Source organism: Acinetobacter sp. (genome assembly GCF_036666595.1).
Lineage (GTDB): Bacteria > Pseudomonadota > Gammaproteobacteria > Pseudomonadales > Moraxellaceae > Acinetobacter.
In genome coordinates this window covers 15,936-73,606 of record NZ_JAVWVO010000011.1, presented here as the reverse complement: position 1 = coordinate 73,606, position 57,671 = coordinate 15,936, and the positions used below count along the sequence as shown (strand labels likewise).

46 protein-coding genes and 5 tRNA genes (1 of these 51 only partly in view) are annotated in these 57,671 nt (G+C 43.8%); 25 read left to right on the top strand and 26 right to left on the bottom strand.

Going from position 1 to position 57,671, the window contains the following annotated elements; genetic code table 11:
* Window positions 1-300, bottom strand: the start of a protein-coding gene (locus RR876_RS13645; RefSeq protein ID WP_332478261.1) for an ABC transporter ATP-binding protein. Its footprint begins 1,503 nt before the window's first position; only the first 300 of its 1,803 coding nucleotides appear in the window; it begins with the start codon at window positions 298-300; the stop codon falls past the left edge of the window.
* A gap of 128 nt (window positions 301-428) precedes the next feature.
* On the opposite strand from RR876_RS13645, the gene RR876_RS13640 reads away from it, so the two are divergent.
* Window positions 429-1,061: an alpha-ketoglutarate-dependent dioxygenase AlkB gene (locus tag RR876_RS13640; RefSeq protein ID WP_332481934.1), complete on the top strand. Its 633-nt coding sequence runs from the start codon at window positions 429-431 to the stop codon at window positions 1,059-1,061.
* A 6-nt stretch (window positions 1,062-1,067) separates the two neighbouring features.
* Here the strand turns inward: RR876_RS13640 and RR876_RS13635 are convergent, their stop codons facing one another.
* Window positions 1,068-1,838, bottom strand: coding sequence for an IclR family transcriptional regulator C-terminal domain-containing protein (locus tag RR876_RS13635; protein WP_259234673.1), 771 nt, complete (start codon window positions 1,836-1,838; stop codon window positions 1,068-1,070).
* Between the two features lie 449 nt (window positions 1,839-2,287).
* On the opposite strand from RR876_RS13635, the gene RR876_RS13630 reads away from it, so the two are divergent.
* From RR876_RS13630 to RR876_RS13620, 3 genes are read left to right on the top strand one after another with little or no spacing between them, the layout of a single operon-like run.
* Window positions 2,288-4,369, top strand: coding sequence for an FUSC family protein (locus RR876_RS13630; protein ID WP_332478271.1), 2,082 nt, complete (start codon window positions 2,288-2,290; stop codon window positions 4,367-4,369).
* A 2-nt stretch (window positions 4,370-4,371) separates the two neighbouring features.
* Window positions 4,372-4,578, top strand: coding sequence for a DUF1656 domain-containing protein (locus RR876_RS13625; protein ID WP_159152940.1), 207 nt, complete (start codon window positions 4,372-4,374; stop codon window positions 4,576-4,578).
* Window positions 4,579-4,613: 35 nt separating this feature from the next.
* On the top strand, window positions 4,614-5,621 hold the full coding sequence (locus RR876_RS13620; protein ID WP_332478263.1) for an HlyD family secretion protein: 1,008 nt from the start codon (window positions 4,614-4,616) through the stop codon (window positions 5,619-5,621).
* 123 nt (window positions 5,622-5,744) lie between these two features.
* Here the strand turns inward: RR876_RS13620 and ruvX are convergent, their stop codons facing one another.
* From ruvX to recN, 3 genes are all read right to left on the bottom strand, one after another.
* The gene (gene ruvX / locus RR876_RS13615) at window positions 5,745-6,188 is read right to left on the bottom strand and encodes a Holliday junction resolvase RuvX (RefSeq protein WP_062035179.1); all 444 of its coding nucleotides are present in this window, start codon (window positions 6,186-6,188) and stop codon (window positions 5,745-5,747) included.
* On the bottom strand, window positions 6,181-6,735 hold the full coding sequence (locus tag RR876_RS13610) for a YqgE/AlgH family protein (RefSeq protein ID WP_004692720.1): 555 nt from the start codon (window positions 6,733-6,735) through the stop codon (window positions 6,181-6,183). The genes ruvX and RR876_RS13610 overlap by 8 nt, the downstream gene beginning before the upstream one ends.
* A gap of 112 nt (window positions 6,736-6,847) precedes the next feature.
* Window positions 6,848-8,509 (bottom strand): DNA repair protein RecN, encoded by a 1,662-nt coding sequence (recN, locus tag RR876_RS13605; RefSeq protein WP_332478264.1) that lies wholly within the window; start codon window positions 8,507-8,509, stop codon window positions 6,848-6,850.
* A 391-nt stretch (window positions 8,510-8,900) separates the two neighbouring features.
* On the opposite strand from recN, the gene RR876_RS13600 reads away from it, so the two are divergent.
* The 3 genes from RR876_RS13600 to RR876_RS13590 all read left to right on the top strand — a co-directional run bounded on the left by RR876_RS13600 (window position 8,901) and on the right by RR876_RS13590 (window position 11,066).
* The gene (locus RR876_RS13600) at window positions 8,901-9,224 is read left to right on the top strand and encodes a pyrimidine/purine nucleoside phosphorylase (RefSeq protein ID WP_004692718.1); all 324 of its coding nucleotides are present in this window, start codon (window positions 8,901-8,903) and stop codon (window positions 9,222-9,224) included.
* A 142-nt stretch (window positions 9,225-9,366) separates the two neighbouring features.
* Window positions 9,367-10,116, top strand: a complete 750-nt coding sequence (gene rlmB, locus RR876_RS13595; RefSeq protein ID WP_004692717.1) for a 23S rRNA (guanosine(2251)-2'-O)-methyltransferase RlmB — start codon at window positions 9,367-9,369, stop codon at window positions 10,114-10,116.
* A gap of 32 nt (window positions 10,117-10,148) precedes the next feature.
* Window positions 10,149-11,066, top strand: a complete 918-nt coding sequence (locus RR876_RS13590) for a DMT family transporter (protein ID WP_332478265.1) — start codon at window positions 10,149-10,151, stop codon at window positions 11,064-11,066.
* Between the two features lie 13 nt (window positions 11,067-11,079).
* Here the strand turns inward: RR876_RS13590 and coaE are convergent, their stop codons facing one another.
* From coaE to pilB, 4 genes are read right to left on the bottom strand one after another with little or no spacing between them, the layout of a single operon-like run.
* Window positions 11,080-11,679, bottom strand: a complete 600-nt coding sequence (gene coaE / locus RR876_RS13585; protein ID WP_332478266.1) for a dephospho-CoA kinase — start codon at window positions 11,677-11,679, stop codon at window positions 11,080-11,082.
* A gap of 6 nt (window positions 11,680-11,685) precedes the next feature.
* Complete coding sequence (locus RR876_RS13580) at window positions 11,686-12,546, bottom strand: A24 family peptidase (RefSeq protein ID WP_332478267.1); 861 nt, start codon at window positions 12,544-12,546, stop codon at window positions 11,686-11,688.
* Window positions 12,546-13,772: a type II secretion system F family protein gene (locus tag RR876_RS13575; protein ID WP_332478268.1), complete on the bottom strand. Its 1,227-nt coding sequence runs from the start codon at window positions 13,770-13,772 to the stop codon at window positions 12,546-12,548. Before RR876_RS13575 ends, RR876_RS13580 begins: the two co-directional genes overlap by 1 nt.
* A gap of 30 nt (window positions 13,773-13,802) precedes the next feature.
* Window positions 13,803-15,515 carry a type IV-A pilus assembly ATPase PilB gene (pilB, locus tag RR876_RS13570; RefSeq protein WP_332478269.1) on the bottom strand — a complete coding sequence of 571 codons (1,713 nt, stop codon included), beginning with the start codon at window positions 15,513-15,515 and terminating at the stop codon, window positions 13,803-13,805.
* A gap of 279 nt (window positions 15,516-15,794) precedes the next feature.
* On the opposite strand from pilB, the gene tpiA reads away from it, so the two are divergent.
* The 12 genes from tpiA (at window position 15,795) to RR876_RS13510 (ending at window position 23,726) form a co-directional block, all read left to right on the top strand.
* On the top strand, window positions 15,795-16,586 hold the full coding sequence (gene tpiA, locus RR876_RS13565; RefSeq protein WP_332478270.1) for a triose-phosphate isomerase: 792 nt from the start codon (window positions 15,795-15,797) through the stop codon (window positions 16,584-16,586).
* A gap of 13 nt (window positions 16,587-16,599) precedes the next feature.
* The gene (secG, locus tag RR876_RS13560; RefSeq protein WP_004692710.1) at window positions 16,600-16,929 is read left to right on the top strand and encodes a preprotein translocase subunit SecG; all 330 of its coding nucleotides are present in this window, start codon (window positions 16,600-16,602) and stop codon (window positions 16,927-16,929) included.
* A 53-nt stretch (window positions 16,930-16,982) separates the two neighbouring features.
* Window positions 16,983-17,067, top strand: a tRNA-Leu gene (locus RR876_RS13555).
* A gap of 49 nt (window positions 17,068-17,116) precedes the next feature.
* Window positions 17,117-17,193, top strand: a tRNA-Met gene (locus RR876_RS13550).
* A gap of 69 nt (window positions 17,194-17,262) precedes the next feature.
* Window positions 17,263-17,339: transfer RNA gene (locus RR876_RS13545), tRNA-Met, on the top strand.
* 70 nt (window positions 17,340-17,409) lie between these two features.
* Window positions 17,410-17,486 (top strand) — tRNA-Met (locus tag RR876_RS13540).
* A gap of 89 nt (window positions 17,487-17,575) precedes the next feature.
* Window positions 17,576-17,652 (top strand) — tRNA-Met (locus tag RR876_RS13535).
* 228 nt (window positions 17,653-17,880) lie between these two features.
* On the top strand, window positions 17,881-18,405 hold the full coding sequence (gene rimP, locus RR876_RS13530; protein WP_004692708.1) for a ribosome maturation factor RimP: 525 nt from the start codon (window positions 17,881-17,883) through the stop codon (window positions 18,403-18,405).
* A gap of 39 nt (window positions 18,406-18,444) precedes the next feature.
* Window positions 18,445-19,929, top strand: coding sequence for a transcription termination factor NusA (gene nusA, locus RR876_RS13525; protein WP_004692706.1), 1,485 nt, complete (start codon window positions 18,445-18,447; stop codon window positions 19,927-19,929).
* Between the two features lie 9 nt (window positions 19,930-19,938).
* Window positions 19,939-22,638 carry a translation initiation factor IF-2 gene (infB, locus tag RR876_RS13520; protein ID WP_332481919.1) on the top strand — a complete coding sequence of 900 codons (2,700 nt, stop codon included), beginning with the start codon at window positions 19,939-19,941 and terminating at the stop codon, window positions 22,636-22,638.
* Window positions 22,638-23,042 (top strand): ribosome-binding factor A, encoded by a 405-nt coding sequence (locus RR876_RS13515; RefSeq protein WP_004978763.1) that lies wholly within the window; start codon window positions 22,638-22,640, stop codon window positions 23,040-23,042. Before infB ends, RR876_RS13515 begins: the two co-directional genes overlap by 1 nt.
* A gap of 192 nt (window positions 23,043-23,234) precedes the next feature.
* Window positions 23,235-23,726 (top strand): hypothetical protein, encoded by a 492-nt coding sequence (locus RR876_RS13510; RefSeq protein ID WP_332478273.1) that lies wholly within the window; start codon window positions 23,235-23,237, stop codon window positions 23,724-23,726.
* A gap of 42 nt (window positions 23,727-23,768) precedes the next feature.
* Here RR876_RS13510 and RR876_RS13505 read toward each other — a convergent pair whose 3' ends face one another.
* The 15 genes from RR876_RS13505 to RR876_RS13435 form a co-directional block, all read right to left on the bottom strand.
* On the bottom strand, window positions 23,769-24,167 hold the full coding sequence (locus tag RR876_RS13505) for a Na+/H+ antiporter subunit G (protein ID WP_332478274.1): 399 nt from the start codon (window positions 24,165-24,167) through the stop codon (window positions 23,769-23,771).
* A gap of 11 nt (window positions 24,168-24,178) precedes the next feature.
* A complete protein-coding gene (locus tag RR876_RS13500) occupies window positions 24,179-24,454 on the bottom strand; it encodes a monovalent cation/H+ antiporter subunit F (protein WP_004692700.1) in 276 nt (91 codons plus the stop codon).
* Complete coding sequence (locus RR876_RS13495; RefSeq protein ID WP_004978767.1) at window positions 24,451-24,972, bottom strand: Na+/H+ antiporter subunit E; 522 nt, start codon at window positions 24,970-24,972, stop codon at window positions 24,451-24,453. Before RR876_RS13495 ends, RR876_RS13500 begins: the two co-directional genes overlap by 4 nt.
* Window positions 24,973-24,974: 2 nt before the next feature.
* Window positions 24,975-26,783, bottom strand: coding sequence for a monovalent cation/H+ antiporter subunit D (locus RR876_RS13490; RefSeq protein WP_332478275.1), 1,809 nt, complete (start codon window positions 26,781-26,783; stop codon window positions 24,975-24,977).
* Entirely contained in the window at window positions 26,783-27,148 is a 366-nt protein-coding gene (locus tag RR876_RS13485) for a Na+/H+ antiporter subunit C (protein WP_004692695.1), read from the bottom strand. The genes RR876_RS13490 and RR876_RS13485 overlap by 1 nt, the downstream gene beginning before the upstream one ends.
* Window position 27,149: 1 nt before the next feature.
* Window positions 27,150-29,990 carry a monovalent cation/H+ antiporter subunit A gene (locus RR876_RS13480; protein ID WP_332478276.1) on the bottom strand — a complete coding sequence of 947 codons (2,841 nt, stop codon included), beginning with the start codon at window positions 29,988-29,990 and terminating at the stop codon, window positions 27,150-27,152.
* A gap of 361 nt (window positions 29,991-30,351) precedes the next feature.
* Window positions 30,352-31,716, bottom strand: coding sequence for an AAA family ATPase (locus tag RR876_RS13475; protein WP_332478277.1), 1,365 nt, complete (start codon window positions 31,714-31,716; stop codon window positions 30,352-30,354).
* 38 nt (window positions 31,717-31,754) lie between these two features.
* The gene (locus tag RR876_RS13470) at window positions 31,755-33,257 is read right to left on the bottom strand and encodes an AAA family ATPase (protein WP_078388536.1); all 1,503 of its coding nucleotides are present in this window, start codon (window positions 33,255-33,257) and stop codon (window positions 31,755-31,757) included.
* Between the two features lie 11 nt (window positions 33,258-33,268).
* Window positions 33,269-34,051 carry a bifunctional phosphoribosyl-AMP cyclohydrolase/phosphoribosyl-ATP diphosphatase HisIE gene (gene hisIE / locus RR876_RS13465; protein WP_332478278.1) on the bottom strand — a complete coding sequence of 261 codons (783 nt, stop codon included), beginning with the start codon at window positions 34,049-34,051 and terminating at the stop codon, window positions 33,269-33,271.
* A gap of 190 nt (window positions 34,052-34,241) precedes the next feature.
* Window positions 34,242-35,528 (bottom strand): NAD(P)/FAD-dependent oxidoreductase, encoded by a 1,287-nt coding sequence (locus tag RR876_RS13460; RefSeq protein WP_332478279.1) that lies wholly within the window; start codon window positions 35,526-35,528, stop codon window positions 34,242-34,244.
* A 259-nt stretch (window positions 35,529-35,787) separates the two neighbouring features.
* The gene (locus tag RR876_RS13455; RefSeq protein ID WP_332478280.1) at window positions 35,788-36,864 is read right to left on the bottom strand and encodes a patatin-like phospholipase family protein; all 1,077 of its coding nucleotides are present in this window, start codon (window positions 36,862-36,864) and stop codon (window positions 35,788-35,790) included.
* Window positions 36,865-37,026: 162 nt separating this feature from the next.
* Window positions 37,027-38,646, bottom strand: coding sequence for an AarF/UbiB family protein (locus tag RR876_RS13450; RefSeq protein WP_004692684.1), 1,620 nt, complete (start codon window positions 38,644-38,646; stop codon window positions 37,027-37,029).
* A gap of 12 nt (window positions 38,647-38,658) precedes the next feature.
* Window positions 38,659-39,330 (bottom strand): hypothetical protein, encoded by a 672-nt coding sequence (locus tag RR876_RS13445; protein ID WP_332478281.1) that lies wholly within the window; start codon window positions 39,328-39,330, stop codon window positions 38,659-38,661.
* A gap of 23 nt (window positions 39,331-39,353) precedes the next feature.
* Window positions 39,354-40,298: a bifunctional demethylmenaquinone methyltransferase/2-methoxy-6-polyprenyl-1,4-benzoquinol methylase UbiE gene (gene ubiE / locus RR876_RS13440; protein ID WP_151835679.1), complete on the bottom strand. Its 945-nt coding sequence runs from the start codon at window positions 40,296-40,298 to the stop codon at window positions 39,354-39,356.
* A gap of 167 nt (window positions 40,299-40,465) precedes the next feature.
* Window positions 40,466-41,170 (bottom strand): hypothetical protein, encoded by a 705-nt coding sequence (locus tag RR876_RS13435; RefSeq protein WP_332478282.1) that lies wholly within the window; start codon window positions 41,168-41,170, stop codon window positions 40,466-40,468.
* Between the two features lie 196 nt (window positions 41,171-41,366).
* Here RR876_RS13435 and RR876_RS13430 point away from each other — a divergent pair, with 196 nt between their 5' ends.
* On the top strand, window positions 41,367-42,794 hold the full coding sequence (locus RR876_RS13430) for a phosphate--AMP phosphotransferase (protein WP_332478283.1): 1,428 nt from the start codon (window positions 41,367-41,369) through the stop codon (window positions 42,792-42,794).
* Between the two features lie 635 nt (window positions 42,795-43,429).
* Here RR876_RS13430 and RR876_RS13425 read toward each other — a convergent pair.
* Complete coding sequence (locus RR876_RS13425) at window positions 43,430-43,972, bottom strand: hypothetical protein (protein ID WP_004692676.1); 543 nt, start codon at window positions 43,970-43,972, stop codon at window positions 43,430-43,432.
* Window positions 43,973-44,150: 178 nt separating this feature from the next.
* Between RR876_RS13425 and RR876_RS13420 the strand changes: the two genes are divergently transcribed.
* The 3 genes from RR876_RS13420 (at window position 44,151) to recD (ending at window position 53,411) form a co-directional block, all read left to right on the top strand.
* Complete coding sequence (locus RR876_RS13420; protein WP_332637088.1) at window positions 44,151-47,831, top strand: exodeoxyribonuclease V subunit gamma; 3,681 nt, start codon at window positions 44,151-44,153, stop codon at window positions 47,829-47,831.
* 3 nt (window positions 47,832-47,834) lie between these two features.
* Window positions 47,835-51,587 carry a UvrD-helicase domain-containing protein gene (locus RR876_RS13415; RefSeq protein WP_332481921.1) on the top strand — a complete coding sequence of 1,251 codons (3,753 nt, stop codon included), beginning with the start codon at window positions 47,835-47,837 and terminating at the stop codon, window positions 51,585-51,587.
* 96 nt (window positions 51,588-51,683) lie between these two features.
* Complete coding sequence (recD, locus tag RR876_RS13410) at window positions 51,684-53,411, top strand: exodeoxyribonuclease V subunit alpha (RefSeq protein WP_332478294.1); 1,728 nt, start codon at window positions 51,684-51,686, stop codon at window positions 53,409-53,411.
* 684 nt (window positions 53,412-54,095) lie between these two features.
* Here recD and RR876_RS13405 read toward each other — a convergent pair.
* Window positions 54,096-55,394 carry a serine hydrolase domain-containing protein gene (locus RR876_RS13405; protein WP_332478286.1) on the bottom strand — a complete coding sequence of 433 codons (1,299 nt, stop codon included), beginning with the start codon at window positions 55,392-55,394 and terminating at the stop codon, window positions 54,096-54,098.
* A 251-nt stretch (window positions 55,395-55,645) separates the two neighbouring features.
* Between RR876_RS13405 and rpsO the strand changes: the two genes are divergently transcribed.
* Window positions 55,646-55,915: a 30S ribosomal protein S15 gene (gene rpsO, locus RR876_RS13400; protein WP_004692669.1), complete on the top strand. Its 270-nt coding sequence runs from the start codon at window positions 55,646-55,648 to the stop codon at window positions 55,913-55,915.
* 260 nt (window positions 55,916-56,175) lie between these two features.
* Window positions 56,176-57,671, top strand: a 1,496-nt coding sequence (pnp, locus tag RR876_RS13395) for a polyribonucleotide nucleotidyltransferase (protein ID WP_332637093.1), incomplete at its 3' end; no start/stop codon positions are given.

The following is a 57,671-nucleotide window of genomic DNA, read 5'->3' as shown; positions in this document are numbered from 1 at the left end:
TTGTGATACCAGAATGCGGAGCTTTTCCCCATAAAACTTTTGACCAAACTGCACCAAGGCACTGATGATTTCTTTACTGAGTAAAATCACAGAAATGGTGATCAAAATATGTAGGCCTTCGGTTAGTCCTTGGCCTTGTTCGACCAGACGGTTGATACTGTCGACGGCATATTGCAAAGTCAGGGCATTGACCTGCGCGGTGAAGGAACCAATCAGCGTCAGGATCAAGGTCGCAATCACCAATATCCGATAGGGGCGGACAAAGGGGCGAAGCTTTTGAAACAACTGCCAAAGGTTCATACATGCTTCTTTTTATTGTGAAAGTTTACATGAGTGTATGCATAAGGAGGCTAGGCGACAAGCTGTGACTTTGTTTTGATTTGTGTCGTTCTGAATTCAGTTAAACTGTTTGCAGAGGAGGAAAAGTCATGACCTTAGATCTGTTTAGTCCTGAACCGCAAGCAAACTTGCTCCCATTCGATGGGCAGGTGCAGGACTTGGGCTTGATTTTAACTGCGAAGCAAAGTTCGAAATATTTGGATTATTTTTTAGCACATTTGGCATGGCAACCTGACGAGGTCGTACTGTATGGCAAACGTTATGTCACAGAACGAAAAGTGGTGTGGTATGGCGATGCTGAGTACCAATATCACTATTCGGGGAGCGCCAAGCAAGCACTGTTATGGAATCCTGCTTTGTTTCGTTTAAAACAACATATTGAGCAATTGGTGGGACATCCATTTAACTCATGCTTAGCCAATTTATATGAAAATGGCAGCCAAGCCGTGGGCTGGCATAGTGATGATGAGCCTTCACTACGTTCGCCACAGCAAGAAAATGTGGTGATTGCCTCACTCAGTTTTGGCGCAACCCGTAAGTTTTGCTTTAAGCACAAGTTTAAACAGGAAAAAATCGAGCTGATGTTGCACAGTGGACAATTGATTGTGATGCGTGGACAGACCCAGCGCTACTGGAAACATGCTTTGATGAAATCCAGCAGAATCACTGAGCCGCGTCTGAATTTAACCTTTCGCTATTTCTATCCAACGCTTCAACGCTAAGTATAATTAAGCTTCAATATTATGCAGCAGATGGCATTTTTGTTCGATCTGTAAGGCGCTATGTCTTAATATTTCGACCATTTTTTTCAGATCGACAAATTCAAACCGGTTTTTCGAAGCCAATAAGGTCAGTGCCAACGGTGTATCTTTGGGTGAAAATTTGACAGGTACAGAAAGACTGGCAAGGTTGGGGTCAAACTCGCCATTGGAAAAATAATAGCCCTGTTTCTTAATGGCTTTCATTTTCTGTAAAAATTCATCTTGGCTTGCGGCAAAATTGACCTCGGCCAACTGAGTCGAAAATTTTTGATAATATTCAATAATTTTAGCTTTGCTGAGCTGTGAAATCACTACTTTAGGCGATGAACCCAAATACACGGGACGTGGGCAACCACGCCCATAAGAAAATAACTCAAGGTCTTTAAAGACTTCACCATATAGGTCAATACAGTGCTCTGCGTTGAGTTGGGTGAGGATACAGCAAAATTCCGTTCGCTCAACGATGTCTTGCATAAAGGGAATGCTGATTTGTAAGAGTGGGTCTGTGGTTCGAGAGATATAGTCCAAAACAGCAATTTGAGAGCCTAAGGTATAGTCGCCGCTGGTTCCGCTTAAGCGCTGTAAAAGTCCTGCGGATACCAATTCCTTTAAATAGCGATAACTGGTGGGCTGTGATAGCCCGAGTTCGGCACTGATGATATCGACATTAATAATCGGGCGTGACACAGAAAAGAGGTCTAAGACAGTGAGAATTTTACCGAAACTTGAAAGTGCCATAAGAACCTACTTAGTCAAAATAAATGCCATTTGAACGACAGTTACTATATAACAAAAACCCTAGACTCGACATGGCTTTCGTTCTGAGCGCATGGCTTTCGTGGACTTTTATCAGCATTTGTAACGCAATAAAAAGGGTGAAATATGATCTTAAAAAATATATAAATTATCATATTAAGATATTTTAATTGACAAAAATTCATATTTTTGGAAAAATTATCATTATAAATATCTTTTAATGAATAATGATTTTGTTATTTATTGAGCTATTTTCTTTCCTTTCAACATGGCGCTGTCTTTGACCATGTCTGTAAAAGACTTCATTTATTTGAATCATTTTTTCATCCGTCTTCGCATGAGGTGAGGACGTAGTGATGCTGTTTGTCTGAGCAATGCTGTGTTGAAGAGTTGTTTAAATGTTGTCATTCAGCGCATTTAGAGATGAATTTATGTTCCTCACCAAACAGTTACTCGCATTCCGTCCAAATAAATTGGACTGGATTTTTGCGACGAAAACCTTTTTGGCAGGCATGCTTTCACTTTATGTCGCATTTTCATTAGATTTGGCTTATCCCATTTGGGCGATTGGAACGGTCTTCGTTATCGCAAACCCATATGCAGGAATGACTTCCTCAAAAAGTCTTTATCGAGTGTTGGGAACGTTGCTGGGAGCGATTGTTTCGATTGCAGTCACGCCAAACCTGATCAACACTCCTGAATTGTTCACATTATTTTTAGCCACATGGGTCGGGTTTTGTCTATATTTTTCATTGTTGGATCGGACGCCGCGTAGCTATATTTTTATGTTGGCGGGTTATACCACGGTCATTATTTGCTACAACATTGTGTATAACATTGAAACCACTTCCATGTTTGATATGGCGATTGGTCGCTGTATTGAAATCACAGTGGGAGTACTGTGTAGTGCAGTGGTGAATGCGGTACTGTTTCCCATGCATATTGGCCCCGTAGTCAAAACCCGTGTTTCACAGACTTTTCAAGACACCCGAGCGGTTTTTGATCAGATCCTGACAGATGATGTTAAGGCCATTAATTACAGCACTACGCTTAGTCATATCACGCGGGACATTGCCGATATTCATGTGATGGCCGTGCACTTGAGCTATGAAAAATCGACTTTGCAGGGCATGACCAAACCGCTCCAAGAAATGCTGCATCAACTGAGTATGTTGGTGACGAACTTGGTGGCCATGGCCGAACGAATTCAGCAGTTAGATCACATTGACTCACGCTACCGTCCAGCTTTAGAAAAGGCGCACGCACAGATTGTAAAATTTTTACAAAGTGATCAGGTCATTTTAGAGCAGGACTTAAACCAGCTACCTGAGCAGTTTGAGTCGAGTTTTCAAGCCGTGTTTGACAGTGCCTTACCACAGCAGCAAGTCATGTTGGCCAGTTTAAAAATGGATGTGCGTCATTTCACCCAAAATATACGTGCCATTAAGTTGATTTGGCAGCGTATCCAACAGGGGGATGACAGCTTACCCGCAATCGTGACCCCAATTAGTACAAACTATCCCAATTTACATCGAGATCATGGCGTAGCCGTGCGTGGCGGCATTTCAGCTTTTATTGTGGTGCTTGTGGCGACTGGCTTTTGGATTGTCAGTGGTTGGAAAGCGGGTTTTATGATGGCAGAGATGGCCGCTATTTGTGCCTGTATTCTGACCAGTATGGACAATCCTGTTCCTGCCTTAAAAATCTTTATCCGTGCCAGTCTATATGCGGCGATTATTGTCTTTATTTATGCTTATGGCATCTTCCCACACATCAGCGCTTTTTGGATGTTGGCTGTGGTGTTGGCCCCTTTTTGTATGTACTGTCTGATGCTGTTTTTACATCCGCCGCTCACAGGTTTGGCGCTACCTTTGATAATGGGTGTGGTCATGGGCTTAAATCTGCAAAACCGTTATCACCTTGACCAAGTGATGTTTTTTGATGCATCGATTGGGACGGTGCTTGGCCCCATCATTTCTGTCTATGTGATTCACTTGGTGCGTGCGATGTCGCCGGACATTACAGCCAAGCGAATCCTGTCTTTACATTATAAAGCGATACGACAAGCGCTTTATCTACCTTATGGGGTGGAATTTAGAGTGCATTTGCGCAGTATGTTGGATCGGATAGGCGTACTGAATACCAAGTTGGTACAGTCCGATCGTTTGAAGCAAAAAATTAATTTGGCCCTGATTGAATCCAGTGCGGTGATTGATTTAACTCGGGTGCAAGAACTGATTGAAAAAATGCCTGTGCAGGCCGCTATCACGCTACATCTACAAGAACTACAAAGCCAAATGGATGCTTATTTTCACGCGAAAGAATTAGACCATAGCGACCTACAGGTCAGAAAACATATTTTGGACAAAATTCAGATCATTCAGGCCGAGCTTATACAGCTGCAAGACCTAAGCATTGCTCGGCGTTTACAAGTTTCACTGAATAATATTCAAAGCAGTCTCTGTCATGCGACATGGGACGAAATGTCTCAAGTCAGTTTAATGGGAGCATAACGATGGGTGAACTTAATATCTATGGTGTGTATGTGCCAGTTTTGGCCATTCAGGCGGTATTGGCCTACATCGTATTAAAGTTACTCATGCGGGTGACCGATCCTTGGGTCGACAAAGGCTGGATTTTTTTACCCAGTATTTTTTATTTATGCCTCTACATTACAGTGCTTGGCATGGTCCATTGGGGTTTTATCGTGAGCTTTGCCTAAGCGCACATCTGATTGAAATGAATGAGGTAAAAGAAATGGCATCCTTTGATTGGCGTAAACTGAGCCGTCCCATCATTTTAGTACTGATTGCGGGTATTGCGATCGCGGTGCTCGTGCATCTTTGGCATTATTATAATGCTGAACCGTGGACACGTGATGGGCGGGTTCGTGGCGATGTGATTCAAGTGTCTTCCGATGTATCGGGCTTAGTCACAGAAGTTTTAGTGCATGATAATCAAAGTGTTAAACAAGGTCAGGTGCTGTTTAAAATTGATGTGGCGCGTCAGGCACTTGATGTGGAACAAGCCAAATCAGACTTGGCTAAAGCTAAAGCCAGTTTGGCTGCTGCCGAAGCGGAGCTGTTTCAAAGCAAAGCCAATTTGACCAAATCACAAGCCAATAGTCACTTGGCCGATAAAAATGCAGAACGCTATGCAAATTTGATGGATGGTGCTATTTCAAAGCAAGAACAAGATCAGATGTTTGCCGTACGAGATCAATCGCATGCCGAACATGAACAAATGCAAGCGGCGATTCAGCAGGCCAAAGCCAATATTGCGCAGCAACAGGCGTTAATCGATGTAGCCACCAGTAATTTACATTTGGCTGAATTAAACTTGAACCGTTCCGAAGTGGTGGCACCAGCCGATGGCACACTGTCTAATTTTGAGATGAAAGCAGGAAATTATGTCAAAGTTGGACAAGCGGTAGCGGCATTATTAGATCGCTCACAGCTTTATGTGGTTGGTTATTTTGAAGAAACCAAGTTAAATAAAATATATTTGGGTGCGCCCGCTACGGTACAGTTGATGGGGGACTCAAACATCTTAAAAGGGCATGTGCAGGGGATTGCTTCAGGCATTGAAGATCGTGAACGAACTACAAGTACAGGTTTGTTGGCCAATGTAAATCCAACCTTTAGTTGGGTACGTTTAGCGCAGCGCGTTCCTGTGAAAATTGCACTGGATGATATTCCGAAAAATGAATTGGCATTTGTCGCGGGGCGAACTGTGACGGTACATATTACCGAGTCGCAGCACTAAATTGACCTCTGTTCATTTCAAAAAAAAGCATCCAATGAGGATGCTTTTTTTTGAACGCTATTTGATGTGTTGAGGTACAACTCCAGTCATAAAACCCATGTCATCTGGTTTAAGAAAGCCTTGTTAAGGCGTAAGACCTTCAGGATCGCGATACCAACTTTCAATAAACAATGTCGCGGCAAGGCTATCAGCAGAAAGTTTTTTTCCTCGACCTTGCGCATGGTAATGGCTTAGCTCATCACGGGCTGCACGAGTACTTAAGCGTTCATCTACCATCCATGTTTCAATATTGGTTTGATGACGTAAACGGCGTGCGAACTTACGTGCTCGAGCAGATAATTCGGACTCGCTATCATCCATATTGAGTGGTAGACCGACTAAAAATACATTGGGTTGATATTGCTTAATAATTTTATGCAGTTCATCCCAGTTGGGGATGCCGTCTTTCATCGGAAACAAAGCCAAAGGCGTTGCACTTTCAATCAATGCTTGACCGACTGCCATGCCCATTTTTTGTGTACCGAAGTCAAATGCCATAATCATTTGGGGCGTGTTTAAATCAGGCATGTCCAATCTCAGAAGACAACCAGGTTCTATCCAGCCCGAGCTTTTTATAGGCAGCGTCCCAACGGTCGTCATAAGGAATATTAAAAATCAAATCCATATCAGCATCGCAGACTAGCCAATCACCACGAGACAGCTCATCTTCCAGTTGGTTTTTGGTCCAACTGGTATAGCCCAAAGCAATTTGATAGCGACCTACACCTTCATTATGCGCAATCGCATCTAAAATATCTTTAGACGTGGTGATACAGATATTTTCCCCCACCGCAATGGATGAGTGCCATGTCGGCTGGCCCGTATGTAAGACAAAGCCAGCTTCTGGACGCAAAGGCCCACCTTGGAGAACATCGTGTGGTCGTACATGATCGGCTTCAATTTCAAGATCATTGAGCAGTTCTTTGACTGAAAGTCCTGAAGGGCGGTTGATGATGATGCCTTGAGCACCTTCCTCATCGTGTCGGGCCAAATAAATCACGGTATGGGCAAAGACTTCATCTGCCATATCGGGTGGGGCAATGAGACAGCGATGCGTCAGATATTGTTTGCTCACCTAAAGGCTTCTCCTTGAAATTAAAATGCTTCTAGTCAAATGTTGTTCTCTACCACGTTACTAGACTAATGCACTTTCTCCAAATTTTTTTTTGTGATCCAGTCTACATAAATTAGGCTGATTGAAACTTCAACTGACGTAATTGCTTGGCATGTTGTAGTGTAGTGTCATTGATTTCAACGCCACCTGTCATACGTGCGAGCTCATCGATACGCTCATCTTCTTCTAAGTTTAAAATGGTGCTACTGGCAGGGTCGGTCTGACGTTTTTTCACCAACAAGTGCTGGTCAGACTGTGCTGCAACTTGAGCTTGGTGGGTAATACACAGAATTTGTACATGCGAACCCAAGTCGGCCAAGAGGCGACCGACAATTTCGGCTGTGCCACCACTAATACCGACGTCAATTTCATCGAAGACTAAGACTTCAGCTTCGGTTTTTTCAGCATTCATCACTTGCATCACCAACGCGATACGTGACAACTCCCCCCCTGAGGCAACTTTGGCCAAAGGTTGCGGTGGAATGCCTTTGTTGGCGGTGAACAGTAATTGGATAAAACTTAGGCCTTCACTAGAAACCTGCTCCATTGGTTCAAACTTAAACTCAAAGTGCGCTTCAGGCAGAGCCAATTGTTTGACCTGTTCGGTTAAATGTTTCGCCAATGGTGCGGCTGCATCGCGACGAATTTGATCGAGATGCTGGGCTTTATTTAACAGGTCCTGATGCGAGACTTCAACTTGCTCAGCAAGTGTTTCTGGATCTTCTAATAAATGGAGTTGTGCCAGTTCAGATTGCCATTGTTCATGTTCTTGTTTTAAGTGTTCTGGCTGCGTGCGGTACTTACGGGCAAAACGGTGGAACATCTCAAGCTGGGTGTTCAACTCTTCCATGCGTTCTGGGTCATAACTTTGACGGTCAATAAACTGACGGAGATTTGCGGTGGCATCGTCAAGCTCACTTTGTGCATTCAGCAGAGAAGTATGGATCTCTGCCAATTGTTCACTGCGGCCTGCATGTGATTCTAAGCGGCGAATGATGCTGGAAATTTCTTGATTAATATTTTGTTCAGCATCATCTAAGGCCGTAACGGCATAACTACAGTCCTGCATGATGTTTTCATGATGCGATAAGCGGTCGAACTCTTGTTCAATCTCTTTATAGTCGATTTGCACCACATCTTCGAGTTCTTCTAATTGTAAATTCAAGGTATCCATACGCTGTTTACGCGTGGCTTGAGCATCCAATGCCGCTTGGTGCTGACGAATGTCTTTTTGCCATGTGCTATAGGCTTCACGCACAGCTTGCGCTTCTGGGTAGAAGTTATGATAGAGGTCTAACCAGCGTCTTGGATAAGGCGGTTCTAATAGCTGTTGCTGACTGTGTTGGCTATACAGCTGTACCAGCAAGCGCCCGATTTCTTTCAATTCAGCTAAGCTGCTCGGACGACCATTAATCCATGCTTTGCTACGGCCAGTGGCAAAAATAACCCGTCTTAGATGAATCTCTCCTGACTCATCATCTAACTCATGTGCCTTTAACCATAAGGCTTCAGGACTGTGCTCTTGATAGCTGAAAATAGCCGTGACATCGGCTTTATCTGAACCGAAACGGACATAGTTGGTATCGGTACGTTCTCCCAGACAGGCGGACAGTGCATCTAGCAATAATGATTTGCCAGCACCTGTTTCCCCAGTCAGGACATTAAAACCTTGATCGATATCAAGTGCTAAGTGATCGGCTAAAGCAAAATTAATTAAAGTTAAATGTGTCAGCATAAACGCATCCGAGCTGCGAAAAGTTTTAGTTTAAGATAGTGAAGTTTTATTCAGCCGACAAGACGGCAACGCTATTCGTTTTGTGCAAAGTCGGCTTATTTTAGCGTGAATCTGAAAGTCGACCTAGCAGATTTTTTAAAACCGACTGTTATAGCAAACTTAGCACAAACGTGTTGGTATGCGATGTATAAGAAAGGAATAAGATTCAGCGAACGGATCGCATCGGCAAAAAACAAGCCAAAATGAGTTGGAAATTAAGGCAATTGTACGATGGTCGGACTTTAACGAAATATTGATTGAGGGGAATAAAACATCGATTGATTAGTTAATCGCACATCTTTAAACTAGCGAATCAATACGAATATAAATGCGCATTATCTGGAGTGTACGCATGTCAACTCAGTTCGATCATGTCTCTGTCATTAAAAAATCCAATGTTTATTTTGGTGGTTTATGCATCAGTCATACTGTGCAATTTGAAGATGGCACCAAAAAAACGTTAGGGGTTATTCTTCCGACAGAGCAAGCTTTGACGTTTGAAACGCATGTGGCAGAGCGTATGGAAATTATTTCAGGCGAATGCCGTGTACAAATTGCAGACAGCGAAGAGAGTGAATTGTTCCGCGCAGGTCAGTCTTTTTATGTGCCTGGCAATAGTCGTTTTAAAATTGAAACCGACGAAGTGTTGGACTACGTGTGCCATTTAGAAGGCTAAGCTTTCAACCGATACTCGCCAAGTAATTTCAAGCGAAATCGGTTAAACTATCCGTTGCACAGCAATCCTGTAAAGTCAGCTTTACAGGATTTTTATTTTTGGCACATCGTGTCGATGGTCATTTATCTTTTAGAGGTCCTACATGGCTAAACCTGAATATTTCTATGGCGTTCATTCGGTGGAGTCATTGTTGGAACTTGAACCTGAACGTGTACTGACGCTTTTTACTTTAAAAGGGCGTGATGACCAGCGTTTAAAGCGCGTACTTGAGTTGGCTGAACCGTTTGGTATTAGCGTACAACAAACGGGTCGTGATCGATTAGAAAAAATGGCTGGCTTGCCGTTCCACCAAGGAGTTGTGGCTGCGGTCCGTCCTAATCCAGTTTTCAATGAAAAAGATTTAGAAGCCTTACTGAAACAATCGCCAAATTGTTTATTGCTGGGTTTAGATCAAGTCACCGATCCGCATAACCTCGGCGCATGTATCCGTACCGCAGCTGCAATGGGTGTTGAAGCCGTGATTGTACCTCGTGATCGTTCTGCAAGTTTGACCCCAACCGCGCGCAAAGTTGCGGCAGGTGGTGCTGAAAAAGTCAAATTTATCCAAGTGACCAATTTGGCTCGGACTTTAGCGCAAATTAAAGATGAGTTTAATGTGCGTGTGGTCGGTACCATGTTGGATGAAAAAGCCTTGCCGCTACAACAGTTCGATTTTACTGGAACGGCTGTATGTGTGGTGATGGGTGCTGAAGACACTGGTCTGCGTCCAATTACTCAGTCTCAATGCGATCAAACGGTTTATATTCCGATGGCGGGCAATCTACAAAGTTTGAATGTCAGTGTAGCAACGGGTATGGCTTTGTATGAAGCATGCCGTCAACGTAATGTCTAAGTTTTTTTAATTCCTGATTCAATGTAAGCCCAATGATGACCCCTCAAAAACAAGGCTATGTCTTTATTGTCATCACCATGTGTATTTGGGGGGGATTTACCTTAACGGCGCGGCTCAGTGCCAATTGGGGCATTGGTGCGTGGGATATTACCGCCTTACGTTTTCTCTTGGCGTTTTGCATCTTAATGCCGATCTTGATCTATAAAAAAGATACCGCCTTTTTGTGGAAGAAAGAGCCTTTTATTTTGGCGATGATTGGAGGGGTGTGTTACTGCATCACCGCTTATAGCGCTTTTCATTATGTGCCTGCGGCACATGCTGCGATTTTTTTAAATGGTTGTATCCCGCTGTGTACCGCCTTGGCTGGTTATTTCTTATTTCGATCTCCTTTTGACCGACATACGTGGATCAGTCTAAGCATTATGCTTATGTCACTCACAGCTATGAGTGTTTTGATGTATCAAGAAACAAGTGTTGCTTTTAGTTTAGGCGATGGCTTGTTTTTCCTCAGTGCTGTGCTGTGGGGAACATTTACCGTTTTATTGAGACAATGGAAACTGTCGGCATGGCACTCCATGGCAGGTGTTGCGATTTGGGCTGCGATTATTTTTGTGCCGATTTATGTTTTATTCCTACCCAAAACCATAGCGCATGTGCAACCTGTGCAATTGATTGTTCAGGTGGTATTTCATGGCGTGTTCGTAGTCATCGTGGCGACTCTCACTTATGTGGAAGCCATTAAGCGTTTGGGGGCATTTAAAACAGGCAGTATTGTGACTTTGGCGCCTTTTATTGCTGCGATTATTGCAGTTCCATTGCTCAATGAGCCTTTGAGTGTTGCGATTTTATCTGGTCTTGTAGGAATGGGTGTGGGGGCCTTGCAGCCGTGGCGTTGGATACGGCAAGACAGTCTGAAAGCCCAACTCGCACAACAAAAAAAGCAGTCATAATCGACTGCTTTTTTTAGGCTTCTGAATGGGCCAAATACTTTAAATGCAATGGTCTGAGCTGTGCATATAAGTGTTCCAAGTGTCCATCATTTACCACAATATCATCGGCTAACGCTTGTTTTTGTTCACGGGACATTTGCGTTTCAATGATGGTTTGAATTTGCTCAATGGTTTGATGGTCGCGTTGTGAAGCGCGGAGAATCTGGATATCTATTGAAGCATCGATCAGAAGCGTATGTTGTGTCAGTTCATGCTGATTGGTTTCAAAAAGTAGTGGTGAAACCAAAATCGCATAAGGGCTGGTCGCAGCTTGTAATTGTTGCATGATGGACTGACGAATTGCAGGGTGGGTGATCTTTTCCAATTGCTTACGGGCAGACGGGTCCTGAAAAATGTGTTCACGTAAAGCGCGTCGATTCAGTTCGCCATTGTCCAGTAAGGTCCACTCGCCGAAGCTGCTTCGAATTTGCTGAAGTGCAGGCTGACCTACAGCAACAATCTCTCGAGCAACGACATCGGCATCGACCACTTGAATTCCTTGTTGTTCAAACCAGTGACTTGCCGCAGATTTTCCACTGCCAATCCCGCCTGTCAGACCTAAAATAAATGACATATTATTTTAATTGCCTAAATATATTTTCATAATTTGCTCACCCCACAAAAAGGCAATCCATCCTGCGATGGCAATATATGGGCCAAAAGCAAAAGGTTGATTTTCTTTACGCACTTTGAGCAGAATGATGCCGATAATGGCACCTACGAAAGAGGAAAGTAGCACAATCAGCGGCAGCAGCAAAGGGCCCATCCATGCGCCTAAAGCTGCAAGTAGCTTAAAGTCACCATAGCCCATGCCTTCCTTGCCCGTGATGAGCTTAAACAGATAGTACACGATCCATAAGCATAAAAAGCCAATGATGTAACCCCAAATGGCCGCTATTGGTGTGGTGTAAATCGCATAACTATTGACCGCTAAACCTAGACCTGCAAGGGTGAGGGTATAGCGATCAGGTAAAAGTTGAGTGTCAAAATCAATAAAGGTTAAGGCGATTAAAATATAAGTGAGTACGAGACCGAACAGCATTTGGATTGTTGGGCCAAATACTGCAACCACGACCAAAGCACAAATGGCGGTTAGGAGTTCAATCACAGGGTAGCGAATACTGATCGGGTTATGGCAAGTGCCACATTTTCCTCGTAGCAGGAACCAACTCATCACAGGGATATTTTGATACCAGTGTATGGCACTTTTGCATTTTGGACAGGTTGAGGCAGGCTTACTCAGCGTGAGTTTCGTTTCATCAATAATCGGCTGTTCAGGATGAAGCAGAAGTTGGCAGTCGGTACGCCATTCTTGTTCCATCATTTTTGGCGTGCGATAGATCACCACATTTAGGAAACTACCGATGCACAAACTAAAAACTCCAACGACGAAATAAATCGCCATTGGAGTATTGATAAGATAGGAAATTATTTCTTGCATTAAACCACAGAACCCATTTGGAAGATTGGTAGATACATGGCAATTACTAGGCCACCCACAAGTACACCCAAGACGGCCATAATCAGAGGTTCCATCATTGAGGTCAATCCATCCACCGCATTATCGACTTCATTTTCATAATGGGTTGCAACTTTATCCAGCATGGCATCGAGTGCACCAGACTCTTCACCAATGGCTACCATTTGTACTGCCATTGATGGAAATTTATTGGTGGCACGCATCGCGAATTGGAGTTGTTGCCCTGTTGCGACATCTTCACGGATTTTCATCACGGCTTCTTCATAGACCACATTGTTGGTTGCACCTGCGGTAGACTCTAGGGCATCAATTAAGGGCACACCCGCAGCAAAGGTGGTAGACAGGGTGCGACTATAGCGCGCGATAATTGCTTTATAGACTAAATCACCAAAAATCGGAGCTTTCAGTGCAGCTTTATCCAGCATGTCCCGAAATTTTTTACTGCGTTTTTTGGTTTCGAGTAAAGCAGTAATCACAATACCAACCACAATAATTAAAATGAACCAGTATTTCTGCATCCATTCAGACATATTTACCACCATTTGGGTGAATGCGGGTAAGTCTGCACCAAAGGAGCTAAAGAGTTCTTGGAAAACGGGGACGACTTTGACCATCAAAATAATGGTCACGATCACCGCAACCACAACGACAGCGGCTGGATATTTCATGGCCTTTTTAATTTTTTGTTTGAGCAATTCACTTTTTTCTTTATAGACCGCGACACGATCCAGCATGGTCTCAAGTGCACCCGATTGTTCGCCTGATTCAACCAATGAACAGAATAAGTTGTCGAAATGTTGCGGATATTTTTTGAGTGCTCCAGCAAAGGTATTACCACCCTCAACTTCGCCTTTAATGCCGAGGACAACTTCACGCATAGACGGGTTTTCCAAGCCTTCAGCAACGATTTCAAAGCCTTGTACCAGTGGTACACCCGCTTTCATCATGGTTGCGAGCTGTCTGGTGAAAATCGTGATGTCCAGTGTCGTCACTTTTTTCTTCATGATACCTTCAAGAATATTCTTTTTCTTTTCTCGAATACTTTTGATGGTAATCCCTTGTTTGCGCAAAGTAACTTTGGCGAGGGCAAGATTACGTGCAGGCAATTCCCCTTTAATTTTTGCCCCTTTACGATCAATTCCTTCATAATTGAAGGTTGGCATCATCTGTGCTTTTTTGATAGCCATGCATTTATCCTTATTCTTTCAATATTTCAACTATTCGCTGGTTACACGATTCACTTCTTGTAAGGAAGTGACCCCCTGCATAACCTTGAGTAAACCTGAACGACGTAAATTGTTAAATCCTAATTTTGCAGATGCTTCAGCAATCTGTAAGGCATTGCCATCTTCCATAATAATTTTTGAAATTTCTGGCGTGACTTTCATAACTTCATAAATACCAACACGTCCTTTATAACCTTCACGGCACTCAGCACACCCCACCGGTTGATAAACTTTGAAGTCTGGATCTTTGATATCTGTGGAAGTAAAGCCCATTTCGAGCAAGCTTTGTTCAGGAATATCGACAGCGGCTTTGCATTGGCTACATAAACGGCGTGCCAAACGCTGTGCAATCACCAAATTGACCGAGGTCGCAATGTTAAAAGAGGGAACCCCCATATTACGTAAGCGGGTCAGGGTTTCAGGTGCACTATTGGTGTGGAGTGTCGACATGACCATGTGACCTGTCTGTGCGGCTTTAATCGCGATTTCCGCTGTTTCAAGGTCACGAATCTCACCCACCATCACAATATCAGGATCTTGACGTAAGAAGGATTTCAGCGCAGCAGAGAAGGTGAGGCCGACTTTATTGTTCACATTGACCTGATTAATACCTTCTAGGTTAATCTCAACGGGGTCTTCCGCAGTTGAGATATTGGTGTCTTCTTTATTTAGAATATTCAAACCTGTATACAGCGATACCGTTTTCCCTGAACCTGTCGGGCCAGTAATTAACAACATGCCTTGGGGTTTGTCTAAAGCCTGCATAAATAGGTCTTTTTGATTTGGTTCATAACCTAAAGCATCAATCCCCAGCATAGCACTGGATGGATCGAGAATACGTAGAACCAGCTTTTCACCAAATAAGGTTGGAAGTGAGTTGACACGAAAGTCGATGGCTTTACTTTTTGACAGCTTTAATTTAATGCGGCCATCTTGTGGCACACGCTTTTCAGAGATGTCCATTTGTGACATGACTTTCAAACGTGAGGCAAGACGAGTCGCCAGTTGTAGTGGTGGGCTGGCAATATGACGCAGAACTCCATCTACACGATAACGAACGCGATAAGATTTCTCATAAGGTTCAAAGTGTAAGTCTGATGCGCCCATACGAATCGCATCAATCAATAATTTATTGATATATTTGACGATCGGAGCTTCATCGCCTTGAGGTGAGTCATCTTGTTCGTCATTGGAGTTCTGAGGGTCTTGCTCTAAGTCTAAATCAATATCTTCATCAGAAAATTCAAAGCTATCGGCTTGCGCGAAATTTTGTTCGATCAGTTTTTCAAGCTGAGGATGTTCAACAATAATTGCTTCAATGTTCATTTTAGAATTGAAGCGAATCGCGTCCATTGCATCCATGTTGGTCGGATTACTGGTGGCGATATAAAGGATATTGCCACGACGGTAAATCGGTAACACACGATGCTTTGTGATGAGTTTGTCTTCGACCAGATCCCGTAGGATTTGTACAGAATCATAGACACTTAAGTCAAAAACAGGCTCGCCAAACTCCAAAGAAATCGTTTCAGCGATCATTTGTGGAGCGAGTTTATGGTTTTCAATCAGATAAGGAACGATGTCTTGCTGAGCCTTTTTTGCAGAGAGCATTGCCTGCTGCATATTTTCAGCAGTCACGCGTCCGTCTTCGACTAAACGTCGAATGAAGCCTGTGAACTTAGGCAAACCATTTGATACTGACATTCCCCAGATCCTTAACTTCTCAATTGTTTATAATTGGTATCGTAAAATTATACTTTTGTTGCACAAAAATACCATATCTGAAAGTGTTGTCACCACCTTAATATCGATTAAAAGCATGAACTGGTCGTGATAGCAGGCGGTTTTTTTACAAAAAGATGTCTTTATTTTCACTCGTATTATTTTGATTGCCGAAGAAATTCTAGAAGAAAACTATCTTTGAAAAATAAATACCGTGTAGAATGAGGCCGTTTTAATGAACTGTTTTGAATAGGGTGCTGTATGTCGGGTTCGACGATTAAGCCATGGGTTGTCGGCAATTGGAAGATGAACCCAATGCAGGCAGATGCCAAGCAATTGCTTCATGAATTTAAACAGCTCTTGCAAGAGGATGAAATAGCAGAAGAAAAATGTAATATTGGGCTTGCGCCTGTGACACTTGCTTTGACTTCAATGCGGGCTGAATTGGCGAATGCCACACGTTCAGTTTTTACTGTGGCGCAAGATGTATCGCGTTTTGGAAACATGGGTGCATATACTGGTGAAGTGAGCGCAGAGCTACTTAAAGATAGTCAAATCGAATATGTTTTGATTGGTCACTCAGAACGTCGTGAATATTTTGCTGAAAGCGCGGCAATTTTAAATGCGAAAGCTCAAAATGCCTTAAATGCGGGTTTAAACGTCATTTACTGTGTCGGTGAAAGCTTAGAACAGCGTGAATCTGGTCAGGCAGAAGTGGTCGTTTTACAACAAATTTGTGACTTAGCCAGTGTGGTAACGGCAGAGCAGTGGCCTCATATTGTGATTGCCTACGAGCCGATTTGGGCCATTGGTACAGGAAAAACCGCTTCGCCAGAAGATGCACAAGCCATGCATGCTAAAATACGTGAAGGCCTCACGCAAATTACTAATCATGGCGCGAATATGGCCATTTTATATGGTGGTAGTGTAAAAGCTGAAAATGCAGTAGAGTTAGCGGCCTGTCCAGATATCAATGGTGCACTCGTCGGTGGGGCATCTTTAAATGCAACGTCGTTTTATAAAATTGTCGAAGCATTTGCAAATACAAAATAATTAGGAGTTCAGCATGCAAACTTTTGTGCTGGTAGTACATATTATCTTAGCTGTGTTGATGATCGTGCTGATTTTGGTCCAGCATGGTAAAGGTGCAGATGCTGGTGCTTCGTTTGGTGGTGGCGGTGCTGCAACTGTATTTGGTGCATCAGGTTCAGGTAATTTCTTGACCCGGTTGACTGCGGTTTTGACGGCCCTGTTTTTTATCACCAGTTTGTCACTTGCTGTGTTTGCCAAAAAGCAAACCACAGATGCCTATAGCTTAAAGTCAGTGCAAACGACAAGTTCTGCGCCTGCACAATCGACTGAAACTTCGCCAGCTGCACCTAAAACAAGCGAATAATTGGAATTAGTTCTTTCTTTTTTGTGACGATGCTACTAGAATGCGTCACAGCTGCGGTGGTGGTGGAATTGGTAGACACGCTACCTTGAGGTGGTAGTGCTTTCGGGCGTGGGGGTTCAAGTCCCCCCTTCCGCACCAACTTATGAATCCAGAAGATTAAGTTGGTGTATGCAGCAAATTCTGTTGATGCGGGATGGAGCAGTCTGGTAGCTCGTCGGGCTCATAACCCGAAGGTCGTTGGTTCAAATCCAGCTCCCGCTACCAATCTTACTTTAGAAGCAAACTAAGGTGAGTAACTTAAGTGATTAAGTTAAGAATATTTTTGCGTTTTGTTGCGGGATGGAGCAGTCTGGTAGCTCGTCGGGCTCATAACCCGAAGGTCGTTGGTTCAAATCCAGCTCCCGCTACCAATCTTACTTTAGAAGCAAACTAAGGTGAGTAACTTAAGTGATTTAAGTTAAGAATATTTTTGCGTTTTGTTGCGGGATGGAGCAGTCTGGTAGCTCGTCGGGCTCATAACCCGAAGGTCGTTGGTTCAAATCCAGCTCCCGCTACCAATTTGATTTAGGTGCAACTAAATCAGAGCAAGTACGAAGTATTTAGATTGAAAAATAGTTCATATTTGTATATAATTTTTGCACGTTGATGCGGGATGGAGCAGTCTGGTAGCTCGTCGGGCTCATAACCCGAAGGTCGTTGGTTCAAATCCAGCTCCCGCTACCAAGTTTCTAAAAAGAGGCTCACAACAAGGTGGGCCTTTTTGCACAGTGGATATTAATTTTCTGTGCAATAATTGGGGCGATTACGCCCTTTTTTATTGGCTATCGTGTAGTGTCGATGTGAGCCGGATACGGTGAAAGTCAAAGTGTCATGTTCCACTACTACTATAGTTTGTATCGGCTTGTAGTGGTCTGTTTCGGCCATTGAATCGCACAAAAATGACGAGAGTAAATGAAGCTATCAAATAAAACTCAAGCACTCCAAGACTTAATTGCTCCTGCAGTGCAAGCCTGTGGTGTTGATCTTTGGGGGATTGAATTCCTCCCTCAAGGAAAACGTTCTTTATTGCGCATTTATATCGACAAAGCTGTCGACGAAAATGCAGAACCCATCATCAATGAAGATGGTGAAGAAGAGCAGGGCCGTGGCATCGGCGTACAAGACTGTGTACGCGTGACCCAGCAAGTCGGCGCAATGATGGATGTCCATGATCCAATTTCAGGTGAATATGCACTTGAAGTGTCATCTCCGGGTTGGGATCGTCCATTTTTCCAACTTGAACAATTACCTGCATACATTGGTCAACAGATCGCTTTCCGTTTGATCAGTGCGGTCGACAATCGTCGTAAATTCCAAGCTAAATTGGTTGCTGTAGATCTTGAAGCTGAAATGATTCAAGTCGAAGTGGAAAAGCAACAGGTGCTTGAAATCGATAGTAATAATATTGATAAAGCCAATTTGGTCTATCAAGATTAATTCATTTAATAAATAAGAATCTGAACGAATAGGTGGCTTATGGCACGTGAAATTCTTACCGTAGTTGAAACGGTTAGTAATGAAAAAGGTGTACCTCGTGAAGCGATTTTCGAAGCCTTAGAACAAGCGCTTGTTGCTGCGACTAAAAAGAAATTTTACGAAGGAACAAACTCTGAAGAAGCTCAGCTTCGTGTAGAGATTGATCGTAAAACGGGCGAATACAGCACTTTCCGTCAATGGGAAGTGGTTGCGGATGAAGATCATGAGATGCCAGCATGTCAAGATGCGATTTCTGATGTTGATCCTGCGCAATGGTCGATTGGTGATATTCGTGAGCTTGAAGTGCCTTCAATTGACTTCGGTCGTATTGCGGCGCAAATTGCAAAACAAGTGATTGTTCAAAAGATTCGCGAAGCTGAACGTGCGCTGATTGCAGATGCCTACGAGTCTAAAGTGGGTGAGTTGATCTACGGTGAAGTGAAAAAGCAAACCAAAGATGGCTTTATCATTGACTTAGGTGACAATGCTGAAGCGTATCTTGCACGTGAAGAAATGATTGCAAAAGAAATTTTGCGTCCGAAGCAACGTGTAAATGCGATTTTGTTTAATGTGAACCGTGAAGGCCGTGGTGCACAACTACAATTGTCACGTGCCAAGCCTGAAATGCTCATCGCTTTGATGAAGAAAGAAATTCCTGAAATTTCTGAAGAAATCATTGAGATTAAAGCGGCAGCGCGTCAACCCGGGGTTCGTGCTAAAATTGCTGTGAAAACCAATGATCATCGTATTGATCCAGTGGGTGCATGTATTGGTATGCGTGGTACGCGTATCCAAGCAGTTCAGCAAGAGTTGAACGGTGAGCGTATTGATGTTGTTGTATGGTCTGATGATCCTGCGCAGTACATTGCGAGTGCTTTAGAGCCAGCAGATGTATCGGGTATTGTGATTGATGAAGAAGAGCGTACAGCGGACATTATTTTCGCAACCAGCGATCAATTGGCGCGTGCGATTGGTTCACAAGGTCAAAACGTACGTTTAGCCTCTGAACTTACAGGCTACAAACTCAACATGATGCTTGAAGATGAGTATCATGCTCGTCAGCAAAATGAAGCACAACAATACTTAGACCTATTTGTATCGCGTCTAGATATTGAAGAAGATTTGGCAATGGCATTGGTTGAAATGGGCTTTACTTCTTTAGAAGAGATTGCTTATGTTCCAGCTGAAACATTTGACGAAATCGAGCTAGATGCTGAAGTTGTTGAATTACTTCAAAGTCGTGCCAAAGAAGTTGCATTGGCTGATGCATTACAGCAGCAAGAAAATATCCAAGATCCAAGCGCGGAACTCGTTGCAATGGAAGGGATGACGCAAGAGATTGCTTATGCACTTGCAGCACGTGGTGTCATCACAATTGATGACTTGGCTGACCAAGCGACTGACGATATTGCTGATATTGAAGGTCTGGGTACAGAGAAAGCGGGTCAACTTATTATGAAAGCGCGCGAATCATGGTTTAACTAGGAGATCTACATGACGGATAAGACGATACAAGAGTTAGCTCTCAGTGTGAACCGCCCTGTTGAGAAGCTCCTAGAGCAGGTTCGTGATGCTGGTTTACCACAGCGTAAATCGGACGATATAATCTCTACTGAACAACAAGATGCCCTCGTGCACCATTTGAAGAAAATTCATGGTCAAGACGATGGTCAGGCAGGAAAAATCACGTTGAAACGTAAAACGACCAGTACCGCTAAAGTAGCGAGTACCTCAGGTAAGGCAAAAACGATTAATGTAGAAGTTCGCAAGAAACATACATTTACCAAGCCAGATCCAGAACAAATTAAAGCAGAAGCTTTGGCAAAAGCGCAAGCGGAGCAACAAGCTCGTGCGAACGTTCAAGCTATGGTTGAACCAAAAGCTAAAACTCCAGTAGTAAATAAAGCGGCTGCAAACTTTGAAGCGATGCGTGCTGCTGCAAAGCAAGAAACGACGAAGCAAGAAGTAGCAAAAGCTGCGGTAGTTGTGAAGCGTAAATCAAACAATAAGCCTGTGGTTAAAGCACAAGTTAAAGTTGTTGAAACACCTGAACAGAAAAAAGCACGTGAAGCTCAAGCCGCTCAATTAAAAGCGACTGAAGAAGCAGCACGTCGTAAGGCAGCTGAAGAAGCGCAGCAACGTACACTTGAGCAAATGCGTCAAATGGCATCTAAGTATTCTAACGAAGATGCAACTGCGACCATTCGTGTTGTGGATGATTCTCCACTTGCTGCGGGTCTAGTTGGCCAAGCATATGAAGATTCATTTGCGAAAGAAGACCGTGACATCAAACGTGGTACCAATACACCAAGTACACGTGCACCGAAAAAAGGTGGTCGTCGTGGTCAGGAAGAGCAAAGTTTCAGCAAGCAACCTAAACGTGGTCTGAAAACAAGTCAGGCTGGTAAACATGGTTTTGAAAAACCAGTTAAGAAACAAGTTTATGATGTTGAAATTGGCGAAACTATTGTTGTTGCAGATCTTGCAGCAAAAATGGCGATTAAAGTACGTGAAGTAATTAAATCACTCATGAAAATGGGTGAGCTGGTTACTCAGAACCAAGCGATTGAACAAGAAATTGCTGCATTGATCGTAGAAGAAATGGGTCATAACCCTGTTCTTGTATCGGATACGCAAGCTGAAGATAACTTACTTGAAGCAGCTGAAGGCGCACGTGGTGCTCAATCTACACGTGCACCAGTGGTGACCATCATGGGTCACGTTGACCATGGTAAAACATCGCTTCTTGATCGTATTCGTCGTGCGAAAGTTGCTCAAGGCGAAGCGGGCGGTATCACACAGCATATCGGTGCGTACCATGTAACAACGGACAAAGGTATGATCACTTTCCTTGATACCCCTGGACATGCTGCATTTACTGCAATGCGTTCACGTGGTGCGAAAGCGACTGATATCGTGGTTCTTGTTGTAGCAGCAGATGATGGTGTTATGCCACAAACTGCGGAAGCAATTGATCATGCACGTGCAGCTGGTACACCAATTATTGTTGCAATCAACAAAATGGATAAAGAATCGGCTGATCCAGATCGCGTATTGAACGAATTGACAGTAAAAGAAATCGTGCCAGAACAATGGGGCGGTGATGTACCTGTTGCAATGGTTTCAGCACATTCTGGTCAAGGTATCGATGAGCTTCTAGATTTGATTTCAATCCAAGCTGAATTGCTTGAATTGAAAGCATCTGAAGAGGGTGCTGCACAAGGTGTCGTGATTGAAGCACGTGTAGACAACAGCCGTGGTGCGGTAACGTCTATCCTTGTTCAAAACGGTACATTGAAAGTAGGTGACCTGGTTCTTGCGGGTGCATCTTACGGTCGCGTTCGTGCAATGACAGATGAAAACGGTAAACGTATTCAATCTGCAGGTCCTTCGATTCCAGTTGAAATTTTAGGTCTACCTGAAGCGCCAATGGCGGGTGATGAAGTTCTTGTTGTAAGCGATGAGAAGAAAGCACGTGAAGTTGCTGATGCGCGTATGGATCGTGAACGTCAAAAACGTCTTGAGCGTCAAAGTGCAATGCGTCTTGAAAATATCATGGCATCTATGGGCAAGAAAGATGTGCCTATCGTCAATGTGGTATTGAAAACTGATGTACGTGGTACATTGGAAGCATTACATGTTGCTCTTGCTGACCTTGCAACAGACGAAGTTAAAGTTCGTATCATTGGCTCAGGTGTTGGTGCGATCACTGAATCTGACGTGACACTAGCTGAATCTTCTGAAGCAGTTCTTCTTGGCTTTAACGTACGTGCGGATAACGCAGCGCGTCAAAAAGCGGATGCTGATGGCATCGATATTCGTTACTACTCAATCATCTATCAATTGATTGATGATGTGAAAGCAGCGATGAGCGGTAAGCTTGCTCCAGAACACCGTGAAACAATTCTGGGTGTGGCTGAAGTACGTGAAGTGTTCCACTCAAGTAAGTTTGGTGCAGCAGCAGGCTGTATGGTACTTGAGGGTATGTTACATCGTAATAAACCAATTCGTATCCTTCGTGATGACGTGGTTGTGTTCCAAGGTGAGCTTGAGTCTCTTCGTCGTTATAAAGAAGTGGTTGAAGAAGTTCGCGCAGGTATGGAATGTGGTCTTGCGGTGAAAGGTTATAAAGACATCAAAGAAAAAGACAAGATCGAAGTCTATGATGTTCAATTGATCAAACGGAGTCTTTAATGGCGGGTAGTCAACGTCTTAAGCGCATGGCGGATACAGTGCAACGTGAGTTGTCTGAACTGATTCGTCAAGAGTTGAAAGATCCACGCTTAGGTGGTCTCGTGACCATCTCTGCGGTGAAGGTTAGTCCAGACTTAGGTTATGCTGAAGTATATGTGACTGTGATGGGCCGTGAGCTTGGCGATGAGCAAAGTGAAGCAGCCAATAAAGAAACGCTAGATGTGCTGAACAAAGCATCTGGTTTCTTGCGTCACGAACTCGGCCGTCGTATTAAGACACGTATTACACCGCGTTTGCGTTTCCATTACGATAAAACCAATGCATATGGTAACTATATGTTTGGCCTGATTGCTGAAGCAGTGAAGGATTTACCCGCTGACGAAGCAAATAAAGATGATGAATAATTCAGTCTAACTGAATCAAAAAGCCACCTCCGGGTGGCTTTTTTTATAATTTTATATAGATAAAAATAGATAGAGATTTTAAAAATGTTGTATCTCAGCGAGCCTCAATTATTAGAGATCCGGAGTCTGGATCCGTTGAGAGAATCTAAATTTAAGTATAATTCTACTCGATGGCTGAGTTTGGATCAGAACTTGAAAAGTATTACAAAGGACTATTGTGATGATGATATTTCAAGAGAACAGGTCATTAAATGTTTTAGGGATTATTTTGATTGCAAAGTTAGTGTGGAGTCACCTTTTGTACTGACGATGATTTGGGGTTTTGCTGATATTGGTTATGGTACATTTAGGACGAATAAATATTATACTTCAGAGAATATGGAGCTCATGGAGTTGGCGTTCATGCATGTAAAAAGGAAGAATATTCAACAAGCCTATAGAACATTGAAGTTAATTAATGGTTTGAATATTAGCTATATTTCTAAATTACTCTATTTTTCAACTCGTGCTTTGGAACACTCGGATTATTGTTTAATTTTTGATATTCGAGTGGCTAGAGCCTTAATTAAACTGACTTGTCCGGCAACACTAGTGAATTTAATTGAGGTGACACTATCTAATAAGTTTGAACCTTATCATCAGTACAATGTTCAAATTAGCGCAACACCACCATGTCAATGCTGAAGCGCTAGAAAGTCATTTCTATATCCTTAACACCACAAGTGTTTAAAGACGATGTTCAGTGTCTTCATGCTTATTGCTAAAAGCTCTGCGGCGGGTGCGTTGCCAAGGCAGTGGGCGATTCAGTGCTTCTGGAACATCGCCACTCAGTGAGCGTAAGCGTAAATGTAGTGCCGCTTGCGCCATCAAATTCGCCGATACAGGTGCGGTTAAGAAGGCAAACAGCGTTAATAGCAGCTCAGCAAAACCAAAGCGTCCTTGGAATGCAGAATAGATCATTGCCGCGATCAAGAAGCTCCCTAAGCCTAAGGTACTGGACTTGGTTGGGGCATGCAGGCGCATGAATAAATCGGGCAGGCGCACCATTCCAATTCCTCCGACTAGCATGAAGAAAGTACCGATCAGGAGAAAAATTGAGACTAAAATTTCCATCGTAAGTTGCATCGATCTTGCTCCTAGTCAATCACATGACCTGAGGTGAAGTAGCGCGCTAAAGCGGCTGTAGAGACAAAGCCGAGCATCGCAACCAAAAGAGCACCTTCAAATAATGAAGTGCTGGCCCAGTAAATGCCTAAAATAATAATGAGGCAGATTGCATTTAAAAAGAGTGTATCGAGTGCTAAGAGTCTATCTACAATCGATGGGCCGATGATTAAGCGAATTAAGCACAGCAACATTGAAATGGTGACGGCGATTAAACAAATCCCGAGGGCATAAGGCAAAATAGTCATGCTTTGTCTCCTGCTTCGACACCAAAAATTTGCATCAACGGTTTTTCATAACGCGCTTTGATATTTTCAATCTCGGCATTTTCATCATCGGTGCTGAGGGCGTGAACTAAAATGTCCCCACGATCTTGATCGATGCCTGCTGAAACAGTGCCTGGTGTGGTGGTAATAATCATCGCCAGTAAGGTGTTTACTTCCTCATGTTGTGTTTCCAGCGGAACGCGAAACCATTTGGGTTGTAGACGATCAATTGGGCCGAGGACCAATTTAGCCACTTGAATATTCGACACCACAATGTCGTATAACACCACAAAAAATAGTTTCAGCGCCGCTTTCCATTCAATATTTGGAGTGTAAGTAATGAATGGTCTGATCAGACGCGGAATAAAAATAGCCAGTAAAAATGCCATCACTAAGCTGGCTGCATCGACACTATGTGCCAACATCACCCAGCTCAGCGCAACAATCACCGAGACAAAAGGGTGGGGTAACCAACGCTCCAAAAACGACGTTTTTTTCATGTTTAAGGCTCCACCATCGGTTGTAGGCTTTCAGCATCGGGATTCACTTCAGCCTGTTGTTGCTGTTGCATTTGGCGTTTTTTGTATTCGGAAATATGTTCGCCTTCCAGTGTTTCTTCTGAAATTAAATATGGAATCAAATGTGCATTTGGATCCATCCGTTCGCCACCATATTTGGTTTCAGGTAAATTTTCACTGTCGAAAGGTTGTACGCTAATGGTCTGTCCATGCTCATCAGTTTTGAGTAAAGTCTGTTCGTAGAGCGCATTATTTTGGATTTGCTCAGCCGTTTGGTAAGTGTACTTTTGAATCGGACCTGCAAATACCATATAAGCCATTAAACCTACCAACAATAGATAAATGGTTTTGTCATTGCGCTTCGGCGCTTGTTCAGGCAAAGCTTGGTACGCGGCATAAGCAGCTTCATCAGGGTTGTCTTCTGGTTTGGTTGCGCGCCAAAAAATCACGAAACCCACACGTGTAAACGCAATAATACTCAAGAGACTGACCACTAGAATTGTGATAATAATCAGCAATTGATACGGTGAGTGTGCGGTGGCTTGGAGAATAAATACTTTGCCTAAGAAACCACTAAAGGGTGGTAAACCTGCCATCATCAAGGCAATGGTGAAATAGGTTAACGCCACTATCTTATGTTGTTTCATTTGCGGTGCAATTTTAAAATGGTCTTTAAACTCATCACGTTGAGAGGTAATCCAACCACTTAAAATGTAGAAAGCTGCCGCAATAATGGTACTGTGCACCAAATAATACAGTGCCGCTGCCCATGCCAAGGTATTGAACAGGGAAATGGCGATTAAAATCGTGCCCACAGAAGATAAAATCATAAAGCCAATGAAACGACGTAAGCGTTCCGCGCCCATCGCGCCAATCACACCATAGACTGAGGTAATTAAACCAATCGGCAATAAAATGTATTGCAGGATTTCACGGCTAATTGCATCGTCAAATACGGTTCCATTAACACGTAAAATGGCATAAATACCGACTTTGGTCATGATGGTGAACAGAGCCGCTACAGGAGTGGTCGCGACCGCATAGGTTTTCGGTAGCCAAAAACCGACAGGTAGCATGGCTGCTTTAATGCCAAAGACTGTAAATAACAATAGTCCACCAGCAACCGCGATACGATGTTGATCGCCTTCCAATAGAGGCATCAAACGTGCAACATCCGCCATATTGAGGCTGCCGACGCTGCCATAAATCATGCCAAGGCCAATCAGAAACAGAGCTGATGCCAACAGGTTAATGGTGACATAGTGAATGCCGAGTTGAAAACGCGCTTTGCCTTGGCCATGCAGTAACAAAACATAAGAGGCCATCAACAAAATTTCAAAGAATACGAACAGGTTAAATAAGTCGCCTGTCAGGAAGGCACCGGTTAGCCCCATCAGTAGGAAATGGCACATGGCATGGAAATAACGGCCACGTTCATCCCATTCTTTACTGGCGAACCACATCACTGGAACAGCTAAGCTGTAGGTTAAAACCAGCATCAGGGCAGACAGTTGGTCGAGGACCAAAACAATACCAAATGGTGCAGCCCATTCACTCAGGTTATAAACACTGATTTGCCCAGAGCTGGCAAAGATCAGATAGTTTACTGCTGTAAATAAGCCCAACAGGCCTGAGGTATAACTAATGCCTCGACGCCAAGGTTGTCGCCAGTCTTGTGCTAAAGAACCTGATCCTGGATTACCCAGTAACACCAAAATAAAGGCAGTAATGGCAGGAATTAAAATACTAAAAATTGGGGTGTGTTCGGTCCAAAATTGGATGAAGTCATTCATTATGGCTCATCCTCACGTGGGTCAATTTGTGGTATTTCTTCTTTAGAGTCAACGTGGTCGGTTCCTGTTTCATAACGACTGCGTAAAGCCAGTTGTACAATAAACGCCGTGGTGGCAAAGCCAATCACAATCGCGGTTAACACCAAGGCTTGTGGCAAAGGGTCAGTGGCTTTGCTGGCTTCCGTGAGTACCGCGGGTGCATTAAGTTGAAGTCGCCCCATGGCAAATAAAAATAAATTGACGGCATAACCAATCATGGCCAAGCCAAGTACCACAGGGAAGGTACGGGCACGCAAAATCAGATAGATGCCTGTGGCAGTCAACAGACCAATAGCGGAGGCAAGTAACAGTTCTAAACTAATCATATTAATCCCCCTTTGGTACTGGACCAGACATACTAGAGTGACGCGAGTCCCCAAGTACTGAAATAAGTAGCATGGTTGCACCTACGACCGTGATATAAACCCCGACATCGAACAGTGCAGCTGTCGCTAGGTGCATTTCACCTAAGATCGGTGGCGACACATAAAAGTGTGCACTGGTGAGGAAGGGACGTCCCCAGAACCATGCGCCTAAGCCTGTTAATCCTGCAATGACCAGACCTGTTCCAATCCAGATTTCATACAAACGACCAGACTTGGCTTTGAGCAGTTGTTCTGCATGATCTTGACCGAGTGCCATGTACTGAATAATCAAGGCCAAAGCGGTAATTAGACCCGCGATAAACCCGCCCCCAGGCAGATTGTGTCCACGCAGGAAGATATACAGACTGACTACCAATGCAATAGGTAAAATCCAAGATGCGCTAATGCGAAGCATCAATGGCGATGGATTAAAACGGTAACTGAGACCTTGGGTCATAGTCGTGCCGTGGGTACGCATACCATCCATTAGGCACAGCGCGCCAATGCCTGCAATGCCGAGGACTGTAATTTCACCGAAGGTATCGAAACCACGGAAATCGACCAAAATCACGTTGACCACGTTGGTACCGCCGCCTAATGGAATCGACTGCTGCATGAAGAACCATGAAATGGAGTTGTGATCACGGGTCAAGATGAGCCATGTGATCCATGCAATGCCGAGCCCGCCGCTAATCGCAATCAGGGCATCTCGCCAACGGCGTGAGACACTCGACTCATAGGGAGTGAGTTGTGGTAAAAGTGATAAACTCATCAATAACAGTACGGTGGTGACCACATCGACGGTGATTTGTGTCAAAGCCAAATCAGGCGCAGAGAAGCAGATAAAGACCATAGTCACGACTAAACCAATCGCACCGCTGATCAATACTGCTTTAATCCGTTCGTGGTGGAACCACAACATCATCCAGCAAGAAGAGAATAACAGTAGCCACAATACAATCGCTAAAGCAGGGGCATGGGTAAGTTCACGGGTACCTGTGGTCAGCCCTTGTCCTAAAAATGGAAGTGAGACTACGGCAATACTGAAGATCACAATCCAGAGAATATAGCTTTGTAATTTACCGTTTTCAGTCAATCGTTTAAATTTGCGCGAGTTGAGCAGGAGTGACTTGAGGAATAAGTCAAAGGCAACTCGACCTTGTAGACGACCTAAATATGGATCAAGATCAATTTCTCGAATTTTGCCACCCTTCGCTAGACTGAAATAGAAAATCAGACCGCCGACCAAGGCAATAGCACTCATCAACAATGGCATGTTAAAACCATGCCATAGAGCAAGATGTGTGCCTTCAAAATTCATCACTTGGGTGCTGGCACGTGCTGTACTGTTGACGATGTTTTCAACCAATAGGGCAGGGAATAAGCCGACTAAAATACACAGAAACGCTAGTAAAGTAGCTGGTGCACGCATGCCAAACGGCGGTTCATGTGCATCCTTGTTCGGAACTTGTTTGCCCACTGGGCCATCGAAGAAAACCCCATGCACCAAACGCACAGAGTAAGCCACTGCAAAAATCCCCGCCAGTGTCGCGACAATTGCCGAGCAGATGAGCACAGGGCCAGATAGATTGCTAAGCAGCTCAGTAAAGAACATTTCCTTAGATAAGAAACCGTTGGTCAAGGGCACGCCGGCCATCGATGCTGCAGTGACCATCGTCAAAGTGGCCGTATAAGGCAACAGTTGCCATAACCCACTAAGCTTGCGTAAATCACGTGTGCCTGACTCATGATCGATAATACCTGCGATCATGAACAGCGCTGCTTTAAAGGTGGCATGGTTAATAATATGGAAAATAGCCGCAGCCACAGCCAATGGTGATCCGATCCCCAAGAGACACATGATCAAGCCGAGATGGCTGATGGTTGAATAGGCCAATAAACCTTTTAGGTCTTCTTTAAAGATGGCAAAAAACGCAGCCATACACAGGGTAAACAAGCCAATAAAGGTGACCAAATTGTGGAACAGTGCTGCACCTGCAAAAATAGGTAACAGTCGTGCCACCAAGAAAATGCCCGCTTTTACCATGGTTGCTGAGTGTAAATAAGCAGACACGGGGGTCGGGGCTGCCATCGCGTTAGGTAACCAAAAATGGAATGGAAATTGCGCACTTTTGGTAAAAGCACCGAGTAAAATCAGCAGCAACGTAGGAACAAATAAAGCATGACTTTGAATTTGTGCTGTCATCGTCAAGATTTGATCAATCTCGTAGGTGCCTGTGATTTGGCCGAGCAAGATGAAACCACCTAGCATGGCTAATCCGCCCATACCCGTAATGGTCAATGCCATGCGTGAGCCACGTTGCGCCGCATCGTAATTGCTCCAATAACCGACCAACAGAAAAGAGGAGATACTGGTCAACTCCCAAAAAACGAGGAGTAAAATTAAATTATTGGAGAGTGAAATCCCGAGCATGGCTGCCATGAACAACATGAGCAGTAGATAGAGTTTGTTGAGAGAATTTTTTGGGCCTAAATAAAAATAGGCATAAATATAAATGAGCGTTCCGATGCCACTAATCAGTAAGGCAAAGAGGAGGCCTAATGCGTCTAGACGGAAGCTGAAGTCAATTCCAAGCTGCGGCAACCATGACCACGACTGCATAATGACAGCGCCATTAAACACCTCTCGTGCTTGGGTCAGTAATAAGCCTAAACTTGTCATACTGACCCCAACAGCTGCGAAGGCGGTTAGCCTGCGTGAGCTCTGCTTCAGTAATGAGACAAGGGTTGTGCCAAGTATTAACGGTAACAATATAATAATCGGTAGCACACTCGTTTCCATTGTCGTGAATAGGTCAAAACCTATTGGTGAATCTCATCTTTCAAGGATTACAGGACTGCAAAGAGCAGCCCAAGAGTTTCAATCTTGAAAGCCAATGTGAAATTTAAAAATAATGAAGTTGTGTTGCGCAACTCATGAAGCGTTATAGCAAAATCCGATTTCAGTTAGAAATTTGCAAGTAAAACCGATCATATAACATGACTAAAACAACATCAATCTTTTTTGCGCTGACGCAAAACATTATACCCGTGATGGTCGTTTCTTGGTGGATGGTAGGCACTTTCTCAGTGCAAGAAATGTAAAAAAGCGACCATTGGTCGCCTGTTTTTGAGGGTTGAAATAGATGTGCTTATGAAGCTGGCTAAGTTAATGGATTTGCCGATGAGGCATCATCCTCAGCACTGAGTAAAGCAATCAAATGTTGTTGCTGTTCGGGAGAGAGTTGTTGTTGAATCTGTGTGAATAATTCAGCCACACTTAAATCTTGGGGTTCAGCCGCAATCGGTTCGGTGCTTCCACTGGTCGCTTCATGATTGGCAAGGTTTTGGTAAATTACATCGAACTGATGTTGCAGTGGTTCGAGTTGGATCGGACTTAATTGCTTATTTTCCAGTTTGAGGCATTGAAACTCACTGGCTTGTTCCAGCAACTCACTTCGGTTGCCTGAGGCGATAATTTGTAGTCGAGGAAAAGCCTGATTTAAACGTTTTAACATGACTTGCGCCATATTTTGATCCAATTGATGATCAATCGCGTCAATCAACAGTACGCCGTCACCTTCTAAACAAGGGAATAGGCTTTCAGGGTTGAGTAGGCATAAACGTCGCACAATATCGCCAACGAGCGCGACCCAGTTGCGAATACTATTGGAAAGCTGTTGATAGAGCATGCTGTTGCCATGGTAGCGCACCATCAGTTGTAACTTGGGATGATATTGCAGATAAAGATCTTCAATTTCGGGCAGAACGGTTGCTAACGCTTGCTTGAACGCTTGTAGGCTGGGTGACTGGATGTGTGCTTGAGCCTGAGTCAGTTTATAGCTTAAGGGGATATCGGGTGGCATACTTTTAGGCTGATGCAATATCGTTTGTAAAAACTGTGCAGTTTGGGCATTTTCAATATCGCTGATTTCACGAAACCACTCAAAGAAGCGTGCAAAGGTGGTATAGGGAATAGCTGAAATTTCATAGGCATGTGCATGTTGGAAAATCAGGGGATTGTTCTTGCTGAGAATATTCATCTCATTGACAAAACGTTCCGCAGGATAATACGCAATCAACGGCAAACCTTGCAGCGGATCTTGTAATGTTGCCTGCTGATATAGATTGACCAGTTGTTCGAGTTCCAAAGTTTCAACTCGACTGATGCCAATGCCTTGTTGGTTTAAGGTTTTGTAGAGTTGCCATGCATAGGGTTCGGGCGCAGTATCGGTTGCCGTAGGTTTGAGAGCATACAGCTCAGCGGGCACAGCAACTTGAATATCAATTTTGGACTGAAGGCGGTTCAGCATAATGTCGTGATCTAACATCACCACACCTGCAGAGCGTAAATCTTTATAACGGGCCGCAAACCAAGTCAGAGCCTGATAGCTAAAACGTAAGATTGAGGTCTTGCCTGAGGCTTGATCGCCTAAAATTAAAGTGACGGGTTTATCATGATAAGAAAAATCGACTTTAAGGTCAGCAAAATGCAGGATGTGTTTCAGGTGAATCGATTGAATTTTCATAGAACACCCGCAGCGGTTGTGACTATTTTTACATTCGACTATCCAGCAACTTTACGTAATGAGCTGGGCATTTGTTTTTTCAGCTGTTGCATCAGGTCGTAAATGTGATGGATATTTAAACTTACTTTAGCACGTGTACAGGCCACGTAAAGCAGTCTTAACTCTTCATCACTAATTTTATGGTCTTTGTCGTTGACCTTAAACTGATAATCATCTTCGATGTGAACGCGGTTCCACTCTAAGCCTTTGGCTTTGTGCGCGGTGGAAATAATATAATCCGCTTGTTCAATCGGCGTAATCTTCGCGAGGGCTTTTTTGAGTGGATCGGTGCCATGATCATCTACCAATTTCACTAAAGGCTTGATGTCGCTGCCGTCATTGGTTTCGCAGTATTCATGTACATCATGCCAAGAATTAAACCATGCCAGTTCAGGCACATCGGTGACGCGCTTGCCTTGTTTGAGCATCGCTGCGGCATCGACAAAGCGGTTCAGTTTGACATGGTCGGCTTGTAGGCTGACTTTGTCGCCATGAACTAATCCTGAGAGTAGCAGTTCCATGGCGCGCGCATTGGTGCGACATAAGATCGCATCGCGCATTTTGGTATGAGGTTTGTTGACCACTTTGGAGTTGAGCAGAGGGTTGCCCATGAGCGGTACGGTTTCATTCAAGGCGCCTAAAATGGCATTGGCATGCAATGCAATCTCTTCACCAAAACGAAACGAGGTGGTGAGACGGGACTCAGGCAAAGGCAGTTGTTGCATGGCATTGACTGCACCGCGCCATGCATAAATCTGTTGGTGTGCATCACCGACATAGATCACTTGTGTATTGCGCTGTTTCAGTAAGATGCCCAACATCAGCGGATCGGCATCTTGTGCCTCATCAAACAACACATAGTCACTTGGGATATTGGGTTCAGACAGCGCCCACAGTTTTAAATAAATATCGTGACCAATCCCAGCCTGATGGTTGGGATCGATGGACTCTAACCAACGTCGTTCAATGGCAGGGTAGAGGTGCTTTTGTAGTGAATCGATATCATCGGGATGTAACCAACTCGGTGCTTGTAAATGTCGTGGTGCAGGATACTGAGAACTGGTTGAACAGAAGTGACTCACAGCATTCGCCACAAGGCTGGCCAAGCGTGATGGCATCAATACATATTTTTCATAACGTCCACCCATCATCCGTCTTAAGGTAATGGGTTCAAGGCGGTATTCTTTGGCGATAAAACTCGGACTTAAACGAGGCAGACGAAGTTTGTCCGTCACTCCACGTGGAACACTGCGAAAAGCAAGCGAGTGGAAGGTTCGGCAGTCGACATTGCCATGAAACTTCGTTTGTGCTTCACTGGCAATGGCTTTGTTGAATGCTAAATACATGCCTCGTCTTTGTGGCATGGCATCGCTAATCATTTGCAGTGTGGTGGTTTTACCTGTGCCTGCATAAGCAATTACTTTAAACGATTTGCCCAGACGTGCGTTATCAATGGCAATGGCTTGCTCATAAGTCGCGCTCGGTTTGATGATATTCGACACAGGCAATAAACTTAGTGGCTGCGGTTGGCTTTTTCAAGCAAACCAGAAAGCCCTTGACGACGTGCCAATTCATTGAGAACCACTTGAGGGTCTAGGTCGAAATAGCCTAAAACCACAATAGTATGGAACCAAAGGTCTGCCACTTCATAGATCAAGTCATTTTTATGGTCTTCATTGGCTTCAGACTTAAAGTCTTTCGCGGCAATCACTGTCTCAATGGCTTCTTCACCGACTTTTTCTAAAATTTTGTTGAGACCTTTGTGATACAGCTTTGCAATATAAGATGAGTCTGGATCTGCTGCTTTACGCTCAGCCATCATTTGACCGAGGTAGGATAAAACTTCAACTTGCTCAGACTGCGCCGTTGAAGCATTCATCGCCAATGTATGCGGATTTTTCGATTTTTCACCATAAATCGCGTTCGGGTCTTTGAGCTGTGCATCCACAATTTCCCAGCCATTTGGCGTGAGTTTACGGTAGAAGCATGATTCACGCCCTGTATGACAGGCAATCCCGCCATGCTGTTCAATTTGTAACACGATTACATCGGCATCGCAGTCGAGACGAATTTCATGTACGGTTTGAAAATGCCCAGACTCTTCGCCTTTGTGCCATAACTTGTTGCGTGAACGAGAGAAATACACGGCTTGGTTTTTCTCAGCCGTCAAAGCCAAAGCTTCACGGTTCATCCATGCCACCATCAAGACACGCCCCGTTTGATGATGCTGTGCAATGGCAGGGACTAAACCTTGTTCGTTAAATTTTACTTCATCGAGCCATTGCAAATTGTTCATGTTTCTTTCACCAAGCGAATAAATATTGAGAGTGTTACGATGTTAACGTAGCGCGCTATAGTCTACGTGATTTAAACAGAATAAAGGAGAAACTTTCTACAGTTATCTCACAGTGGCTTAATTGATGTATTTTAAAAATTCATCTATCCGTCACCCATCCAAAGCGGATGACGGTGATTGTCGTCGCATTCTACATAGAATGATTGTTTTGTTTTGCAATATCTTGATAGTTCATTTGGTTGAACATGCCTAATTTTAAACCTGAAATTGTCACCGCCATTTCTTTACGAAAATAGGGGATTCGATACATCCAAGCAAAGCTTAAATCACGTAAACCGCCCGCCCACCAAAGATCAGACTGGTAAAGCGGTGTGAGTAAGCGACTTAAAAATTGATAAAATGCAGTCGAACTCTGTCGATGCTGATGGTAAGTCTGCCAGAGTTGAACATAATCAATCCTTTCATTTTTTCTTGCGCTTTGAACCGCTTGCCCCAAAGCCCATGCATCCAAAAGGGCCATATTTGCACCTTGGCCGAGTTGTGGGCTCATGGCATGTGCTGCATCACCAATCACACCAATACGACCTTCACCAAACTTAGACATGACGACATCACGATAATTTGCAGTTAACCATTGTGGTTTTTGTTCAGGTTTGGCGATGACTTGTTCTAACCAATCCGCAGCAGGTTTCCAACGCTTAGACACTTCGTTTAGCCAGTCTGAGTGTGCTTGTGAATTGTGTAGAAAGTTATTCAGTTGATGGCTTGGAAGACTCCAAAACACACTCGATAGTCTTTGCTTGGGTTCATGTGGGACTGTACCTGTCGGTAAGATTCCCATCATCATTTTAGAGCGATCATGAAACTGATGTAAAATTTCTGTATCTAATTCAAGGCATTCAGGAACAATCGTCCATTTGGCTCCCCAAGGATAAGCTTGATCAACCTTCACCCATTCTTTGGGTCTTAAAAGGCTGCGTGCGCCATTGGCAATGATCACAGCATCAAAAGCTTGATCAAATGATTCACCATCTTTTGTACCCAAAACTTGGACTTGATTGGATGTTTCTTCTAATTTTTGAATGTTGGTATTCATATACGATGTAATGAGTTCAGGATATTCACGGCATTTATTTTCTAAAACATGGCATAACGTTGCTCGATGAATACCGACACCATAAAAATCAGGATGCGCTTGTTGATAATGGCTATTGACCAGTAAATTTCCACTCGGTAACTGACCTTTGAGTCCAGTGACTTTTGCACCCAGTCTTAAAATTTCATCTAAAAGGCCTAAATGCTCAAAAACAGCTAAACCAGAGGGCTGTAATAACAGTCCTGCTCCGACAGGTTCAAGTTCTGAGGCTTTCTCTAAAATACTGACTTGAATATTTTGTCGAGCCAGTAAAATCGCAGTGGCTAATCCTGCGGTTCCTGCACCGATAATGGCGAAGTGGGGGGAGTGATTAGGAATCATAGATCGAATGATTTAACCATTGTCTAAAATGAATGCGTAACGAATATCATCCGATTTTTTTAACTGGTCGATGTTGATTTGAATGAAATCCTCTAATGAGCTTGCAATAACACTTTTTTCCACGATTCATTTTGTAATTCAATGATTTGGCCATACTTTTCTTGTTCACTTGAAATTATTGTTAGCATAAAAAAATGTAATCTCGATTTTTCTTTATTTGGTCAGATTAAACAAGATTACATTCATGCGCAAATTTTGTTTATAAATCTTGTATGACCTGTGCAAAATGCTGTTTTTCCACCATTTCCAAGAACTCATCGCCTAAGCGCTGACTTTCAGAAATACATTGGTTCCACATTTGAATGCGCTGTTTTTGGTCGAGCCCTTTGAGGGTGAAATCTTTACGATCGGGCAGGCGTCCTAAAGGTAAGCTCCGTAAATAGTCTTGGGATGGAGACAGGAGTAGCGTACGGGCTTGGTTTTCAGGATTGGCGCGACGTTTAAACAGTTTATCAAACCACCCCGGCGTAATGCTGTCCGTAAAGTGAGGATAAAGCACAATGCCTTGACTCTCAAAAGGCAGATCGATGTGATAATCAATCAGACCACCATCACGATAACTGCCTTGTGGTGCATCTGGAATATCGCGAATTGCGGCCATCACGCCTGGAATAGAGGCTGAGGCAATCAGCCAAGGCAGAACGTTTGCAGCGGTGAGACTGTGATAATGAGTGAGAAAATCATCTTCCACTTTAAATTGTTTACCATTACTGGGCTGACTAATCACCCGTTGCATAAAGTGGCGGCTATGTTTCCGTGCAACAGCGGTTGTGCCGATGATACCTGCTACAGAAGCCAAGAGCGGCAGAACTTGGTCACTTTGGAAGATGTGCTGTGCTTTAATCGAGAGGACTGCAAGGTGGTAGTCTGGATGATCTACTAGTTCCTCTTCCTTACCTTGCACCAAGTCGAGCAGCATGCCACGGCAAATATCACTGACTTCTTGACGCTGCATTTTTTTGTCAAAATAGAGATTGGTATAGAGTTCACCTAAACGTTCGGTACCTGCTTTTGCACCGTGCGCTAAGATGCTGGCAAAGCGCCAACTGCCAATGGAAGAACCAATCAAAGTCCGTCTTTGTGGTGCACGGGCAAAGAATTCACCAAAAATGGCTTGGTCTAAACCTTGAATCCCGATCCCTTTGGGCCCACCTGCGGCACCGGGTACAATATCGACCTGCTCAGCTTGTAAGCCTTCGCTTTGAATGAGTTGACGTGCTAATTTACCTGCACGAATGCTTAAAGCTGGAGGGTGTTTATGCAGGATTTGAGTCATCGTGATCATTCAAAATAGACAATATGTATTGTCATTTTAACTGGTGAGAGAATGAGCGCATTGGCAAAAGTGATCCAAGAATGACTTGGGAGTCACTTCCGACATAAAACCTAAACATAAAAAAGCCTGAGAGACTCAGGCTTTTAATACAGCAGAAAGCGTCTATTTAAACACGCGCCACACCGCCAGTAAGCTGGTGAGTACAATTAAAATCACTGAAATAAACCAAGGCGAGATAATCGCAATCGACAGCAAAATGGCCATGAGACTGCCAAAAATCCAACTGCGCTTTTGCTGATGTTCCATTTGCAGGCGCATGCTTTGTAGTTCATTGAGCTGTTTAGCATGCCAAGCTGATTGGTTTTTGAGACCATTTAAGCTATCGACCAACAGCGTCGGGAAGTCTTGTGCCCCTAAAAGTAAGTCTGGAATTTTTTGTCCCAGCTCTTTTAGGTTCTTCTGTGGATTCATTTGCGCTTTGATCCAATCGGTCAGGATTGGCTTTGCCAAACTCCAAATGTCCAGCTCTGGGTAAAGGTCTGTACCTAAACCCTCAACATGCACGAGGGTTTTAAGCAGCAGCATCAGCTGTGGTGGAATTTCCAAATGGAAGCGTCGTGCAATATCCATCACTTGAATCAAAATGCCCGCGAAGTCCAATTCATGCATAGGTTTGGACACCATTGGCCCGACCGTGCGACGCATTTCACGTGCTAGTGCATCTTGGTCTGTGCCCGGTGGAATCCAACCAGCTTGATGCACGATTTGAATCAGTTGCATAAAGTCGCTGTTCATGACCGCAAGCAGCATACGTGCCACGGTCATTTGGTCATGCTTCGACAACTCACCCATAATGGCACAGTCCAGCGCAATATAGCGGGGTTGGCTTGGGTTTAGGGTTTCAACGAAGACATTGCCCGGATGCATGTCGGCATGGAAAAAGTTGTCACGGAAGACTTGGGTAAAGAAAATGGTTAAGCCTTTTTCCGCCAGATCTTTACGATCCATTCCCAGCTTTTCGAAGGTTTCAATGTCTGAAATGGGAACGCCGGTAATGCGTTCGGCCACCATCACGTCTTTGCTATCCATATAGACTTCAGGCACATACATCATGCTTGAGCCTGTAAAGTAATGACGCATACGACGGGTATTGTCGGCTTCTAAGGTCAAATCCAGTTCATTTAAAATGACTTGACGATAGTCCTGAATAATTTCAGATAAGTGCAATGCACGCGCGGCTTCTAGGCGTTTTTCTAGAAAATCACCTAGCCATTCTAAAATTTCAAAGTCTTGTAAAATTTGACTACGAATAGCGGGACGGGTGACTTTCACCACCACTTCGCGACCATCATGTAAAGCGGCCGTATGTACTTGAGCAATCGAGGCTGCTGCCAAGGGTTGTTCGTCGAAGCGAGCAAACAGCGTGTTTACATCGGCTTTCAGTGAGTCTTGAATGCGCATTTTCGCCACATCAGAACCAAACGGTTTGACACGGTCTTGGAGTAAAACCAGTTGCTGTAGTACTTCAGGTGGAATTAGGTCTCGACGAGTAGACAGCAACTGTCCCATTTTAATCGCTAGTGGTCCCATTTCCTCTAAAGCTTGTTTGAGCTTCAGTGGATTTTTTCGTTCACGACTGGACCATGCCGCAGGGTGCATACGAATTACACCCAGCGCATGGCGTGCTTTTTCAGGCAATTCTTCCGCAGGAAACAACGTGTCGAGTCTATAGTGCGCGGCAATGCGCCAAAGTTCGAGTAAACGTGAAACGTGCGGAATCATATATGCAAATACCTAGTTTTGAGTTGAGTCTTGAGTGTCAATCTGTGCTTGAAGTTGTTGAATTTTGGCTTCGGCACGATCTAAGTTTTGATTAAAAATGCGGGTATCTTGATGTAGATCATCCATTTGCCAACGTGGGGCAAATAGACCACTGTCTTCTTTTAAGGCATCTTCAGCAAAAAACAAATGACTTTGTAAGGTCTGTTTGATGTGCTTCGGTGCCAGTTGGATTTTGGCCAATTCATGTGCCAAACTTGGGCCAATCCACGGGCTTAGATGCGCAGCCAAATCAGGCTCAGCTTGTTGCATAATCCGTTGAATATCTTGCAGAAGGTGATAGTCACCTTGCAGCGGGATATTGCCGACATCATCCGCCAGTAAAAGCTTGAGCAGCTCAACCACATTGGCCACTGTTAAAGTTGCGGTTGCTGGGGTGTGAGACTGAGCTTGATCAAACGGGCGTTGTTCAAAAATGGACGCTGTTTCACTATGCCCCGTAACGGTAGGTTCTAAGCGCACTTTAGCTTGGTCAAAGAACACATCTACAGACAGTTGCGGGGACGCGATCACCACACGTAACATCTTGCCTTGTAGTTCATTGAGCTGGATGCGAGTGATCGCATCCAAATTAATCACATGATGAATTAATCGTTCAACTGCACCGAGTGCCAGAATCGACCACATAATTTGCCCTTAAACGTTTAATTTTAAAGTTTAAAACCACGGTGTACAGCAACGATACCACCTGTCAGGTTGTGATAGTCACAGTTTTGGAAGCCTGCATTTTCCATCATGCCTTTCAACGTGCGTTGGTCTGGGTGCATACGAATGGACTCGGCTAAATATTTGTAGCTTTCTGAGTCATTGGCAATAATTTTGCCCATGATTGGTAAGGCAGTGAACGAGTATAGGTCGTACAGTTTTGAAAAAGGCTCAAACACAGGTTTAGAGAACTCTAATACCAGTAGGCGACCACCTGGCTTAAGCACGCGGTACATCGCTGCAAGTGCTGCATCTTTATCGGTCACATTACGTAGACCAAACGAGATCGTGAGTAGGTCGAAGCTGTTGTCTTCAAATGGCTCTAGGGTTTCAGCATTGGCTAATACGAAGTCAACATTGGTACAGCCTGCATCAATCAGTCGGTCACGACCAACATTCAACATCGATTCATTAATGTCTGAAAGTACCACATGACCAGTAGGGCCAACTTCGCGGCTAAACACTTTAGCCAAGTCGCCTGTCCCACCAGCAATATCTAGCACGCGTTGACCACGACGAACCCCTGACATATTGATTGCAAAGCGTTTCCATAGACGGTGAATACCAAAAGACATCAAGTCATTCATAATGTCGTATTTGCTGGCAACCGAGTGGAAAACCTCCGCCACTTTTTGGGCTTTGTCATCACTGCTGACTGTTTGGTAACCAAAGTGTGTAGTACTGCCGACATTACCTGTGTTAGCACCACGAGGAAGATTGTATTTGGGTACAGAACCCGTCACAGGGGTATCAGTCAACTGTTGTTGTAATGATTTTTGCTGACCTTGCGCCGTGCCTTGGGGTAATGGTTCAGTTAAAAATGGACTCACTTTGTCTGTGTTTTGTGCCGACTCTTGAGTAGCGGTAGGCGTTTGATTTTCATTCGACATGGGAGTCACTCCTAACATAGCAATAGGGTAAATGTTGCAGTGCATGCATGATGACAGATTCTAGGACGTTGTACAGTAACCATCATGCAATTGTGCTGAATAATATACAGAAAAACAGCAGAGCAAAGCTGCTGTTGGCTTATTTTTATCAAGTCATTCGTTGAAATTTACTGAAAAGGATACAAATGCCCCGCATGGACTTTGTCAATAATTTGACGTTCCACCGCAGTAAAGTCTTTCACAAATTTCTCTGCCGACTTTAGCGGTTTCATGGCTAAAAAGCCATCCTGCATAAATTCATACATGACATTGAAGTTATATTTGTTAGCCGTTCCTTTACACATCTTAAAAGCGGTATAGACCATAAAAGAGCGCATGTATTTATCGAGGTTCTTACCCAATTGATCGAGTAAATATAGCTGTTTCAAACGTTCTTCGCCTTGCTCTAGTTTTAAGTAGGCTTGACGCATCAAATCATCGGTTAAGGCTTCATAGGGATGGTGATCTTTCAGCAATTGCATCGCCACTTGTTCATCCAGTCGCACCGCCAAAATCGCTAACTCAACCCCAGAGGTACCCGTTTTAATAGCATTTTCGGGAATTAATTTCTCCGCTTTATGCGCATATTTGTTCAAGCGCGCAATTTGTCCTGCCAAAGCGTCAAAATCTGGGCCACCATATAAACGGTTGATAAAATACTCGGCCATCAAGAGGTTCTGTTTTTCTGCGAAAGCACGGTTATGCGTGCGTTGCATCCGTTGCTTTTGCCAGACTTGGACATCTTGTAAACGTTGGAAGAGCACCGAATCTTGATGATAATGCAATTGGTAATACTGTTCTAAAAGCTCATCGAGGGCGGCGAGTTTGGACATTTGCTGTCTCAGTTCTATTTAAAGATAGCTAAATCTTAGTGCGTGATGACGGAACTCGCTATGACAAAGTGACAAAAAAACTATTTATTTGTGGTCAGTTTGATGTAGAAGTAGTCAAAAGATACATATGAAAATCATCTAGATCATCATTTTTTAGGATCTAGTGATCTGATTAAATAGAAAAAAGGAGGGGGTAATGGATACAGAAACGATCGCCAGTACAGTGCTGAACGAAGAACAGCTTTCACTGGACTTAATTGAAGCGCAATATGCGTTGATGAATACCCGTGATCAGAGCAATGCAAAAAGTTTAGTGATTTTGGTCAGTGGAATTGAACTTGCGGGTAAAGGTGAAGCGGTGAAACAGCTGCGCGAATGGGTCGATCCGCGTTTTTTATATGTCAAAGCCGATCCACCTCATTTGTTTAATCTAAAAGAACCGTTTTGGCAGCCCTATACTCGATTTGTACCTGCCGAAGGGCAAATTATGGTGTGGTTTGGTAACTGGTATGGGGACTTGTTGGCTACAGCTATGCATGCTTCAAAGCCTCTAGACGATACGTTGTTTGATGAATACATCAGCAATATGCGGGCTTTTGAGCAGGACTTAAAAAATAACAATGTAGATGTCTTAAAAGTCTGGTTCGATTTGTCGTGGAAGTCTTTGCAAAAGCGTCTGGATGATATGGACCCGAGCGAAGTGCATTGGCATAAATTGCATGGGCTAGACTGGCGCAATAAAAAACAATACGACACTTTGCAAAAACTACGTACGCGTTTCACCGACGACTGGCAAATCATTGATGGGGAAGATGAAGATTTACGTAATCATAATTTTGCACAAGCGATTTTAACGGCGCTGCGTCACTGTCCAGAGCATGAAAAAAAGGCCGCGCTAAAGTGGCAGCAGGCGCCGGTACCAGATATTCTGACTCAGTTTGCAGATCCTCAAGCTGAGGATGCAAACTATAAAGCAGAGTTAAAAAAACTCACCAAACAAGTGGCCGATGCCATCCGCTGTGATGACCGTAAAGTGGTGATTGCTTTTGAAGGTATGGATGCCGCAGGTAAAGGTGGTGCGATTAAGCGCATTGTGAAAAAGCTCGACCCGCGAGAATATGAAATTCATACCATTGCCGCACCTGAAAAGTATGAGTTACGCCGTCCTTATCAGTGGCGCTTTTGGAGCAAGTTGCAGTCAGATGACATCACTATTTTTGATCGGACGTGGTATGGACGCGTTTTGGTAGAACGGGTAGAAGGCTTCGCAACTGAGGTGGAGTGGCAACGTGCTTATGCGGAAATCAATCGTTTTGAAAAAAACCTCAGCAATAGCCAAACCGTGCTGATTAAGTTTTGGCTGGCGATAGATAAAGATGAACAAGCGGCGCGTTTTAAAGCTCGCGAAAGTACTCCGCATAAACGCTTTAAAATTACCGAAGAAGATTGGCGCAATCGCGACAAATGGGATGACTATTTAAAGGCAGCCGCGGATATGTTTGCACATACCGATACGGGTTATGCGCCTTGGTATATTATTTCCACCAATGATAAACAACAGGCCCGAATTGAAGTCTTAAGGGCAATTTTAAAACAGCTCAAAGCGGATCGCGACACGGATTAAAAAGCATAAAAAACGGTCATTTGACCTAATGTCAGTTAGTTAAGTCGTTTCGTATTAACCTTTTTAACTTTTAACCTGAGTTCGACAAAAAATACGATACACGGAAATGTCATCTGCAACCTGCATGGTGTAAGTAAAATAATGTTTCTGCGATTTATTTTAATAAATCCAAAAAGAGAACAGGTTTTGCAGATGAAAATGGTTTGCCTACTTTTCCCGAAAGAAAAGTAGGCGAGCCGCTGGCGAATGATGAAATTGGATAAGGGCCTGATAAGACTCCGCCAAGATAATTATTTTTCAATAAGTTTGAGGAATATTTAAGTCGATTTCAGGTTAAATTTTTAGCTCTTTATTGCGGAGTCTTACCGCTTTAAGTCTAATTTTTGGAGTTAGTTTGGTTCTTTTGTTTTTAGCCAAAAGAACCAAAAACATTTGTCATTTGCAAAACCTGTTCAATTTCTGTGTGTAAAACAACTTTTATTGCAAAAACAGTCCATTTTAAAGGCTGAGCAGGTTGCGAATGACGTTGTCGCGTATCGACGAGAATTTAGAGTTTAAAAAGACATGCCAGTCGGCTTTTCATTGACTGGCATTAAGGTCATTTGACCGTTTTTTATAGAGGCGGATTTAGTTCTTTAACTCAAAGGAATTTGAGTCACTGGCGCTGCAACAGGAACACCCTGTTCAGCGGCTTGTTTTAGTTGAATGCCTTTGGCGAGCTTATACGACTCTTCCACATGGGTTTCCGCAATTTTTTTCATCACGACATAACCCAAGCTGGCCGCAATCATTTGTCCACCTAAGGGAATGAATTTGGTGACTTGTTTGGTGATGTATTTAGCTGCCATGTTATTGAGGGATTTCTTCACGGCTGTACGTGCCACCACCAGTCCAGAGAACTCAACGCCACGTTTACGCAGTTCTGACCAATGTATTTGCTTGGTTTCTGGGTCGTAGACACTGACTTGCTCAGGGGTTAAACCAAAGCGGGCGTTAATTTCGGGAATCAACTGCGACAATATGCCCACATCAATCACCACATCCAAGAAAGGGACTGGAATAACCGCGGCACCTGCGGAAAAATAGGCGCGCTTTTTGACTAAGTCCAAACATTCTTCGCGGATTTGTTCTAAATTTAAAGAGGGATCAATTTTTTCTGGAATATGCTCTAATTTCATCTTCTAAACCCTAAAATATCCTGATTCACATTGATTCTAGTTTTGCTTAAAGTGCGTATTTTAAAGCAAATTTTAAATAGAAATATGTCATCAAAGTGACATAGACAGAACCAGAAGTATAGTCAATAATCTGTGTGCTTTTGTAGATTTTTCATAAGACGGTCATTTGAGGGGAAACATGGCAATACACGTAATACAAAGTCAGCGTATTGATGTTCTGTTGCAAGCCATGCAAAAAACCGTCTTTAAACCGGCCAAAAATGCCTTTCAAGTGCTGCAAGCCCAGCACTTTATTGTACCTTCACCTGCGGTTGAGGCGTGGCTAACGCAAAAGTTGGCAGAACAGCAGGGCATCAGTGCCAACACGCAGTTTCATCATCGTATACGTGGTTTTCAATGGTCGGCTTATCAGTGGGTTTTGGTCGACCAAAAAGATGAAGTCCGTAAAGCCAATATTCCGCGATTGATTATTAAATGGCGTGTCTTTCAAGCCTTAAAAGAATTTATACAAGCCGAGCTGAATCCTTTAGAGGTTGCTCATCCGCTTTTTCCGATTATTCAGCGGATCTATGCCAGTGCCGACCGTTTGCAACAGGGTATTGATAAACAGCTGAAAAAACAAAGCATGTTGTATTGGGTCGCGGAGCAGGTTTCACGGCTGTTTAGTTTTTATATGGATTATCGTGGGCATTGCACCAAAGGCTGTCCACCGCAAAATTGCCGTTGCCAGACCAATTGGTTGCAAGCATGGGGCAAAAACCAGCCGCTCGATTTGGAGCAGATGTTCTTTAAAACCCATCAAGAACTCAGCGCTTTTCAACTCAATCAAGCGCATGAATTGGAAGCGTGGCAGCGTTGGCTCTGGCAAGTGGTATTCCATGCCGACTTTGAACAAATTCAGCGTATTGATATTGCATTTTGGGACTTGCTCGATCAAGCCGAGACCCGAGATGCTGCACTGAAAAAATTGCCTGCGCAGTTGGTGGTGTTTACGGTTTTAGATTTACCGCCAAAACAATTGGAGTTTTTGCATCGATTGGGGCAGTACCTCGATATCTTTATTTTTCACTATAACCCATCACAAGAATACTGGGCGGACAGTGTCGATCCTAACTGGAAAGCGCGTTATGACGCACGAGTGAAGCAGCGTTTTATTGAAAAAAATCCAAATGCCAATGATGCCAAGATTCAGCAGTTTTTTGATGAGTTTACCCTCAATTTTAATGCAGAAACCCGAGAGTCTCGCCATCCTTTACTGACCCGATTGGGTAAACAAGCGCGCGACCATTTCTCTTTACTTTCCAGCCTTTCTTCAGGTGAAGATGGGGTGTGGGCCGACGTCTTTGTTGATGAATATCCAGAAACTTTACTTGGTAAAATTCAGTCTGATGTCCTGTATTTGGTGGAGCCTACGCAGCATCAGTATGCCTTGGCTGAACAAGATGATTCGATACAGATTCATGTTTGTCATTCCAGCCTCAGACAGCTTGAAGTCCTTAAAGATCAGCTGACACATTGGTTGGCTCAGGGCACAGCTGATGCACCGCGACGTCCAAGCGATATTTTAGTGTTGACGCCCAGTTTGACTGAGCTAGAGCCTTTTATTCGCAGTGTTTTTGCGCCTCCTCCACATGAGCGTGAGGCTTTGCAAAAGGGCCATCAACTGAGTAAAGACAGTATTTATTTACCGATTAAGCTGGCAGGTGTGACTCAACTCGATGCCTTAAATGCATGGCGTGCTGTATTGGGACGGATGGTCTTGGTGCGGGGGCGTTTCAGTATTGAGGACTTTGCCGATTGGCTCAGTTTAAATGCAACGCAGCAACGTTATGGCTTAGACATGAATATGATTGAGCGGATGACGGAGTTGTTGATCAACGCGGGCTTTAAACGTGGATTGGATGCTGAACATTTAAAACGCAGTTTGGCCGAAGGGGATGAAGACTATCGTTATAGTCTGAAGTTTGCTTTAGATCGTTTGGCGTTAGGCGTCGCTGTACCAGAGCATGTGCTGTGTCATGAGACTTTAAGCTATGCCCAAGTACAGTCGAGTGATTTTGAGCTGATTGGTATTTTGATTGAAATTTATCAAGATTTTAAACACCGTTCCGAGTGGATGATCGCGCATGAAACTGGACAACGGACGACTGCTGAAACTTGGCTGAATCGTTTGATGGAGGATATTCGCGAGTTTGAAGCTGCGGGTGTCGAGTCTTTGGCCGCAGTGTATAAGATGGTCAAAAAACAAGAACGTATGCTGACCTTGGCGAGTTTCTATGATGAACACGACCATCATGCACTGCGCAGTTTAAGTTTACCTTTGCCTTATGTATTAGAAGAAATCCAAAAGACTTTAGAAGCGCAATTGGACTATGCAGAACCCACAGGGCAGATCACATTTAGTCAAATTGGTCAGATTCGACCTGTGCCGTATAAGTTGATCGTGATGTTGGGCTTGGACAGTGGCAAGTTTCCCAACCGTAGTGCGCATTTGCCTTTTGACCTAATGGATTTACTGAAGCCACAACTGGGGGATCGTTCCCGTTTGGAAGATGATCAAGGAGCTTTTCTAGATGCGTTGTTGTTGGCACAAGAGAACTTATGGTTATTTTATAATGGCTTTGATATCAACGATGGTGAAGTCCGTGATCCGTCTACAGTGTTGCAAGAATTGATTCAGCATTTGGACTTTATTGTTCAACCTGACACACAAAGCAAGAGTGCCAACGCAACGGTTGATCAGCATGGCGTGACTGTCCCTGCACAGTTGGCATCGCTGTATCATGTCCATCCTTTATTGCCTTTTGATCCACGTGGTTTTGAGTCTGAGCACAGTATCCGTTTTCAAGATCAATGGTTTCAGGTCGCGAAACAACTACAACATGCATCAGGGCAACGGAGCAGTTGGGTTAACACGCCTTATCCAAAATTAGAGCAAGACATTCAAGTTATTGACAGTCAGCAGTGGATTCAAGACATCACTTTCCCTGCACGGTTGTATCTCAAGACTTTAGGCGTGGAAAATTTAAAACCAGAAGAGATTCCTGCAACGCAAGAACCGTTACTGCTCGATGGTTTAGGACGTTATGCCATCCGTCATTTTTTACAACAACATGAGGCAAAAGCGGATGCCAATCTTTTGATGGATCAACTGCCGATTGGTAAAGTGCAAGATGGGGTCTGGCAAATGAGCGTGCTTGAACAGCAGCGCTTGCTGACCCGTTTACAACGCTATGCGCCTGAGGCCACAGCCACGACCCAACAAGTCTGGAAGGTGAATGAACATTTACAGATCAATGTCACCCTAGCCAAATACAGTGCTGAAAAATGGGTCAATGTAGAAGCATCCAGTGCCAGAGCAAAGCGCCGTGCCAAAGTTTGGTTAGAGTATTTACTGTGGTTGGCTTATGTCAATTTGGGTGAGGGCGGAGCGCAGTATCAACGCATAGTGGTGTTTAGTGACCGAACCATTTTATGCACTGGTGTGAGTTCAAATCAGGCGCGTGAATGGCTCAAACCTTGGTTGAAAGCATGGGAGTATGCACAAACCCAGCCCTTAGTTTTACCTGCGGCCTTGTTGTTAAAAATTGCAGAAAAAGATAAAACCCATGAATGGCAATTGAATGATCAGGAACAGAGTGTGATTGCGGACATGGACGCCATTTATAAAGTGTGGGAAGAAGATGGTCGCTTTAGTGGTTTTTCAATGACTGAAAACGAAGCCAATAAAGCACACCGCGACTGGCAGTTTATTTTACAAGAGCAGGATGCCAAAGCATTACTTGTCCATGCCTGTGAGCAGTTTTCTTATGATTTATATCATCCGATCTTTTTGCATCAGCAAAGCCTTGAGGACTAAGTCATGACAGCACAGTCTCAGGTCACCACATCAAACATGTCTTATCAACCCATTGCCGATATGAGCTTTCAGGGCTTGCATTGGATTGAAGCTTCAGCAGGCACAGGCAAGACTTTTACTTTATCCAGTTTGATGGTGCGTATTTTTCTCGGGGCCTATTTGCCGAATCAGGTCATTGCAACCACCTTCACCCGTGCTGCCGCTGCGGAGCTGAAAAGTCGCGTTCGGGCACGCTTGATTGAAACTTTACGTTATTTTGAAGGTTGTCAGAGTCTGACCGGGCGAGAAATACAGGCCAAAATAACTGTTGAACAAGATCCGCTTTTTACCAAGGTGCTCACAGACTATGCACAGCGGGTCGGTTTTGCCCAAGAGCGTTTGAAGTTGGTGATTGATCAGTTAGATGAGTTATTTGTCGGGACATTGGACAGTTTTAGTCAAAAGTTATTGCGTGAGTTTTCTTTTGAAAGTGGCAAGATTGAGCGTGCGGATATTACCGATGATGCGCAGAGTTATACTCAGCAGCTCATTCATGATGTGTTACGCGAGTGGATTCAGGCACAGCCGCAGCCTGTGGTGAATTATTTACTGTTAAAACAAAAATTAAAAACCGAACAAGCTTATGTGCCAATTGTTGAAAATAGTTTGAACTTTGCATCGGCACAGTTTCAACAGGTGGAAAAACCTGTGCTTGATTTGACGCAATTTGAGCAGGCCATTGATCAATTTACCGCGTTGGATGTGGCGCAGATTGAAAGCTTGAAAGACTATTATGCCCCCGAAGGGCAATATCATGCAGTGTTGGGGAAAAAATGGCGTACCGATGCCTTGATGCAACGCATCCTATGTCAGGACTTACCTGCTTTTTTGACTGCACTGAAAGAGCAGCGGGCTTATGCCTTATTCGCACCACATTTTGAAAAAACCTTAAAGCACCTGACTGACCTCGCAACGAAAAAAGTCTTAAACAAATGTGCTGTAGATGTGTTGGAACAGTTTGAACAGCATCCTGTGTGGCGGCAGGTCCGCAGTTTCTTAGAGGCGTTGGCAGAGCTAGAGCTCAATTTGGACTTGTTGGATGCATATTTGAAATATCACTTAAGCTCCGAGGTGAAAAAGCGATTACCACAAGTCTTGCAGCAAAAGAGTGAAACGACCTTTGCCCAACAAATCCGGACCTTGTCAGAAGCCTTACAGGGCGAACAAGGCAGGCGCTTTGCTCAGTTTGTACAGGCGCGCTATCCGCTCATTTTAGTGGATGAGTTTCAAGATACCAACCAAGACCAAGATGATATGTTAGCGCGGATTTGGCGTGATGCACAGCGTTATCATCAAGGCTGTATGATTATGGTCGGTGACCCGAAACAAGCCATTTATGGCTTTCGAGGTGGTGACATGCTGACGTATAACAAAGCGCGTTTAGATGTTTTGGCAAAGCAAGGTCGGCAGTATAGTTTGAAATATAACCATCGCTCTGTGCAAAAGTTGGTACAGGTGGTGGATGCTTTATTTCAACGCCAACAGGACTTTGGTGAGCAGGTCTATTATCAGCCTGTAGAAGCAGGGACTCGTCCCCATCCCGCTTTGGTCGATGCACAGGGCGAAAACCATGTACCGCTGCGTTGGCTGTTACTTGAAGACAAGAAAAATGAAGCTCAACAAGTGGCATGGAAAATCCGTGATTTAATCAACCAAGGCATTCAACAGCAACTCTATGTGGCAGATGATCCGCCACAGTTTATTGGGGCAAATGATATCGCGGTGTTGTCGAAAAACCATGATGGCTTGGACAAAGTCCAGTTTGAACTAGAGCGTTTGGGAATTTTGGTCAACCGTCCGTCTAAACGCAGTGTGTTTGAAAGTCAGGTCGCGAAAGATGTTGGTGCGCTATTGACTGCAATGATGCATCCTTTTGATGAAGCCAAAGTTCGCCGTGCGCTTTTGAGCCGGCTATTGGCGATTGATTTAAAACAGTTACTGGAACTGGAAAAGCAAGCCAACGGTCTGAGCCAGTTTATGGCGGATTTTGATGACATCCGCGACATGTGGATTAATAAAGGGTTTTTAAGTGCATGGCAGTACGCTTTAAACCTCTTTAAAGTGTGGAAAAACTTGGTGGCTTACCAAAGCCGAGACAACGAACGGACTGTGGTCAATCTACGGCATTTGACTGAGTTGCTGAGCCAACATAGTGAACAGTTTCAAGGCGCGCAGAAACTGTATCATTGGTATCTCAAACAGCTACATTTGCCTGCGGAACGTGAGTGGGAGTTAGAACGAAAACTCTCCAATGCCATAGGCGTACAGCTGATGACCATTCATCAGTCCAAAGGTCTAGAGTTTAAAATTGTGTTCTTGCTGGGTGCCGACAAAGACTTTAAGGAAATGAATAAAACCTTAAACTTTTCAACTCTGGAACAGATCAATCCGACGACAGGGCAGAGCGAGTTGCAGCGCATCGTGGCAGTAAATGATGCAAATCTGTTAGACCCAGCCGCGATTGATCAACACAATGAGCGAGCCGAAGCAGAGCAGCATCGCTTATGGTACGTCGCACTGACCCGTGCGAGCCACCGCGTGTATGCCTTACTGCAAGATCAGGAATATAAATCAAATACGGCATTGGCATTTTGGCGTGGCCAAGCCGGTAATCTGTTTGAACATCCTGCCAGTGGTGATGAGGGGCTGCTGACTGAAAAGCCGATCCGTTTACAGCCAGCGGAGCAGCAAGAGATCATTCAGTTACAAGCTTTGGCTTTTCCTGAACAGCGTTTTTATCCACGTTCCAAAACCAGTTTTAGCGCGTTGGTACAGCATTTGAGTCGCAAAGAGGCAATGGATGCCTTAGCGGTTTTGAGCGAGAAAGTGGGCAGTGCGGATGACGAGATCAATCATCCCGTACTTGAGGATGTGGAACTGAGTCAGCCTTTGGCTTGGATTAAACGGCAGTTTCCAATGGGGACGACTGCCGGAACCTTCCTGCACGAAATTTTCGAGCACATTGATTTTCAGGACTCACGTGACTGGGGGCTGGAAATTCATCGTCGTTTTAAAAATGATAGCCCCTTACTGTGGCAAGAGTTATTGGGTAAATATCAACACGAGTTTGGACAGGATGATGAAACTCAATTGGTGCTGTGGATGCAAGCGTGGTTAGCAGATGTGCTAGAAACACCTTTGCATGACAGCTTTCAGTTGAAGAAACTTAAAGCCGATGAACACTTGGCTGAGTTTCCTTTTTATTTGTCATTGTCCGATCATGTGCTAGCGATTAAACGCATACAGGCATTATTTCAAGAATACGGCATTGATCTGCTCGACTTAAATGAAGCCAATTCTGCTCGTTATCTGACTGGTTCGATTGACTTGGTTTATTTTGATGGTCAGCGTTATCACATTGCCGATTATAAAAGTAACTTCTTAGGGGCGGATCAGCAGAGTTACAATGATGATGCAATCCAATTGAATATGTCGCATGCCAGTTATTGGTTGCAGGCGGGCTTATATTTGGTGGCATTGCATCGTTATTTAACAGTGAATTTGCTGGACTATGACATTGAAGAACATCTTGGACAGGCGAGTTATCTCTATTTGAGAGGGATGAATGGACAGCCCAATCAAGGGGTTTTAAGTTGGCATGCCAGCCCAGAATTTATTTTAAGACTAGATGCCATCTTGGGTTATTTTGCTGAGGATACTTCTACTGAAAATCATGTAGGCAAAACTTCTGAATTAAGTGAAATTAGTCACTCATAAACAAAGAATTAAGCTGTGGATAACTTTGAGGATAACCGTGTGGAAAATGTTCATAAAGCCAGTATTGATCAGGCTGCCGTGGTAGACACATGGTTAATGCGTTGGAGTCAGTTTATTCAGCAGTCACCGTTGAGTAAAACAGGGCTCACCGAAGCGCGAAGTGAAGTGATTCAACAGGTTCTTGAAGCCATGCTACGTGGTGAGAGTTGTATCTCAGTTGCATCTGAAGCTGTGACTGCCTTAGATGATTTGGTGATGGATGAACAGCAGGCACAGCAACAAAAAGCGCCGTTTGTCTATGATCAGCAACAATTATATCTGTATCGTTATTGGGCTTTAGAGCAGTCCTTAGCCCAGCAAGTGGCGCGGTTAAAACTGCAAGACTTAACGCAAGTGGATATTTCAGCTTATGCTCATTTACTTGAAGATCCACACCAAAAACAGGCTTTGGCGATGGTGGCTGAGCAGGCGCTCTCGATCATTACAGGTGGTCCGGGCACAGGGAAAACCTATACCTTGGCGCGTATTATTGCGGTGCTCAAGCAAAGTCTGCCTGATATTCGTATTGCGATGGCTGCACCGACAGGTAAGGCGGCGCAGCGGATGAAAGAAGCCCTTCAGAACTCTTTTCAGGATGAAAAGTTACAAGACTTAGTTAGTCCAGATTTGAAAAACTTAAATCCTGTGACGCTACATCGACTTTTGGGTTTAGGGAATACGCAGCAACCGCGTTTTCATAGCAGACAACCTTTACCTTATGATGTAATTGTCGTTGATGAAGCATCCATGCTGGATTTAAATTTGGCGCAGATGCTCTTTTCTGCCATGCCAAACCAAGCTCGTTTGATTTTATTGGGAGATGCCGATCAGTTGGCTTCGGTCGATGTCGGTTCTGTGCTCGCCGATCTACAACAGGTTCCAGCTTTGGCTGAAAATAGAGTCAATTTGGTCAATAGTCGTCGTTTCAAATCAGATGCACGGATTGGAAAGTTGGCACAATTTATTCAACAACAAGCGTGTTTTGACTTAATGACGTATCCTGCTGAAAAACAGACTGTATTGCACAATTTTCAACAGCAAGTGGTAAATGCCACGGCGTTGAAGGTGGTTGAGTTGGATCAGGTCAAGGTCGATTATCTACAACTCGAGTTGTTGCCTGAGCAGGCTTTATCTGCAGAGCAGTTACAACATTATTATGATCTGTTGATGCTTGGCTTTCAGGACTATGTCGAGGCTTTAAAGCAATATCAGCAAAATCCTAATGAGTCTCTCGTACCCAAAGTGATTCAATATTTTGATGATTACCGTATTTTAGCCGCCATTCGTCATGGCCATTTCGGCCTAAAACAGCTCAATATGCAAATCGAGCAGCGCCTATTGGAACAGTTAAAACAAATCAAGCAGGGTGAGTGGTACTTGGGTCGTCCTGTGATGATGACTTATAACGACTATCAGTTGGGCTTGTCAAATGGCGATATTGGCCTGTGTTTACAGCGCGTTCAACAAGGCAAGTTGCAGTTTGAGGTGTATTTCCCTAGTCTGGATAAATGGGTAGCCGCGACACGATTACCGAAAAATATTGAAACGGCTTTTGCGCTGACTATTCACAAATCCCAAGGCTCTGAGTTCACCCATACCGCGGTGGTATTAGATCGGCAGGCTGAAAAATTACTCAGTAAAGAGTTGATTTATACCGCAATTACGCGGGCGAAAAAAGTGGTCAGTTTACTGGTCGATGCCGATGCATTTGTACATGCTATGGTGACTCGAACCACCCGTGAAAGCGGTCTATCAAGAAAAATTAATCAACAAATTCAATTGTGAAGATTTAATAAACAAATAGGGGTTTTGTACGAAATGGCTTACATGGATTCAGGAGATTTGCGCATAGAGCTTTGCTGAGGATTTTGAGAAGATGGCTTCACATAAAGAGCTCAACACGGAATGTTGAGTATAATCGCAAAAAGATAATAATAACGTCAGTAGACAGCGAACTTACAGTGAAGTAGGTGAAAGAGGAAACTTACAGCCGCTAAGCCTTGTAGTTTTGGGAGAGACTACAAGGCTTTTTTATATTTGGTGAATTGGCATAATATGACAAAAAATAGCCAATCACTTATCTGAACACAAATACATTAATATATGAAAGGTCGAATAGCTATTGGTACACTATAATGCAGTTTGTAGTTTTTCATTAATTAAGTATCTGTTTTGTATTGATTTAAGTATTGTTTGTTACGTTTTAGAGTGTGCTTTAGGTTCAATTGTGGAGAAATTGAGAGTTTAATGTAAGCAATCGCTTACATAGAGACGAGCAAAATGCGACTTTTCTCTTTAGCTCTGTGTGGCAAAATGTGTCACATAAGGACGTAAATAATTAAACATGGAATGTTTAATACAAGACGCGGAAAAGCGCATTATTATAATGATAACCAAAACAACAAGAACAAAAATAAAAGAACACTACAGCGCAAAAAAGCCCAAGTTTACTTGGGCTTTTTTTTATGCTCAGACTAAATCTGTTTCGCTTCGATCCGTTGCAAATAAGGAGCGACGTTGGTGCTTTAAGATTTTGGGACAATGCTTTGAGATTTGATAAAGTGTTTTCGCTAAAGCTGGTAAGTGAGTCCCGACGACTGACTTTCCTGTGGTTAACAGCGATACACTAATATCACGTTCTGGATCGGCCCAGCAGAGAATATTGGAAAATCCGAGATGTCCAAAGGCTTGCCCAGTCATGGGTCCAAATAACCCAATAGGATTGCTACCTAACATTGGGCCTAAAGCATAACGCATCGGGACTAATAATGTCCGATCTAAACTGACTCCTGACGTGGCTAATGTCGAACGAAATACTGTTTGGGCACTCATGATTTGTTTGCCTTGGTATTCGCCACCACTCAAGAGCATTTCAAAGAAACGACCAGCTTGTTCGGCACTGGTATAAATGTTGCCTGCTGGGCAAATCGTGTCCATAAAGCGTGCATCATTGGTCACATCGACGGCCAATTGTAAACCACCACCCAGTACCCGATTAAGATAATGGTCTGTGCCTAAACGTGGATGTAGACCTGTGGCATAGTTTAAAGCGACATCCGCTCGATACTCAGGTTTTAGGCCATAGTTAAAGTAATTTAAGCCCATGGGTTTTTCGATATTTTCGGCAAGAAACTCGCGAGCCGTTTGACCCGTTACCCGCTCAATAATTTCCCCTAAAATATAACCGGACGTCACGGCATGATACGCCAGATGTGTGCCCGAAGCTGAAACGGGTTGTGCCGCATAAAGACGTTCTAAAATTTGATCTTGATTAAACAACAGTTCAGGCGTGACTTTACTATCAATGCGCGGAATGCCCCCACGATGAGCGAGCAAATGGAAAATGGTGGCACGACGTTTACCGTTTACGCCATATTCGGGAATATAGTGGCTAATCGGATCGAGTAAATTCAGATCACCGCGTTCATCCAACATATGAATCAGCATGGCTGTAACTATTTTAGAGGCGGAAAATAAGCAAACTGGGGTATCGGGTGTGCCAATTTTCGCATCTGCCACTAAACCATCGGGTGAGTTGCCTTGCGCATAACCAATACTGCGATTTAACAATATTTGTCCCTGACGACGTAAACAGAGGCTAATGAAAGGGTAGTTTCCTGTTTTATATAGGGACTCTACACTGGCCCAGATGCTTTGAATTTGTGCGTCATTCATGCCACCCAGGGTAGCGGAGACTTCATTCTTAGAACGCATCACGTGGTTGAGGTCATGGGGGACATAACAGGTATTGGCAGATAAAATTTTCACAAATTTCTCTCTATTTTTCGTTTTTATTGGATTTGAGTCTGATACTGAAAATCAGAATTGTCATTATTGTGCATGATTTGTGCAAAGCCGTCAGTTGCCGAATTGACTGCGAACATAAAACATTTTTGCAATATAGCGCTAGATCCCTTAAAATAATGCCTTGCTGTAGTGATGCACGGCAGTCAACTTGGTTTTGAAGAATCAATTTGATTTGTATCAAATGTAACTTATAAGCATCTCGGAGAAATCGAATGGCTTTAACAAACGCAGATCGCGCAGAGATCATTGCTAAATTTGCTCGCGCTGAAAACGACACTGGTTCACCAGAAGTTCAAGTAGCTCTTTTAACTGCTCAAATCAATGATTTACAAGGTCACTTCAAAGAGCACAAACACGACCACCATAGCCGTCGCGGTCTTATCCGTATGGTTAACCAACGTCGTAAGCTTCTTGATTACCTTAAAGGTAAAGACGCTACTCGTTACAGCGACTTGATTGCTGCTTTAGGTTTACGTCGTTAATTCGATTAAACTTTTATTTTCGGACTATCGCATTTTGAATGCTTTATTACTGAAAAAGAAAGTCTACCTTGCTTCTGTGAGGTAATGGGGAAGGGGCGAATGTTTCGCTCCTTCTTTGTGTCTTAAAATCATATTTTTAGTCTCTGGTGAGGTCGGCTTCTAAGCTTTGTCATTTATACAGTTGCCTGAAATGGCGATGTGAATGCCAAACCTTAGGGGTCTCCACTAGAATAAAAATCAGGAAAGAAAAATACATGTCTATGTTTAATATTATTCGTAAAGAATTCCAATATGGTCAACACACAGTTGTTTTAGAAACAGGTCGTGTTGCTCGTCAAGCAAACACTGTTGTGATCACTATGGGTGGCGTAACCGTACTGGTTGCTATTGTTGCTCAACCAAAAGCGAAAGCAGGTCAAGACTTCTTCCCGTTGACTGTTAACTATCAAGAAAAACAATATGCTGCAGGTCGTATCCCCGGTGGTTATGGCAAGCGTGAAGGTCGTCAGACTGAATCTGAAACGTTAATTTCTCGCTTAATTGACCGTCCAATTCGTCCATTGTTCCCAGAAGGTTTCTATAACGAAATCCAAGTGACAGCAACAGTTGTTTCTTCGGACAAAACGATGGATGCGGATATTGCTGCAATGTTGGGTGCTTCAGCTGCGATGTCGATTGCAGGTGTTCCATTCCGTGGTCCAATCGCAGGTGCACGCGTTGGTTTAATCAACGGTGAATACATCCTTAACCCAAACAACGAACAGTTGAAAGAAAGTGATCTTGACCTTGTTGTTGCAGGTACAGAATCAGCTGTGTTGATGGTTGAATCTGAAGCGAAAGAACTTTCAGAAGACCAAATGTTGGGTGCTGTGCTTTTCGGTCATGACGAAATGCAAATCGCAATTCAAGCGATTAAAGAATTTGCTGCTGCTGCGGGTGCGGTTGAATCGACTTGGGTTGCTCCAGTTAAAAACGAAGAACTTCTTGGCAAATTGAAAGAAGCTTTCGAAGCGAAAATCTCTGAAGCGTATACAATTGCTGTTAAGCAAGACCGTTACGCAGCATTAGATGCACTTCACGTAGAAGCTGTTGCTCAGTTCGTTCCTGAAAATGATGAAACTGGCATTGCTGCTGAAGTTGACGAATTATTCGAAGACCTTAAATACCGTACGGTACGTGACAACATCTTGTCTGGTAAGCCACGTATTGATGGTCGTGACACAAAAACTGTTCGTGCCATTGATGTTCAAGTGGGCGTATTAGGCCGTGCACACGGTTCTGCATTGTTCACACGTGGTGAAACTCAGGCGTTGGTAACTACCACTTTAGGTAATACCCGTGATGCGTTGATGGTTGATACCCTAGCTGGTACTAAAACTGACAACTTCATGTTGCACTACAACTTCCCTGCGTACTCTGTCGGTGAAACTGGTCGTGAATCTGGTCCTAAGCGTCGTGAAATCGGTCATGGTCGTTTGGCACGTCGTGGTGTTCAAGCGGTTCTTCCAGCAGCTGACCGCTTCCCGTACGTGATTCGTATCGTATCGGATATTACTGAATCAAACGGTTCATCTTCAATGGCTTCTGTATGTGGTGCTTCATTATCACTTATGGATGCAGGTGTTCCACTGAAAGCGCCAGTTGCAGGTATTGCAATGGGTCTAGTGAAAGAAGGCGAGCGTTTCGCAGTTCTTTCTGACATCTTAGGTGACGAAGATCACTTAGGCGACATGGACTTTAAAGTAGCGGGTTCTGC

Coding starts and splice junctions, on each gene's coding strand:
- rimP (WP_004692708.1), top strand. CDS start 17,881: ATGAAGCTATCAAATAAAACTCAAGCACTCCAAGACTTAATTGCTCCT.
- RR876_RS13500 (WP_004692700.1), bottom strand. CDS start 24,454: ATGACTATTTTGCCTTATGCCCTCGGGATTTGTTTAATCGCCGTCACC.
- RR876_RS13590 (WP_332478265.1), top strand. CDS start 10,149: ATGATGACCCCTCAAAAACAAGGCTATGTCTTTATTGTCATCACCATG.
- RR876_RS13475 (WP_332478277.1), bottom strand. CDS start 31,716: ATGAAAATTCAATCGATTCACCTGAAACACATCCTGCATTTTGCTGAC.
- pilB (WP_332478269.1), bottom strand. CDS start 15,515: ATGTCAGTATCAAATGGTTTGCCTAAGTTCACAGGCTTCATTCGACGT.
- RR876_RS13640 (WP_332481934.1), top strand. CDS start 429: ATGACCTTAGATCTGTTTAGTCCTGAACCGCAAGCAAACTTGCTCCCA.
- rpsO (WP_004692669.1), top strand. CDS start 55,646: ATGGCTTTAACAAACGCAGATCGCGCAGAGATCATTGCTAAATTTGCT.
- rlmB (WP_004692717.1), top strand. CDS start 9,367: ATGGCTAAACCTGAATATTTCTATGGCGTTCATTCGGTGGAGTCATTG.
- RR876_RS13450 (WP_004692684.1), bottom strand. CDS start 38,646: ATGATTCCGCACGTTTCACGTTTACTCGAACTTTGGCGCATTGCCGCG.
- nusA (WP_004692706.1), top strand. CDS start 18,445: ATGGCACGTGAAATTCTTACCGTAGTTGAAACGGTTAGTAATGAAAAA.
- RR876_RS13485 (WP_004692695.1), bottom strand. CDS start 27,148: ATGATTAGTTTAGAACTGTTACTTGCCTCCGCTATTGGTCTGTTGACT.
- RR876_RS13515 (WP_004978763.1), top strand. CDS start 22,638: ATGGCGGGTAGTCAACGTCTTAAGCGCATGGCGGATACAGTGCAACGT.
- RR876_RS13435 (WP_332478282.1), bottom strand. CDS start 41,170: ATGTCCAAACTCGCCGCCCTCGATGAGCTTTTAGAACAGTATTACCAA.
- RR876_RS13420 (WP_332637088.1), top strand. CDS start 44,151: ATGGCAATACACGTAATACAAAGTCAGCGTATTGATGTTCTGTTGCAA.
- secG (WP_004692710.1), top strand. CDS start 16,600: ATGCAAACTTTTGTGCTGGTAGTACATATTATCTTAGCTGTGTTGATG.
- hisIE (WP_332478278.1), bottom strand. CDS start 34,051: ATGAACAATTTGCAATGGCTCGATGAAGTAAAATTTAACGAACAAGGT.
- coaE (WP_332478266.1), bottom strand. CDS start 11,679: ATGTCATTTATTTTAGGTCTGACAGGCGGGATTGGCAGTGGAAAATCT.
- RR876_RS13425 (WP_004692676.1), bottom strand. CDS start 43,972: ATGAAATTAGAGCATATTCCAGAAAAAATTGATCCCTCTTTAAATTTA.
- RR876_RS13620 (WP_332478263.1), top strand. CDS start 4,614: ATGGCATCCTTTGATTGGCGTAAACTGAGCCGTCCCATCATTTTAGTA.
- RR876_RS13575 (WP_332478268.1), bottom strand. CDS start 13,772: ATGGCTATCAAAAAAGCACAGATGATGCCAACCTTCAATTATGAAGGA.
- RR876_RS13635 (WP_259234673.1), bottom strand. CDS start 1,838: ATGGCACTTTCAAGTTTCGGTAAAATTCTCACTGTCTTAGACCTCTTT.
- tpiA (WP_332478270.1), top strand. CDS start 15,795: ATGTCGGGTTCGACGATTAAGCCATGGGTTGTCGGCAATTGGAAGATG.
- recD (WP_332478294.1), top strand. CDS start 51,684: ATGCGTTGGAGTCAGTTTATTCAGCAGTCACCGTTGAGTAAAACAGGG.
- ruvX (WP_062035179.1), bottom strand. CDS start 6,188: ATGCCTGATTTAAACACGCCCCAAATGATTATGGCATTTGACTTCGGT.
- RR876_RS13415 (WP_332481921.1), top strand. CDS start 47,835: ATGACAGCACAGTCTCAGGTCACCACATCAAACATGTCTTATCAACCC.
- RR876_RS13625 (WP_159152940.1), top strand. CDS start 4,372: ATGGGTGAACTTAATATCTATGGTGTGTATGTGCCAGTTTTGGCCATT.
- RR876_RS13490 (WP_332478275.1), bottom strand. CDS start 26,783: ATGAATGACTTCATCCAATTTTGGACCGAACACACCCCAATTTTTAGT.
- RR876_RS13600 (WP_004692718.1), top strand. CDS start 8,901: ATGTCAACTCAGTTCGATCATGTCTCTGTCATTAAAAAATCCAATGTT.
- RR876_RS13630 (WP_332478271.1), top strand. CDS start 2,288: ATGTTCCTCACCAAACAGTTACTCGCATTCCGTCCAAATAAATTGGAC.
- RR876_RS13480 (WP_332478276.1), bottom strand. CDS start 29,990: ATGGAAACGAGTGTGCTACCGATTATTATATTGTTACCGTTAATACTT.
- RR876_RS13495 (WP_004978767.1), bottom strand. CDS start 24,972: ATGAAAAAAACGTCGTTTTTGGAGCGTTGGTTACCCCACCCTTTTGTC.
- RR876_RS13460 (WP_332478279.1), bottom strand. CDS start 35,528: ATGATTCCTAATCACTCCCCCCACTTCGCCATTATCGGTGCAGGAACC.
- recN (WP_332478264.1), bottom strand. CDS start 8,509: ATGCTGACACATTTAACTTTAATTAATTTTGCTTTAGCCGATCACTTA.
- RR876_RS13430 (WP_332478283.1), top strand. CDS start 41,367: ATGGATACAGAAACGATCGCCAGTACAGTGCTGAACGAAGAACAGCTT.
- RR876_RS13455 (WP_332478280.1), bottom strand. CDS start 36,864: ATGACTCAAATCCTGCATAAACACCCTCCAGCTTTAAGCATTCGTGCA.
- infB (WP_332481919.1), top strand. CDS start 19,939: ATGACGGATAAGACGATACAAGAGTTAGCTCTCAGTGTGAACCGCCCT.
- ubiE (WP_151835679.1), bottom strand. CDS start 40,298: ATGTCGAATGAAAATCAAACGCCTACCGCTACTCAAGAGTCGGCACAA.
- RR876_RS13445 (WP_332478281.1), bottom strand. CDS start 39,330: ATGTGGTCGATTCTGGCACTCGGTGCAGTTGAACGATTAATTCATCAT.
- RR876_RS13580 (WP_332478267.1), bottom strand. CDS start 12,546: ATGCAAGAAATAATTTCCTATCTTATCAATACTCCAATGGCGATTTAT.
- RR876_RS13505 (WP_332478274.1), bottom strand. CDS start 24,167: ATGCAACTTACGATGGAAATTTTAGTCTCAATTTTTCTCCTGATCGGT.